This is a genomic window from Pedobacter glucosidilyticus DSM 23534, assembly GCF_000425145.1.
GTDB classification, from domain to species: Bacteria; Bacteroidota; Bacteroidia; order Sphingobacteriales; family Sphingobacteriaceae; genus Pseudopedobacter; species Pseudopedobacter glucosidilyticus.
This window is the reverse complement of sequence record NZ_AULF01000010.1, coordinates 115343-160182: the sequence shown is the minus strand read 5'-3', so window position 1 is coordinate 160182 and position 44840 is coordinate 115343. Positions and strand designations below refer to the sequence as shown.

Sequence of the window (44840 nt, the reverse complement as noted above, 5' to 3'; positions counted from 1 at the left end):
CTACAGACAACCCATACGTGGAATCATTTAATGGCAAGTTCAGAGATGAATGTCTTTCCACAAACTGGTTTATGGATATGGAAGATGCTAAAAACAAAATCGAGGACTGGAGATGGGAATACAACCATTTCCGTCCCCATAGCTCCTTAGATGATTTATCTCCACAGGAATTTATTATATTGCATGAAAATACGCCCGAAACTCTACTTTAGACTGATCAGTTTATAGGGAGGAGGTCAATACGCCCGAAACTCTACTTTAGACTGATCAGTTTATAGGGAGGAGGTCAAATACGCCCGAAACTCTACTTTAGACTGATCAGTTTATAGGGAGGAGGTCAATTGATAAATACAGTCTATTTTTGATATTTACTAAAAATGGGGAGCCTACATACAAAACCAATTTTTTTATTCAAACCCACTTCAAAAATTCTTATTATTCTAATCTTATAGAGACGACCCTCAGTTCCTGTCAAATGCTTTAAAACTTTTCTGGAACACAAAGCGAAAATCAAAACGCTAAAAGTTTTAAACTCTATCAGCAAGTTTATTTTCTTCGTATCATTCAAAAAATCAATCCATCAATTTTACTTTAATTACATGTAATGAATTTTGCTTGAGCTGGAGAGCAATTTGATGTTTCTTTACCTTGATGACACTTTCTTCTGGAAAAATCTGTTTAGGTTTAGCTATAGTATTTTCATCATCCAAACTATTTGAACTAAGGCTATTGAGTTTTGCTATGGTTTGGATACCTTTCTTGTTATCCACATTAAATATTACTTCTTGCGCTTTTTCAGAAGCATTTACCACCTTAATAATCAGCTCATTACTTTGTTTATCTATGATAGCAGAAGCATAAATGCCATCGCCAACAGTTTCTTTAATCTCCTTCCTAATTAAATTTACCACATGTGTACCTCTGTTATTGGCAAATAATTTCTGAACATAATAATTAGGTGTTCCATAAGCTTTTAAATTATCAACCCAAATCAAATCTGGTGTCCATTGCCAACCCTCAACATGCGCAAACAAAGGTGCGTAAGAAGCCATAATCACGATATCGGCATTACGCTCTAAACCTGTTAAAAAAGCAGCCTCGGCAATGGCACTTTTTAAATTGTTTTTGTTATTTACACTAACTACTTTATCTGTTTGCGCTGCATACTCACCTGCAAAAATTTTAGGACCTGTTCTGGGGTAATTATCATATCTAGCCGTATTTTGTAAAAACCATTCGGGCTTACGGTAATAATGCTCGTCAATGATATCGGCATTCATTTTTCTTAATTCTGTATTTAAATACTCAAAACGCTCGCCATCCGGATCAGTACCACCACTATTTACCAATTTAATTTCCGGATATTTTGCCTTTAAAGCTTTGGTAAACAACTTTAATCTTTCTATGTATTGTGGACCCCAATTTTCATTGCCAACACCTAACATTTTTAAATTGAAGGGATTTGGATGCCCCATTTGTGCCCTAACTTTACCCCAGGGTGTTTTTACATCGCCATTGGCAAATTCTATTAAGTCTAAGGCATCTTGTATATAAGGCTCTAACTGGTCTAGCGGTACTACTTCTGCTGTATTAAACTGGCAAGCCATACCGCAATTTAAAATAGGCAGAGCTTGTGCGCCAATATCTTCTGCCAGCTGGAAATACTCGTAAAAACCTAATCCAAAAGTTTGATAATAATCTGGGGCTAAACGATTAGCCATTTGGTTATTCCAACGGTTAATGATGAGTGTTCTTTCCTCTACCGGACCAATCGTTTTTTTCCACTGGTAACGGGTAGATAAATCATGCCCTTCTACAATACATCCTCCGGGGAAACGTACAAAACCAGGTTTTAAATCGGCTAAAAGTTGTACCATATCTGCTCTTAAACCACCTTTTCTTCCTTTCCAGGTGTCTGATGGAAATAAAGAAATCATATCAACATCTATAACGCCTGCTCCACTAAAAATAATTCTAAACTTCCCCTTTTGTGCATGAGCGGTAGCGTTAAAACTGAGTTCTAGTTTGTGCCACTTATCTCCAACCGATGTTGGTATCACCTCCCCTTTACCAATGACTTCGTTGAGCTCGTTTAACAGTTCTACCTGAATTTTAATACCTGCATTAGCTTGACGGTACAAGAATGAAAAATCATACCTCAGACCAGCTTTAATTCCCATCCCTTTAAAACCTTCATTTACCATGCTTTTAGCCTCTTTCTGAACCTGAACTCTTAAGAAACGAGGATTAGCAGTATTTACATCTCCACGGTTTAGTATTAACAGCTCTCCTTCTACTTTTTTACCTTCCACTGTCCAACCCATTAAAGGTTTATAGAACTCAAAAGAGCGGTTTTTAATCATTTCTGCATAGATACCACCGTCGGCCCCCATATTGATATCCTCAAAAAATACACCCCACATGGTAGCTTGTATTTCTGCTTTAATTTGGTTGGGTTGTACTGTAAATACAGATTGGGCTGCTGCAGAAAAACCGGTTATGGTTGCTGCAAAAATAAGCGGTAAAGATTGTTTTATGGCCATGGATAATTGATTAAAGTTTTAGGCTGTAGTATACTTTATTATAAATAGAGCCATCTTTTACCCAAGTACACATATAAAATTGAATATTAAGATTAAAAAGATAGAGATTTCTTCTTAAAAACTATAAACTTGATCAGCTTTCTTAAAATGATGCCTATAACTTAAACCATCAAAGACACTAATACATAAAGTCGTACAATTTAGCCTCTTGAAAATAACGTTCTAAGGCATCGTTTAAGGTGGGTAATAAGCAACCGTGTTTACTGGCTAGCACACTATAAGAAGGTCTTTTTGCACTTAAATTTATTTCTTGAATAGGTTTGGCTATAATTAAAGATTCATCTAAACCTTGATGTTTAGCTACAAGAAGTGCAAATGCTGCAAAACTTATAGCTCCTACATTAGCAAGATGCCATATTCCGCTTTCGTTGTCTATCAATACATCTAAGCTGGTGTTAACCAAATCTGGTACATAGGTTGGAGAAACCATCACATCATGAGGTGCAATAAATGGCAAACCTGCTTTTAAACAATTTATTACTTGATAGACATAATTATACTCATCCCAAGGGCCAAAAAAAGTACTACTTCTGATTACTAAAGCGTTTGGATGATGTTGAAGTACCTCATGCTCTCCATGTGCTTTACTTTTACCGTAAATATTGAGCGGATTTACTTCATCATCTTCTGTATAAGGATGATTTTTAACACCATCAAAAACCAAATCTGATGAAAATGTTAACAGCTTAACGCGATGTTTTTTACAAAGGATTGCTAAATTTTTGCATCCGATAGTATTGCTGTTGTAGCAGTCTTCTTGCTCTTCCTCTGCATCATCAACCCGTACAAAACCTGTAGTATTAATGATAGCCCAAGGCTTTTCTTCTATAATTATTTGCTCTATTTGTGCTGGGTTAAGTATATCTAGCTCAGCCCTGCTCAAAAGCTTAAAATGTAAATCTCTTTTAGCGCAAATTTTAGCGAAAGCATTACCTAAAGTTCCGGTTTTACCAAGAATCAATATGGGTTGGCCATCAAAAGCACCTGCTACTTCTTGAGGTAAGTTACCGTACAGTACCCGATAGTTTTTCTTCCACCAACCGCCACCACCCATCACAGGATGATGAAAATTTTCTTGTTTTGTTAATGCTTTAACCATTGCCGTTAACGCAGTTGGCCTCAATTTTCCAGACCTGATATCAAACACACCTGACTCATAATTTCCCTTTGGCTGGGTTAAAAGTTTATCCCAACCAAAAGCGCCTAATAAGGCCCAAATGGTAATAGCTTTTATATCAACACCCTCTATTTCTAATTTTTTAGCTTCCTGATGTATATATTGAAGCCAGCGCATTTGTTCTTCGCGGGTACAATGTAAATGCACTTCGGTAAGCGCCAAGGTAATTCCATATCGTTGCCAAGCCTCCTTTAATAAAGGATAAGGTCCTAGAATATTTACTTTTGATGACCTTACAGCTTCAATGTCTGCATATTGGTGGGTGCTATTTCCACCATGTGTATGAGTAGGATAAGCATCCAAATCTTCATCTATAAACCGTTCTGAGGTGATGTAATAGTTAAAACCTAAAATATCTGGCATTACAATAGAGGTTTCAAAAAAAGCTATTTCCTCTTTTGTAATACCATTTTCTATTAAATAGGGATATAGTGGATGGTTCTGATGAACCCTTCCGCACAGTAAATCTAAACCTAACCACCTACGTTTATTTTCTAAATCGGCTTGATAGCTTAATGGAGCTGTGCTATGAGTTTTACCTAAATCTTCTGTATGTACTAACTTGGCTTTCGGATTTACAGTTCTTATAGCTTCCATGGCTAATACGGTTGCTTTACATTCCTGAAATAAGATTTTTAAAAAACTATAATCATTACGCTCATGCGGCCACCATAAACCATATAAACCGCAAAATCTGGCAGTGGTTAACGGCTCATTGATAGGCGTATAATGATTTATCCAAGGGAAAGCAATAGCAACTTGTTGCGCATATTGGGCCAAGCCGCTAGAGAAAGAATCGTCTAAAATATCTACATATAAAGGTCCACTTCCATGATGCACCAAACCGGCAATAACTTCTATATTTTGCCCTCTTAAATAAAGAAGCTCTTCACGGGTTTTATCCCAATCTATAACCGTATTTTGCTGGGGCTGATGTTTTTCCCATAAAATCGGATAGCGGATACTGGTGATACCCAATGCCGAAATAGCTTCTAAATCTGATGGCCGGCTATCATACCCAGCATGCTCTAACTGATTAAAATATTGATTTCCTACCCTATTGATGCTGCACTCTAAACCTCCCCAAATCTCCATCTTATTCTATTAAAGTTTCGGTAGCTGTGGTTTCTTTTTTGAGGATATTTTTAAATGTTGCCAAAGCCTGCGCTACTACCTGATCCATATTATAATATTTATAGGTAGCTAAACGCCCAACAAAATGAGTATTTTCCAATTGGCTAGCTAAAGCTTGATATTTGGCATATAAAGCAGCATTATCTTCTTTAGGTATAGGATAATAAGGGTCTCCATCTGCCTGCGGAAACTCATAAACGACAGATGTTTTGGCATGTTTTTGCCCACTGATATACTTAAACTCAGAAATACGGGTAAAAGCATAATCATTAGGATAATTTACGGTTCCGGTTTCTTGGAACTTTTCCTGATCATGGGTTTCGAACTTAAATGCTAAAGAACGATAAGGCAATTTACCATAGCAATAATCAAAATATTCATCTACCGGACCAGTAAAAATTAATTTTTTATAAGCTATCTCGTTTATAATCTCCTTATAATCTGTATTTAACATGATTTTGATGTTAGGATGATTTAACATTTGCTCAAACATTTTGGTATAACCATGTAGCGGCATAGCCTGATAAGTATCGGTAAAATACCTATCGTCTTTATTGGTTCTAGTAGGTACCCTAGCTGTTACAGAGGCGTTAAGTTCTGATGGATCCATAGCCCATTGTTTACGGGTATATCCTCTAAAAAATTTCTCGTAAAGCTCCCTCCCTACTTTGGCAACCACCACATCTTCAGAAGTTTTTACCTGTTTCACATCCTCTGCCCTTGAGGCAAAAAAATCTTCTAATTCATCAGAATTAAGGTTTAAACCATACATATTATTGATGGTGGTAAGATTTATTGGAATAGGTAGTAATTGTCCGTCTACACTAGCCAAAACCCGGTGTTGATAATTTCTCCACTCGGTAAAAGCAGAAAGATAATCAAACACATCTTTACTATTGGTATGGAAAATATGTGGCCCGTATTTATGAACCAGTATACCTGCTTCATCATAATGGTCGTAAGCATTACCACCAATATGATTTCTTTTATCAATTAATAAAACTTTCTTTTGAGCTACACGAGCCAAACGCTCGGCAAGTACGCTTCCTGCGAAACCAGCGCCAACAATTAAATAATCAAACATAAATGGTTTTAAATTAGCTGGCTATAGATATATCTTGTTTATTATTGAGGGTTTTTAACATTAATTCTTGCATGTTACGGCAAGTATTATCCCATGAATTATTAGCTAAGAAAGCATCAACTGCTGCTAACCAGGCTAACTTATCTTTTTTGTTTAGTTCTACCGTTATAGCTTCTATAAACTGCAACTTATTGTTAGCAATATGTACAAAGTTTTTTATGCCATAGGGTTTTACTACATCTCTAATAGCCGATGATACTACAGGTACTCCTGCCGCCAAATATTCTGGAGTTTTAGTAGGGCTGATAAATCTGGTAGACTCGTTAAGCATGAAAGGAATTAGGGCTACATCCCATTGGGCTAAGTAAGCAGGTAATTCGGTATAGTTTTTTTGCCCTAGGTAATGGATGTTTTTGTTTTTAGGTAAGGTTGCAGGGTCTATTTTTACTACTGGGCCTATCAATATAATTTGCCAATCTGGCTTTTCTACAGCAATAGCCTCAATAAGCTCAATATCAAAACGTTCGTCTATTACGCCGTAAAAACCAATTTTTGGACCTATAATTTCTTGTTGGTCTGCCGGGCTTGTTTTAATTGTTCTGGCTTTTAGAAAATGTTCTTTTTCTATGCTGCTAGGAAACGGATAAATATTAGCGTGTAAATGCTTTTTAGCTTCGTATAAAGAGTGGCCACCTGTAAAAATGATATCGGCTTTTTGTATAAGTTTCTTTTCTAAAACTTTTAGCTCTTTTGGAGCAAATTTAAAGGCCGATAATTCATCCATACAGTCATATATGGTAAGTTTGGGTCTAAATTTATCTGTAAAAGCTAATGCCATTGGGGTATAATACCAGAAAGCAAAATCTTCTAAATCCTTTTGCGATAAGAAATTATTTAAAAAGCTTGTTAACAAATCGTTTACTTCATTTTCTTTTAAACCTACAGGTAAATGTGGTGTACAAACCCATAAACCAGGTTGTTTATTTTCTACAGAGAAATAAGGTTCTTCGGCATCAAAAAATGGCTCTTCTATAAAGTAGGTTTTCATCTGCTTCGCAAACCTGCTTAATAAATGTTGTGGTCTTTGAAATACAAAATCCCATCTTAGATGAGAAAAGCATAGCAAATTTTCTGGTAATGATTTAGTGATGTTTTTCATAATAATTAGCTGTCATATTTTGGGTAGATAATGGTTGGTTGTAATATCATGATGATAACATTTTATCCAAACCAAATAACTGATGAAATTTTATATCAGTTAATGGTTAAAATTCAAAGTGTGTGCCGTTAGTTTAGATAGTATTTTTCAGTATATCTTATAATTACACCAAAAGAAACATTGTTAATCTGCACAATAACTAATACGTTTATCTATTTTTTAGGACTATTTTTTATTGTCTTTTAGGTTAAGACTTAAAAATTTACCGTATTAATACGTAAGCGAATTTTTTGTTTAATCTTTTGTTTATGACTTTTTTATCATCTAAGTAGTATCATTTAAGCTACAATAAAAATAAATATGCTACATAAAGCCTTATAAATAAGGGTTAGAGTTTAATAAACCGGGTTTTACCTCTAAAGCACCTGTTTTAAAATCAATGATACCATTCTTCTCGTCTTCAATATTGGTAGCTTGGGTGTAAACATCGCCAGCAATTTCTCTCTTTCTTAACTCAGTTTTAAACTGTTTGATAGATATCTCTCTATCCGCAGCATCTTGCGGACCACCATAGTTAGCAAAACCAAATCCACCCCACTCGCTCACTAGTAAAGGCACTTGTTTACGATAAAAAAACGGATCGCCTACAACCAAAGGTAAAACTGCAACATGGTCTATTTGCCCGGATATCAAATTATCCAACATTTCTTTCCATCTTTCAAGCTCTGCCGTATATAAATGAGCAGTTAATAAATCGCTTTTTAAGCGCCCTTGGTAAGAAATATGTTGCCAGCCATCATTATCAACCACTAAAAATTGAGGATGCTCTATCTGCATAAAATGATACCTTTCCATGATGTAATTACGGGTCTCAAGGTTACTGGCAATATCTTGTGCGCCCCAATCTTCGTTGTATAAACTCCATATCACAACGGATGGGTGTGTTTCTATCAAGGCCAGCATTCGGTTTAACTCTTCCTTATGATTCATACGGCTTTTATGACTAGAACTGTGTGGACTAGGTACCTCTAACCAAAGTAATAAACCCAGCTTATCTGCAATTTTATAAATACGGGGGTCTACCCCAGCAATATGAATTCTGACCAGGTTACACCCCAATTCTTTCATGGCATACATGTGCCTTTTTATTTCTTCATAAGTAGCTGTACCGGGCTGGTAAAGAATGCCATCTAAATAAATTCTTTGATTGTTGAGATAAACATAAGCACCTCGGGCTTCAATTTTCCGAAGTCCAAAATGAGTTTCTATCTCCGCAGCATAGCCATTGGTATCAACAAGCTGTGCCACCAACCTGTATAAGTGTGGAGACTCTGGCGACCAATACCTAGCATCAGGAATCTCCATTACTAAACGTTGTTGTTTTTCGCCAGCACTTAAAAGTAAAGGAAACTCATCTACAGCAATGGGCTCTTCTCCTTCTTGTTTTTTATGATGAACCTTTAGCCGGATGGTATACAAACCTGGGTCGTGTATACGGGTAGTAAAATTAAATCTTACCAAATTATCTTCAACAACGCTTACTACACCTACTCTAGAGCGTAACCTATTTCTTTCTACCGTTTCTAACCATATACTTCTTACCGCCCCGGTATAGGTTTGGTACCAAATACCTCCTCTTTTATAAATATGAGATTCTTGTTTGCCTCTGGGGATATCTGCATCCATGCTTACCGCGATTCTTACCGTAATACGATTATCATTTTGTAGAAGCATCTCATCTAATTCATAAGAAAAAGAGGTATACTCGCCATAATGTATTTCCTCGCCATCAATCGTTTTTAAATGATGTCCGTTTAACCAAACCTGAGTTTCGTAACCACAAGCACCAAAAGTTAATTGTAATTGGGATGGTGGATGGATGTCTTCCTTATGCATCACTGGCTTAGGAAAACTTCTTTCGTACCAAACCACATATTTATCGTACCAGCTCACATCAGATTTTAAACCATTTTTAATATGCTCTTCTACACTACCAGGCCATTGTGCGGTGTATTGATAATCATGATTAACATACCAGCTTTCTTGTAAACCTACATTTTCTGGGTCGATAGTAAATTTCCACTCGCCATCTAACAAAATAAAATGATTAGGACGAATAACTGCTCTAGGTAAAGGACTAATAAAATTTTCATCTAAAGAGTTTTCATCTTTACTTTTAGATAACCCGTAATTTGGATGTGCAGGTGTTATTTTAATCATGATGTTTATGTTTTTAAAATGAAGATGATGACCTAAACACTCAATACGTATGCCATAGCTTGAAATAGCTGTAAAAGTGTTATGCTACCGATTGCATAAATTGTCTTACATTTCCTATTTTTGGGCTTTTAAAAAATTAGTTATGGCATTAGAAAAAACCTGGCGATGGTTTGGCGTTAAAGATTCTATAAAGTTATCAGATTTAAAACAATTTGGTGTTGAAGGAATTGTTACCGCTCTACACCATATTAAAGCTGGTGACGTTTGGCCTGTAGAAGAAATTTTAAAAGTTAAACAAGAAATTGAACGTTATGGTATGCGCTGGAGCGTGGTAGAAAGCCTTCCTGTTGCTGAAGAAATTAAAATTTACAGTCAGAAAAGAGCCGTAGCTATAGAAAATTATAAGACTTCTCTTAAAAACTTGGCTTTATGTGGTATAGATACGGTTTGTTATAATTTTATGCCTGTATTAGATTGGGCCCGTACCAATTTGCATTATAAGCATGATAACGGAGCTGAATCTATGTTATATGACCATAATACTTTTGCTGCTTTTGATATTTTTATTCTCGGCAGACCCAAAGCCGCACAAGATTACCCTAAAGAGGTTGTGGACAAGGCAAAAATCATTTTTGATGGGATGAGCGAGGAAGAGCGAAACACCTTAGCCTTTAACATTATTGTGGTAACTCAAGGTTTTATTAATGGTACTGTAGATAATGCCGCAACTTTTAAAGAAGATTTCTTATACTACCTTAGCAGGTATGCAGATATTGATAAACCTAAGCTAAGACATCATTTAGCCAAATTTTTAGAAGATGTTTTACCAATTGCCGAGGAATGTGGTATCAATTTATGTATCCATCCAGACGATTCTCCTTTTCCTTTATTGGGCTTACCTAGAATTGCCAGTACCGAAGAAGATTTTGAATGGTTATTTAACCAATATCCATCTTTAAACAATGGTTTAACTTATTGTAGTGGCTCTTTATCAGTAAGAACTGATAACCATCTGATGGCTATTGCCAAACGTTTTGCAGAGCGTATACATTTTGTACACCTTAGAAATATTAAAAAATTGGGTGAAAAAAGTTTTTACGAATCGGCACATTTAGATGGTGTAGTAGACATGTACGGCGTTTTAAAAATTTTACTGGAAGAACAAAAAAGGAGAATTACCGAAGGTAGAAAAGATACGCGTATGCCTTTTAGACCAGACCACGGTTTAAAGATTTTAGATGATTTTCATAAAGACAGTAATCCTGGCTACCCTTTGATTGGACGTATGAAAGGCCTATGCGAAATTTCAGGCTTAACTTTAGGTATAGAAAGTGCTTGGAAAGCGTAAATCTGGCAATTATTAAATGCTAAATATCCTATCTTCATCCGATATTGTAAATGCGTTTAGCAAAAATAGAATTGATAAAATAAAAAAGGCACAAAAAAAGCGAGGCCGAAATGAGCCTCGCTTCTTTTTAATATAGCCATGTATATTAAGCCCCTCTAATAATTCTTAACAGTACTGCAATAATTGCTATAACTAATAAGATGTGAATTAATCCTCCTCCAAATGGAGATACAAAAGCTCCGAAAACCCAGATAATAACTAATATAACTGCGATTAAATAAAGTAAATTTCCCATGTCCTTGTTTTTTATAGTTTTTAATGTTTTGATAATTATAAAATTACCTAAACCAAAACCAGACCAAAAACAGTTTTGTTACTTAGAAGTTAAAAAGGACATGCAAGCTTATTGTTAAACGTATATTTTTGTATACAAAAAAGCCCGATCATAACATTCGGGCTTTAATTTAGTATTCATCTTCATTAAAGAAGAAATCATCTTTTGTTGGATAATCCGGCCAAATTTCTTCAATGTTTTCATAAGGCTCGCCATCATCTTCCAAGGCTTGAAGATTTTCTATAACTTCTACAGGAGCACCTGAGCGGATAGCATAATCTATTAATTCGTCTTTAGTGGCTGGCCACGGAGCATCTTCTAAATGAGAAGCTAATTCTAATGTCCAATACATATTTCTTAGAATTTTAATTTAATCGCAAAAGTATATGAATAATTCATAGTTCCTAAAAAAGTTTTCAACATTATTTTAAACTCTAGGAATCCACTTGTTTTCTAAAATTTGATGATCTGCATTTACTTTTCTTGCTAAAGTAAACAAGTAATCAGACAAACGGTTTAGGTATATGGTTATTTTATCGTCAACAAAGCTCTCTTCTGCTAGGTGTACCACATTACGCTCGGCTCTTCTACAAACACATCTTGCTAAATGACAATAAGAAGAAGCCGTTATACCGCCTGGTAAAATAAAATGCTTTAGAGGTTGTAAACTTTCGTTCATTTTATCTATTTCGTTTTCTAACAATAAGATATCTTCTTCGTGTAAATCAGGGATTTTCTTTTTAGATTTTTCTGGATCTGATGCCAGTGAGGAACCAATGGTAAACAACCTATCCTGAATTTCTTTTAGTATAGCTTTATCTTCATGGGCTATGTTTTGGTCACTAATTAAACCTATATAAGAATTTAACTCATCAACAGTTCCGTAAGATTCTATTCTAATGTGGTGCTTTGGAACCCTGGTTCCACCAATTAAAGAAGTATAACCTGTATCTCCAGTTTTGGTATATATTTTCATGCTCATTGTTGAGTTAACTAAATAAAGCTTTTTTTGTTTAGAAAAATGAGCGTATTATAAAATTAGTTTAAACTTTTTCTGCTACAGTCTTAATATCCTGGTTTTGATAATCATCTTCCACCAAACCATCTCTCATCCGCACAATACGGTGTGCATGTTGCGCAATATCTTCTTCATGGGTAACCAAAATAATGGTATTACCTTTTGCATGTATCTCCTCTATCAAGCCCATAATTTCTATTGATGTTTTGGTATCTAAATTCCCTGTTGGTTCATCAGCTAAAATGATAGAAGGATTATTAATTAAAGCTCGGGCAACTGCTACCCGCTGTCTTTGTCCTCCAGAAAGCTCGTTTGGTTTATGATGTAATCTGTTAGCCAAGCCTACATTTGTTAAAGCTGTAGCCGCTCTTTCATCACGTTCCTTCTTAGCTACCCCAGCATAAACCAAAGGCAAGGCTACATTATCTTGTGCCGATGAACGCGGTAAAAGATTAAAAGTTTGGAAAACGAAGCCAATTTCCTTATTTCTAACCTCTGCAAGCTCGCTATCTGTCATTTGACTTACTTGAATACCATTTAAAATATATTCTCCTTTAGTGGGGGTATCTAAGCAACCCAAAATATTCATCAAAGTAGACTTTCCAGAGCCCGAAGGGCCCATTAAAGCCACGAACTCCCCTTTGTTTATAGTAAGTGTTACGGATTTTATAGCGTGTATGGTTTCTGAACCAATAACATATTTTCTACCTATATCCGTAATGGTTATTAATGGCTGCATGTGATTTTTTGTTTTGTATAAGACAAATTTTATAAACTTTTGTTACAGCTAAAATTTGCGCTATTGTAAACATAAATAATTTTTTAGAAAGAGTTCAGAAACGTAAACATTAGATATGATGCTGTTGTGTGTTGTTACACCTAAACCGGGGTGGCAGCGATACCCCCACAGGATATTTGGAGCTTTTGCGGAAAATGGACGAGGAGTAAAGCAGAGCACCGGACTGTGGTAAACCATAAAGAATCTGTATATTCTGCTCCGTTATTGGTATAATGGGTAATCCTTAGGTTTTGTGCTGTAGCAGTGATACTAAAGATAGACGCTGTAAGGAACAAGCAAATGTTTTTAAATGTAAAAATTTTCATAGGCAAAAAAGATATTTTAAAAAAAGGTAATAATTTAGTTTCTAGTGCAGTAATCCATTTGAAGATCAAATCTACCTTCATATATCTTCTTTTTATTTATGCTGCTTTCTCTCTCTATTAACTCTATCTCAAATTCCCCGGATATTATGTTGTTGATAGTATCCAGTTTGTGAATGTCAATAAAACCATTGTTTGCATTATAATTAAAGTAATAACCTTTTGTACTACCCGCTATTTGCATGGAAATATTAATTACATTAGAAGAGTTGAGGTTATAAAGTTGCTCCTTTTTTATGTTGGTCAAGTCTATAGATATATAAGAAACGTCAGTTTCATTATCAAATTTGTCTCTGCGGCTTTGAAGATTTAACTCCCCTGTTTCTTTGTCATATTTTATGCACAATAGTTTGCCAAAGAATGGATAGAAATACCCTTTTTTTCCGGGTAACCAAACCGTATTGTCAAGCATAAACCCAAACGTATTTTTACCTTCCATGGTTACTGGAGGAAGTACTCCCATGTTATTATTTTCCTTTTTGCAACCGTAAATAAAAACGGTTAGGCAAAACATTATGGGTAATATATTTCGATTTTTTTTCATAGATAGAAAGTTTTGGTGTTGTGAGAATCTCTTTTTTATTCAATACATATATTTCAACATACGAAGTTCTGATACATATCGTTACAAAATTATGGTTAAAGTACAAATTTTGAATGACTTGCATTGTAGAATTTAAGTATGATTGAGGTATAATAACCTTTTTAAAAACCAATAATAGAGCTCTTTTATAAATTAACTTTTAAAATACTATTAAATTTATGCTAGTTTCCAGTTTTCATTTAGTCGTTATGGAGTTTCTATATAAATGCCCGATTGCGCAAAAACGCAGTCTAACCTGAGTAGTGGATTCTTACACTTATACATCGATAAAAATATGGCTATTTTAAAATCTCTCTTTTGGGTCACATGTTAAAAGCAACACTTAGTTGGAAACAAGAAGCCTTTGCCTAATTCCTTGCCCGGCATTTTCAAACCATCTGGGCGATGAAATTTTAGATAAGATAAAATTCTAAATCGCCCAGTTATGTTTTAAAAAGATATTGCAAGCCACATGCACCAACCCCAGCCCATCTAAACCGGGGTGGCAGCGATACCCCCACAGGACATTTGGAGCTTTTGCGGAAAATGGACGAGGAGTAAAGCAGAGCACCGGACTGTGGTAAACCATAAGGAATCTGTATATTCTGCTCCGTTATTGGTATAATGGGTAATCCTTAGGTTTTGTGCTGTAACAGTGATATTAAAAAAGCTGTCAGAAATAAGCAAAATGTTTTTAGGTGTAAAGATTCTCATAGGCAAGATGTTAAATAATTTACTGGTGATTTTAATTACTTGTACAATAATCCATTTGGAGATCAAACCTCCCTTTACTTATTAAAATGGTTTTACTTTCATTTGTTTTCGTGAGCTCTATTTCAAATTCACCGGATATAATATTGTTGACTGTGTCCAGTTTGTGAATGTGTAGCGTTCCTTTGTTTAAGGAGGGTATGAAAGAATAGGCTTTTGTAGGATTTATATCTATATACAGATTAATCTCCCTGAGATTGGAAGAATTTAATTCATAAACTTTTTCTTCTTTTATATCTTTTAAATATATATATATGTTGTCTGTAAGTAAATTATCTTTTAAATTATCTCTATAACTTCTTATCGAAAGTTCTCCATTCTCTTTTTGGTAGCTGACGCATAGCTTTCTGCTAGAATTAGGGAATAATATAAGTTTTCTGCTTGGTAACCAAACCGTATTGTCAAGCATAAACCCAAACGTATTTTTACCTTCCATGGTTACTGGAGGAAGTACTCGCATGTTATTATTTTCCTTTTTGCAACCGTAAATAAAAACGCTTAAGCAAAACATTATAGGTAATACATTTTTAAATTTTTTCATAGGTAAAAATGTTGTGTTGTGAGAATCTCAGTTTTTTCATACGTATATTTCAACATACGAAACTCTCATACATATTGTTACTAAAATTATGGTTATAACACTAATTTTTAATGGATTGTACTTTAAATTTATGCTAGTTTCCAATTTTAATTTAGTCTTTATGGGGTTTCCATATAAATGCCCGATTGCGCAAGAATACAGTCTAACCTGAGTAGTGGATTCTTACAATTATTCATCGATAAAAATATGGCTATTTTAAAATCTCTCTTTTGAGTCACATATTAAAAGCAACACCTAGTTGGAAATAAGAAGCCTTTGCCTAATTCCTTACCCGGCATTTTCACACCATCTAGGCGACGGAATTTTAGGTAAGGTAAAATTTTATATCGCCTAGTTATGTCTTGGAAAGATATTGCAACCCACATGCACCAACCCCACCCCAGCTAAACCGGGGCGGCAGCGATACCCCACAAGACATTTGGAGCTTTTGCGGAAAATGGACGAGGAGTAAAGCAGAGCACCGGACTGGCGGGTGATAGCAGTATAAGCTTTGCTTTTCTAATTAAAAAGAAAAAATTAAAAATTTAATCAATCAATCATTCAACACCTATCTACTCAAAGGTAACCATACAGACATTTCTGCTACATGACCTCTATTGCCCCATGCATAATAAGGAATCAATTTTACTTTTACTTGCTCTGTTTGGGTGTTTATTTTTTGGTAGAGTTGGTTTGTCCAGTTTTGTGCTTTTACCATTTTTACATCGGCTTCTAAAGCCATCATTTTACTATCTGCAAATTGTAAAGGAACAGCTTTAAACTGGGCGCTTGCTGGTATAGTTAAAGAAAAAACACTGGTACCTTGTGGCATATCTACAGACTCGGCACAATACACCACCGGGCCACGTTTTACGGCTATTTGGTTTCTATTTTCTTCTACCAATGGGTTGGCTGCTATCAGCTCGGCTTCCATAGGGATATTTAGGCTGATGACATCTCCTTTTTTCCATTTTCTATTAATTTCTGCGTATGTGCCAGGTGTAGCAGGCGTTTCGAGTGCTTTACCATTAACCATAATACTAGCTTTTGAAGCCCAACCTGGTATTCTTAAAAAGAAAGAGAATGGGTTTTTGCTACTCTCTTTAACGGTTAATTTAATATCGCCATTCCACGGGTAAACTGTTTCTTGGCTAACTAATAAAGAAGAGCCATCTTTTAAAGCAGTTTTTAACTCGTTGGCACCATACAGATTTATCCAAATACCTTTATCAGACACGCTATAGGCGTAATTGCTTACTTCTGCTAGGGTACGTACGGTATTAGGCGGACAACAATTAGATAATGAAATATACTCTACCCTATCTTTAGACCAACGCTGTTTAAAAGGCAAAGCATCGCTATAGCTTAAAGGATTGGTATATAAAAAACGTTTACCATCTAAACTAATGCCTGATAATACGCTGTTATAAAGCGCTAGTTCTATCACATCGGCATATTTAGCCTCTCCGCTAAGCTGTAACATACGGTAATTCCACAAAACATTACCAATATTGGCGCAAGTTTCATTATGTGCTGTAAAATTGGGCAATTGGTAATCTCGGCCATAAGCCTGATGTATTTTTTGTACTTCGGTAGGGTTGTAAGAAGTTCCGTCTGGCGATACACCATCGTATAAAGAACCGCAACCTCCGGTAATATACATTTTATGCTGCGTTACATCATGCCACATCTTATCTAATTGGCTCATTAAGGTAGCATCGCCTGTTTCGGCATAAACATCGGCAACGCCAGCATATAAATAATTAGCCCTAACAGCATGGCCCATCACCTTCTTCTGTTCTCTAAACGGAATTCTATCTTGGTTATCATCAGTACCATCGTCTATCTTTCCTTTAATATCTATCAGATGTTTGGCAAGCTCTAAATATCTTTTATCACCAAGGGTACGATACATTTCTATCACACCCATATAATGCGATGGGCAAATAGCGTTTCTTGCTAAAGTTGGCGATGCTTTTTGATAAAAATTGTACAGATAATCTGTGGCCTTTACTGCCACATTTAACAAAGAACGCTTTCCAGTAGCCCGGTAATAGATGCAAGCGGCTGTCATTAAATGGCCAATATTATAAGCCTCGAAACTTAAACGATCTTGAAACTGATTTCGAATACCTGTATTTCGCTCTTCTATCATGGCTTTGGTATAGATATAGCCATCTTCTCTTTGAGATTTAGCTATCGTAGCAATAGCCTCATCCATCATTTTATTTAATTGCTCATCTTTGGTAGAAGCATATAAGCTAGCAACTGCCTCTAAGGTTTTATAAAAATCGCCATCATGAAAAGACGGACCTTTATGGTTTCCTTTCTCTAAACCAGCAGCAATTTCAAAATTTCTGTAAGCATGGCTGATGTCTGCACTGGTATAAACTTTCCATAATTGCGGCACCATGCTTTCTTTACATACCTGAAAACGTTCTGCCCAGAAACCGTTTGTCCAGTTTACAGCACCCATATCAAGGCTTTTTAGCTTAGCGTAAGGACTAGCAGCCGTATTAACCATGGCTTTGGTTTGTGCGTAACTGCTATTTAAAGCTAAAAAGCCAGCTAATAAGCTGATATAAATTTTCTTATTCATCATTCTATAACTTTTAATAAAGAAACAGTACCCAATAAGCCTGCTTTATTTAAGGCTTTACCTTCTAACCTAAAAGGGGCTGTTGTTTTGGTAATTCTTTTATCTTCTGGCAGTAATTGGTCGCCAATTAACCGATTTGCCCAAGTATTGCTTACCTTAATTTCTAATTGATTTTGGCCTTTCTTTAAAGCCTTGCTGATATTTACTCGGTACGGAGGTGTCCAAACAATACCGCAATCTATACCATTTACTTTTACACTGGCAATGTTGGCTACTTCGCCTAAATCGAGCCATATTTCTTCGTTTTTTGATGCTTTATGTGTAAAACTATTGTTGTAAGTAGCCGTACCAGAATAGTATTTAATTTGCGGATTGCTGTGGGTGCTCCAATCTTGTAAGCTATCTAACATGATGCTTTCTGCAGGGCCACCGTGGCTTTGGTTAAACTTAACCTTCCATGCAGTAGAAATATTTTTTAGGTTTTGATATTGGATATAGTTGAAGCCTTTATTTATTTCCTTTAGGGATGAAGATCCTTCAAAAATTACAAATAAAGAACCGTTTGCCGGGAGTTTTATAGAGATATGCGTGTAACCATCTTTAACTTGATATTGCTTTAACGGAATATTGGTATCGCTTACAGCATCGTATAAACGAGCTTGTTTATCGCTTATGCTGAAAGCAAAACTTAAATTCCTTTCTTTTTCTAATTGGCTAGCAATAAAGTAAATGTCTTTTGTTTCGGTTTTACGATGATTCCAGGCTATTGCAGGAGCTTCTTTTCCATTAGCATCTTTTACCAAAACATCTTGATGAGCACCTAAAAAGCTAAAATCTTGAGGTAAAAAAGGAGCTTTAATGAATTTTCCATTACCCGAATTTTTAAACTCGTAATAGCTTCCCGCCACTTTAATATTTTCAAAAGTACCACCCCAAATAGCTTCCACTACATGGTTAAATAGCTTTTCATCAGCTTTTAAACCTGTTTTAAATTGTGGCTTATCGCCGATGATACATAGTGCCCCTGCATTTACCAATTCTAAAATTTTAGCTAATGATGTTTCTGTATAATATTGGTTAGGATTTAACTGATGTTTTAAGGGCAATACCAAAATGCGATACTCGGCACCACTAGCAAACACAACTTTACCATTTTTAAAGCTAGCCAACTGTAAAACATCCGCATTGAAAGAGTCATAAGCATAACCTCTTAAAGGGTTTATCCAACGCTCTGGCTGGGCCATATTGGCCGAGGTTGTTACACCTGCTACTTTTTGTGTAGGCAAAGCTTTATTAGCCATTCTTTGCGCTTCGGAAGCTACTCTTTCATCGCCAAAAATACCCGGTAAGGTATTTACCAAACGGTCTGGCAATATGGCTCTTGAGGGATATTCTTCGCCAACAAAAACAGCTAAATCTGCCACTGGCTTACCCTGTTGTAATAAAGATTGGCAACGCTCTGCATAAGCAACCCATTCTTTGCCTTGCTCCCACCAAGTTTGGTCTCTTTGGAAGTATAAACCTACGCCATCTAAGGTCATACCAGGTTTTCTATCTAACCAAGGGTTGTGTACATAAACATGATAAACTAATTTATTTACACCTAAAGCATAATTTCTGTCTTGCAAAGTTTTTAAATTTCCGGGGTGCTCATCCCACTCCATCCTTACCGTGGTAAAAGCCTCTGCCTGAATGATATTTTTACCATAAATATGCGCCCCAGAAATGGCATCTAGCATATCATTAGGTTTATCATGAGAAGGACTTTTAGCCCAAAACTCGCCCATAGGCACATCTACCGTACCAAAATGTTTTAAACCATCGCCTAGCATTACCGGAGCTGTGGTTTCGGCAGTAAAAATGGCCCCATGCTGCTGTGCTAGATTTTTAAGGGTAACAAAGAAATTATCATGCATCAGCTCGGCTATGGTTTTGCGCATATCGTATAAAAACTGTTCTGCTTTTGCAGGGCTTGCTATAGGGAAACCCGCCAAAGTTGGCAAGAACAACGTAGGGTCATAACCTCTCCTTTTCTGAAACTCGGCCATAAACACTGGCGACCAATTTTGGCTACCACACTCCCAGCTATCTACATGAAAAACACCTAATACTTGTTTGGCTAAATCAGCACCAGCTACACGTAAAGCCTCGCCATACCATTTATCAAACTGTAGTTTTACTGCTTCGGGATTAAACTTATCAACTTCTAAACCTTTACCAGCACCAGCGGTCTCGTTCTTATGTCCGGTAGAAGTATGCCCTATACGAATGATTGTCCACTCGGCATGTGTTTTTGGCGCTGTCCATTTTAAATTTCCTTTAGCGTCTAGCTTATCGCTGATGTTGAGTACTGTTGCAATGGGTATGGCTAAATCATCAGGAATGGTTTTGGTATGTTCGCCTACTCGCCACACCAAACCACTTTTACCTTCAAACTGATGTATTTTTGGTAATGATGAAAGCTCTATTCCGTTAATTTTTAAGCTTTGTTTCCATTTAGCAGCATCTAAATCTTCAGCACCGGGTTCTGTACCTTCTGGGTTGTACACAAACCTAAAATATTTTGCACTTACAGGCTCTATTTCGTGTGTTACTGGGGCATCCCAATCTAGCCAACCCGTTCTTGGAGCTTGTAAACGACCTAAGCTTCTGAAGTTTTTTCCATCATCACTCACCTCTACCCATAATCTGTTAGATTGATGATTGAAATTATTAACGCTTATTTTAATAGAACGACAAAGAAAAGGTTTATCAAAAGCGTATTGTATCCAGCAAGGCTCATTACTACCAAAGTTCTTTTTATGCCCCGTTTCGATTAAAAAAGAGGCATCTTGCCTATTACTAGTGCTTATGAAAGGTTTTATTTCTTGTGTACTTTGTGTTTTACCACCCGGCGTTGGAAAAGCTAAAACCGCTATATCTTGATAATAATTTTGGTAAGCTTCTGGCTGTTTTAAAGCAGTATTAAACAAGCTACCTCCCTTTACAGTTGTGGTGCTGTAAACCACTTTTTGCATAGATAGCTGAGGCGTTATCCAAGGGCCACCTGCGGTAGCGAAGCCATCATTAGGCAAAAGGGCTATTTGAACATCAAATCGTTTAGCTTCTTCTAAAGCAAATTTGAAAATATCCCACCAGGCTGGTGTTAAGGTTTCTATCACAGGCTCATAAAAAGGCGGGTTGGTTTTGCCTTTAATAGGTGCAATATAAGCACCGGCTATACCAGCCTCTTTCATGGCTTTTAAATCGGCAGTGATACCTTCTTTAGAGAAAGATGCATGCATCCAATACCAAAACACCCAAGGTTTTGCTTCATGATTTATTTTTTGAATATGAGGAGCTAATGTTTGCGCCTGTAAAGCCATGAAAGAACTGAAACATAATAAAAAGGCAATTAAATAAGCATGATATGCTTTAAATGTCATGTTTTCTTTCTTTTAAATGATTGATTTACCTGTACGATGATAAAATTTGATTATCAAAAGGTTTATCTTTCAAATTTAGTATAGAAAGCTGCGTCTATCGTGTAAGATATTTTCTTTGTTTTATAGGATGTTAGCTTTAAGATTGGATGTGATTGTGTTAAAGATAAAGCGTATACGAAGCTTTTGGAAATGGTGTTTTCGCTTAAGGCTTCCTAAGCCTAGCCGGGTAGTAGCTTTTTCTTTTCTTGTTAGGCTATTACGCACAAGGCTCTCCGGCCTCATAGGCGGCCAGCCCTAGGCACTTTTTTCTTGAAAAAAAAGTACCCAAAAAACGAGGAACGAGTTCATGAATACCTAAGAAAAAAATAAACAAAAAATGAATAATTCAAGGCTGATGAATATTTGTTGTTTCGTCTAAATAAATCTTTATCCACAATCCTGAGTGGTGTGAATGGTTTTGCTTGATGAAAGTATTTACAACACCCGTTGGATTGTTTCCTGATACTGCTTAACGAAAGTTTTTGCAAAAGATTTATTTGCCTACACTTCCAAATCTTCATAGGCCATCCTCGTTCTTCGGCAAGATGAGTTTTATATTTAAAGACAGTTCTTAAATATCCAACTTTCAGGTTCTTTTTACTTTGTACTTTTGACTTTATACTTAAATCAAAGTCTATAGCGCATGCGGTTTTGTGTTCGAGCTTTCACTAACTTTCAATAAGCATAAACAAGCAAAAATAAGCGCTCCCTGTTTTTGAGTGTGGGTAAGCCTTGTGCGGCAAAGGCTCCTGCGGGATTGATCAGGACTTTTGGTTCCTTTTGGTCCCGCAAAAGGAACGAGCCTCGCCGGCGATATAGGCGAATAATGATTATCATTAAAGATTAAAATGGCATCCGCACAAGTATTTCCGGCCTCATAGGCGGCCAGCCCTAGGCACTTTTTTCTTGAAAAAAAAGTACCCAAAAATTCAAGGCTGATGAATATTTGTCGTTCCGTCTAAATAAATCTTTATCCACAATCCTGAGTGGTGTGAATGGTTTTGCTCGATGAAAGAATTTACAACACCCGTTGGATTGTTTTCCGATACTGCTTAAGGAAAGTTTTTGCAAAAGATTTATTTGCCTACACTTCCAAATCTTCATAGGCCATTATTCGTTCTTAGGAGAGATTATTTTTAGTATTTAAAGTTAGTTCCTGATTATCCACTTTTTAGGCTCTTTTTACTTTTTACTTTCTACTTTTGACTTTTTAAGGCATCTTTATACTTTCTACTCTGTACTTTATACTTATAACTTTATACTCTGTACTTTATACTTATAACTGAAAAACCTTTTTCATAAAAGCGGTATTGGCCGAGAAATTATCGAGTACTTTAGTTGGGAAACGGGCATCGCGGGAGCGTTCTATCACTAACCAACCTTGCCAGCCCATAGCATCTAAGGTTTCTTTTACTTTATACATATTTAAACGCGGATTATCTTGTAGCCAAACGCCATCTTCATCTGTACAATGGATTTGGCAAATGCGTTTCTTACCTAAGATTTTTAATTCTGTTATCAAGTCTCTACCTGCTTTTAGCGGATTAGAAAAGTTGAAATAGATTTGAATATGCTTAGAACCAATTTCTTTTAAAAGCTTTTTCTCTTCTGTAGCACTTAATGATGTTTCTATACCGATGATAATACCAGCCTTTTTAGCCATAGCACCTGCAACTTTTAAACGTTCTACAATAGCGGGTCTTAGCTCGGGGTTTTTAACCAAATCTCCTTGTACACCCAATGGTAAAAAAGCTACTTTCACCTGCATGGCTTGCATGGTATCTATACAATCTTGAAGCATTTTTTGATAGGTTGGCCGGGTAGCGAAAGATTGTGCGTAAAAACCTGTCATGGCAAGCGAGCAAATTTCTAATTGCAATTCTTTAGCTTTCGCCAAAAAAGCTGTTCTTGTGGCTTCATCGGCAAGTTTATTATCAAAAGTTTCGCGGTTGCCAAGGCCTCCCATATCTAGCTCTAAACCATCAGCGCCAATATCTTTGGCGAGTTGAAATGCAGAAATTTTCTGGCGTTTTAGAATCATCAAATCTATGACCGCTATTTTATAACGCTGTTTTGGTACATCGGCGAAAGCCAAAAGCCTTTGAGGCATACAGGCAGCAGCAGCCAAAACACCCAGCTGAGTAATAAAATAACGACGATTAGACATATTTGATTGGAATGATTATTTAAAAAGCTTTTCTAACTGCTCATAACCCATGATGGCATTTTTAGGAAGTTTTTCGCCTTTATCACCAAATACATACAAGGCTTCTTTCTTCTCTATGGTGCAGGTAGACTCGTCATAATTACCATTTTTATCCTGAACGGCTTTAGCATCCAGCTTAAACTGAGCAATTAAAAAATCATAAACGGCTTTACGTTTAGAGAAACCAAAATCGTGTTTATCTTCTGGTAAATGAACGTTTTGTATTTGTGACTCTTTACCATAATAGCTATACATTTTTTTGAGGTAAGGATAATCATGTTGAGGAAAATGGGCTGTCCAATCTCCACCATCAGAAATAACCAGTTGTGGGTTTGGCGCTGTGATAGCTGCTAACTCTACATTATTGGTTCCTCCGCCACAAAGGTGTACCGGCATACCGCTTTCGCAAGGGCAACCTCCATAAAAATAAGATGATAAAGACACTACCGGGATGCTTAAATTTATTCTTGGATCCATGGCGGCCATTAATACAGTTTGACTGCCACCGCCAGAACCTCCGCAGATGCCTACCCTTGTTTTATCGGCTTCTTTTAAAGTTAAGAGGTAATCAAGCAAACGGATAGCGCCTAAAGTTTGTACGGTTTGGGCTAGGCTTCTGCGATGATCTTCATACTTAAATTGCAAGCCAGATTCGCCCCAGCCAAATAAATCATAGCTTACGGTGATGGCCCCCATTTTAGCCGTCATTGCGCAACGGATTTGGCAATCGGCTCTAAAGCGATGATCAAACCAATGCCCATCAGGACTTAAAATAACAGGTACTTTACCCTTCATTTTCAAGGGTTTATAAATAGAGCCATTTACATATAAGCCCGGCATAATTTCTATAGCGATATTTTCTACCGTATAACCATCCATCACTCTTTGTGGTGTAAGGATAGGTTTACTTTTAGGTAATGCCGGTAAGGGAGATAGTTTTAGTGCTTTATAAAGTTGTGGGCGAATAGAATCTCTACGGGCTTCCCAAGACGTTTTATCGCTATATAAAGCAGCTAATCTGTCTAAATTACCCCAACCGTCTTGCACTTCCCAACGGTAATACTCGTACTCTTTAAGCTTATAAACTTTGTCTTTTTCTTTATTGAGTTTTAAGTCTAAAGGTTTAAAAATATTGTCTAAAGTTTCTTCTAAACTAGGTCTAAAACGCCAATCGGCATAGCTTAGCCATTTGTTTACAACTTGGTTTTCGCTGTATTTTATTTTAACGTCAAAGCGTCTTTCTATTTCTGAAATCACCTCTTTTAAGGGCCTTTTGTATTGATTGTCGCTATCTTGCTGTGCATAAAGCATATGACAAGCAGCTACAAGAAGTATTAAAAGAATCTTTTTCATGATGAAACCTATTGATTTTTATTTGCCAGATTTTGTGCTCTCTCTTCTCTCCTGCCGGCAACCCATCCGCTGTAAAGCAAATTACGGTCTAGTATTGGTTTAGGAAAAAATAAGCTTGCTATATAGCCTACACCTATCACAATAAGGTGACTGTAAACGCCTAACATTAATTTATCGTGAGTGAAATTATAAGGGCCCATATCTAACAATAAGAATTTCTCTTCTCCTAAGCCAATTTTAGTAGAGGTTAAAAAAGCATAGGAGGTGAAAAGGATGCAAACTAAAATAGCAATATTTACCCCTTGCCTATTTGCCCGAGCAGAGAAAACACCTAATAAAAATATCCCCACAATACCACCAGAGAAAATTGCATACAGGGTAAAGATGATTCCTAAAACACCCTCGCCACCTACATTAATATAAATAGCGCCTATCCCTATAGCTATAAAACCAGATAAGGCCACCATCCAACGGCTTGCTAATAAATATTCGTTATCTATCTTACCCGGACGAATTTTTTTATAATAATCTTCTATACCTACAGCTGCCAAGGAGTTTAAATCGGCACTTAGGCTACAAATAGCAGCAGAAATCATGGCGGCTAAAATAAAACCTACTACGCCAGTAGGAAGCTCTGTCATGATAAAATATGGGAATACACTATTAGCATTTACATCTGCCGGAAGGCTTTGTTGTTGATAATAAACAAACAAGGCGGTACCAATGAACATGAACAAAGACCAAACAGGAACCGTTAATAAAATACCTAATAAAGAAGCTTTTATTGCCGATTTATCTGACCGAGCGGTTAAATATCTTTGAATAACGGTTTGGTCTGTACCATACTTTTGAATGGCATAAAACATCCCGTTTATAGCCATAACGATAAAAGTAAGTCGGGTAAAATCTACATCATAAGGGCCAAAACCTGTTCTTCCATTGGCCGATGCTACATCCCAAATGGTTGATAAACCACCGTTTACAGAGAAGATAATCACCAATAGAACCAATATACCACTAGCAAAAAGCATAAAACCTTGGAAAACATCTAACCAAATTACAGCCTCTATACCCCCCAATAGGTTCACAATGATGATGATTAAACCAACTACTATAATTACCCAAAAAGTGTTAAAACCTGTCATGCTAGAAAGCGCAACGGCTAAGAGGTAAAACACGGTTCCCATACCAGAAAACTGCCTTAAAACAAAAGCTATAGAGCTATAATAGCGGGCAAAAGAGCCAAAACGCTTCTCGAAATACTCATAAGTACTTAGGCCAATTACCTTTCTGTACAGCGGCACAATAAACCAAATGGTGCCCAACAAAACAATTGGAACCATTAAACCTTGCACTAGCAATATCCAGTTATTAGAAAAACCTTCGCCGGGATAGCCTAAAAAGGTAACGCTACTGATTAAGGTTGCTAATAAAGACATCCCTATAGCCCAAGATGGCACCCTACCCTTGGCAGAAAAATAAGCCTCGGTAGTTTTTTGGTTTCTGGCATAGCGCAAACCAAAATAGAGGGTAATTAGTAAAACGGCAATAATGATACAATAATCAATTATTCCTAGAACGGGTTTAGTCATTTTTATTGGTTAGTTGCTATAAGAAGTTTAGAACTTCCATATATTATTTGTCCAGGTATAACTACCTGGCTTTAAAGTAATATTTATTTTTTGATCTTTTGCAATACTTCTGGTTAAACCTTGGGCAATTTCTTGCACCATGAGCAAGCGGTTTATTTTAAGTTTATCTAATATAGCCGATGCCGTAGCACCACCTTCTATTATAAATTCTTTAACCTTTACCTCTTGCAATACCATCTCTAAAACGCTCGCCATCAGGTTTTTGATATCCTCAGGTCTAGCTTCTTGTGCTTGTTCTAAAGTATTTACAGCAATTATCACTTTAGATTTTGATTGTAATATCTGGATGATTTCTTGCTGCCATTGCTTTAATAAAGTAGCTTGATTTATAACATCATAAGCTAATGCAGCGGGCATATAACTTACCACTTCTTGCTGCTGTGCTTGCTTTACTAATTGTATACTTTTATCAAATTTACTTCCGCAAACGTAAATGATGGGACTTTTAAGCATCAAGCGTTCTTTACGGTTTGCCGATAAGTTGGTGTAGCGTTGTGCTAATAGCGCATTAAAAAATGCTGATGAACCGGCCAAGGCTACATCATGATTGGTATGTTTTAGCCAGTGGTTAAAATCATCAAAAGTCTCTAGCTCTCCTACAGTTACTCCAATTGCTGGCAAATTACTCTCGTGATGTTGAACATGCACCGGAAAAACTGATGATGTGACACGTAAAAGGTCTTTTACAGAAGAACTTTTTGCAGGATATTCTGGATCTTGAGCAAAGCCTGTTTCATGAATAGGTTTGCCCTCTATATAATAATGACCATTTTTGATTGCTCGACCTAAAGCCGGACTAGCAGCCAATATTAAAGCTTTTTGCTGACCTATTGCTAGCATTTGCTCTTCTATTTCTGGCAGTACATGACCACGTAAAACAGAATCTATTTTTTTAAATACCAGCTGCGGATTTAGCTTTTGCAAATCAGTAAAAATGCTTTTGATAACAGCCCTAGCCTGTTCTTCTGTTAAAGAACGGGTATTGGCGTTAACCACAATTACATCAGCTTTTTTTGCATATTGCAAAGCAGACACCACTTCTACAGTGAGGTTGTATCTTAAAGCAATGCCTCCAATTTCTGCTGCTCCTGTTAAATCATCTGCAATAACGGCTATCATCATGAAGCTAATCTTGTTGGATTTCTGCTTTTCTGTATGCTGCTAATTGTACAGCAGAGTTTATGGCTAAAGTCATGGCATCAGAACTAGCAATGCCTTTACCTGCAATTTCAAAAGCTGTACCATGGTCTACAGATGTTCTGATGATAGGTAAACCCATCGTGATGTTTACACCTTTAACGCTATCCATTTGCTTTTTAAGCGGGTTCCATTTAAAACCAGAAAGCTTAAACGGAATATGCCCTTGATCGTGATACATCGCAACGATACCTCCATAATAACCTGTTGCAGCTTTAGAAAATAAGGTATCTGCCGGTACAGGCCCTTCAACATCATAACCTAAAGCTAAAGCTTGTTGTACGGCTGGTAAAATCTCCTCATCATCCTCGGTACCAAAAAGACCAGAATCTCCTGCATGTGGATTTAAACCTGCTATACCGATTTTTAAATTCTTCTCGCCCAAAGAGATTAAGCCATGATGTAAAAGCTCAACAACTTCTATAATTCTTTCTTTTTTAACCAAATCACAAGCTTGTCTTAAAGAAACATGGGTAGAAACATGGATAACTTTCATGTTATCTTCTACCAAAAGCATGGCGTATTTTTTTGTATTGGTTAAATCGGCATAAATTTCTGTATGGCCAGCGTAATGATGACCAGCTTCATTGATAGATTTTTTATTGATAGGCCCAGTTACGGTTGCATCAATATCTCCGGCTAAAGCCAATTCTATTACTTTTTTAACCGCTTGAAAAGATGCTTCGCCTGCCATGGCAGATATAGCACCAAACTCTAGCTTTTCTAAATCTACATTCTGAAGATCAAAAACATCTAGTTTACCCATTTCAAAACGGGCATCTGCTACGTTTTGTATAGGGTTTATTTGTGCCATTAAACCTAACTTTTTAATGATGTGCTTAAAAACGGCAGCATCACCAACTAATAAAGGACGGCAATAATCATAGATTTTAAAATCAAGAAGTGCTTTTACGGCAATTTCTGGCCCAATGCTGGCCGGGTCGCCCATGGTAATTCCGATGATTGGTTTATGAGGCATGGCTTAATAAATTCAGGGTGATTTTTTCTTTTTTAATTAACTCGTGGAAACCTTTTCTTAATTCGTTTTCCTCTTTTAGGGATAAGCTGCAAAGCGGCGGCATCATATGACTTTCGCATAAGCCTAGTTCATTCATCAATACTTTTAAAGCCCATAAAGACTCGCCCAAAGAGCGGTCATGCTGGTATAAATGGCCTAATTTATCAGACTGTGATTGATAATGGAAAGCTAAGTCTTCATCGCCATTTAAAACTGCTTTACACATTTCTGCATAAATAGATGGTGTTATGTTTCCGGTACTTGGTACCAAACCATCGGCACCGTTGATAAGTGCATGGGCGGATTTTGCCGCCCAACCTAAGAAATAGCTAAAATCTGGTCGGTGTTTCCAAAGGTTTAAAGAATCATCTAATCTTTTCTCGCTACGTTCAGAATCTTTTGCACCTACGATATTAGGGTGTAAACTTAATTCATCCATCAGCGAAAGCGGAATAGACATGTGTGTAGTTGCCGGGATGTTATAGATGATTAAAGGTCCTGGAATTTCATCTGCTAGCTCTAAAAAATAGCGTTTCATTTGATCTTCTGACAGATGATAATAGGTTGGCAAAGTTGCCGCTACTGCATCTACACCTTCATCAAAACATAATTTCGCAAACTCTATAGAGTCTTCTACGATATTAGATGATATACCCGCATACAGCTTTACATCTTTAGTTCTGATTTTTGCTGCTGTTTTTATATAATCTTCTTTGAAAGATTGCGGCAAAGAAGCAGATTCACCTGTAGTACCCAGTATAAAAGGCGAAGCATTGCTTTTATATAGGTGAGAAAAAATCCTTTCTACAGCCTCCTTATCCAGCTTATAATCATGCGCTAGTGGCGCTACAACCGGAACAATAGTTCCTTGAAATTTCTTTTCTGTGTTCATGTGTTAATAAGCTGCTGTATAAATAGAAACTGCATCCTTAAGAGTTATCTCTCTCGGATTATTTTTTAATAATCGTTGTATTTGCATGGCGTCTTTTGCCATTTCGGTAATTTTATCTTTGGGTATATTTAAATCGCTAAGCTTAGCCGGAATACCACAAGCGGCTATCAGCGATTTGATTTTGGCAATTCCGGCTAAGGCCATTTTTTCATCATTGTCTTGATTTTCGCAACCTAAGGCTTGTGCTACCTGCGCATATTTTTTAACTGCTGCTGGGTAGTTAAATTCCATCACATAAGGCAATAAAAGCGCATTTGAAAGTCCGTGTGGCAAATGGAACATGCTTCCTAAAGGATAAGAAAGTGCATGTACACCTGCTGTATTTACCGGGCCTAAACAAAAGCCGCCTAACAAACTTCCCATAGCAACTTGTTCTCTGGCTGTTTTGTTTGTTCCGTCTTGTACAGCATCTACCAAATTGGCAGCTATCAAGCGCATACCTTCAAAGGCATACATATCTATAAATGGCTGAGCAAACTTATTGGTAAAGGCTTCTAAGCAATGGGTTAAAGCATCTAAACCAGTTGCGGCAGTAATACTTGCTGGTACGCTGATGGTTAATAATGGGTCTACATAAACCATATCTGGCACTAAAAACGGACTGATAATACCTTTCTTTTGGCCTTCATCATCAACCAAAATAGTGTTTGGAGAGACCTCGCTTCCGGTACCAGATGTTGCCGGTACGCATATCAATTTAATATTTCTGCCTTTAAGGAAACCTATCCCTACAATTTCTTCTAAAGTTTGAGTATTGTCTAGTTGTGCAGCTATTAATTTGGCGATATCTAAAACGCTACCACCACCAATTCCTAACACTAAATCAGCATTAAAATCTTTACTATCCGCCAGTAAGTTCCTAAAATCCTGAAAAGTAGGCTCTTGGATAATACTGGTATCAATCCTTAATGCTACCCCAGCTTGTTCTAATTGGGTTTTCAAATCTGTTAAAGTAGCTAACAGCGGCTCAATAGTTAACAGCAACACTCTTTTACAGGAAAGCTGTAAAATTTCATTGGTTAACTGCTGTAATGAACCATTTCCGAAAACCAATTTACCTGGGAAATGTATGTTTAATAACTGCATTTTATGATGGTTGATTTTATTCTTCTTCTGATTTAGTTTCTTTTAAAACAGGTGCTTCATAGCCTTTTAAAGCAGGCCACTGTCCGTTTTTTATTTTCTTTAATTTTAGTTTTGATGGGTCTACCACTACATGCTTCATTTTCTCTCTTCGCCAGGTGTAGGCAAAATGTAAAAGCCCGTCTTTGGTTTGGATAACTGCCGGATAAGAATACTGGCTGATAGGCGAATCTTCTAAAATAAGTGCCGCTTTCCAATTTTTACCATCTTTAGAAACCGCTACGTTTAAAGGTGTTCTTGGGCCTTTTGCTAAATCTCCGGGAGGTAAAACATGGTTATAAACCAAAACATGTTTACCATTTTTTAGCGTTACAGCATCAGTACCAGAGTTATTGTTTGGCAAATTGGTTTTAGAAAGTGCTGTCCAGGTTTCGCCATAATCGTAAGACCATGCTTCTGCTAAAGCCCTATTTCTTGTTCTGGCTAAAATTTGAAGTTTACCATTGCCATGGTCTAAAATACTTGGCTGTATTACATTTAAGCTATCTTTTCCGGCATCTAGCGGACCAATTTTTCTCCAAGTTTTACCAAAATCAGAACTTACTTCAAAATGAACTTTCCAACCCTTACCTTCTGTGCTGCTTGCAGAAAACAAATTACCATTGCTTAATAAAACAGGTTTATTTTTTACAGGGCCGATATAAGTATCAGGCAGTTTTTGTGCAGCAGACCATGTTTTACCATTGTCTTTTGATGTTTTTAACATCCCCCACCATTCTGATGGTTTAGGCCCAACTTTATAAAATAGTAATAAATCGCCACCTGGAACTTGGTACAATACGGGGTTCCATGTTGGTAATCTTTTCCCATCGGGCTGTACACCATCTGCTGCCGATACCGGAGCTGTCCATTTACCATTTACCTGTCTGCTTACATATATTTCAACATCAGGGTGGCGTTCTCTGGTACCTCCAAAAAAAGCATAAACCAAGCCTTCAGGAGTTTCTGCTAAAGTAGCCGAGTGACAAGATGGAAAAGGCGCTTTATCGTAAATAAATTCATCTACTAAAATGCCTTTACGCCATTTAGCTTCTTGCGCTATTGCCAACGATGAAACTCCAAAGCATATGAATAGGAAAATGATATATCTTTTTAACATGGTTTTACTTTTTTGCTTCTGCTTGTTTCTTTGCCTTTTGGGCGTTTACATAGTCTTTATACATTTGTCGCCAGTTTCTGCCATTGTTGTTTAAATACTGCTCGCACTTGTTTTTGTAAATCTCAAAAATGGCCGATATCTGTTTCATGCTTTTATAATCAACAGCCATTTCGCGAGCTTCTTCTAAATTCTTTTGGATAAAAGCTTCTTCAGTAGCTGTCATGTTAGGTACAATGGCTTTATAACCTTGCATGGTAAATGCTACCTTACCGATGGTGTATTTATCTAAAATGGCAATTACTTGTTCTGGAGATAAATCGGCTCTTAAGCCAGTCATTAAGTTTTTGTGTACGCTATCTGGCATGGCAGAATCTGCAATAATTTGGCGGTGTAACTCGCTTAATTTCTCTCCTGTAATAGGGTTTATACCAGCCGGAACTGTGCTTGCCGGGTGGCTATTATGCCAATCTCTTACAGCTGTTAAATGCTTTGCAATAACCGCTTTTACACGATTTTCTTTGGCAGCATCATTTAAATTTAAGCTGCTTACCCACTCGGCAGCTTTTTGCTCTTGCTCTGTTTGGGCTTTTACCAAAATGGGTAGTGCCAGCCATAACAGCATGATGTATTTAAGACTTTTCATATTAATTCACTTTAAAATGATAACTACCAGAAAGCACTTCGTAAATAGCCTTGCCGCCTTCTGTTTTAATGTATTTGATGTTTGATGAATCGTTAATTTTCTGGTTCCCTTCTTTTACCTCTTGTTTATCCTTTACAGGGATGTAAACCAAAGCACTGCTATTTGCAGGAATGGTTATTTGCCAGTTAAATGATGATTTTTCTTTCTTCCAATAACTTTTAACCTCACCGTAAGGAGATTGATAACTTGCATTTACCCAGTTTAGCCCATTGATTTCTTCTGGTTTCATGATGATTTTTTTGAAGCCAGTTTGCTGTGTATCAGAACTGATGCCTGCCAAACTTTCGTAATACCAAATGAGTAAATCGCCCAGCATCATCACATGGTTTTGCGAATTCATTTTTGGTGCTGCTGTATTGCCATTCCATAACTCCCAAATGGTGGTAGCGCCATTTTCTAGCATATAGCCCCAAGATGGATAAGTGGTGTTGGTAGCTATTTTAAAAGCTAAATCGTTTCTTCCGATTTGGGTTAGCGTACGCATAAGCCACTGTGTACCCACTACGCCAGTACTTAAATGTCCTTTGTTTTTATTCTCGATGATGTCTATTACCTGAGTAATTACTTGCTTTCTTTGCTCTCCTTCTGCTATGCCGAAAGCCAATGGTAAAAGATTATCTGTTAACTTATTACTGCCATAATAACCGTTTTTATAAAACTCCTGATTAAAGGCTTTTTTCATTTTAGCAGCCTCTTGTGTAAAATACAAGCTATCCTGAGTATTACCTGTTAAGACACTAAATTTGGTCATGATGGTAAGCAAATGGTAGTAATAAGCCGTAGAAATTAAAGCACTGGGGTGCTTTTGATCTGCATTTACACCACGTCCGTCTTCTGCCGTTAAAGGTGGTTCGCACCAATCGCCGTAGCTATCTTTGGTGATGATACCTTTATCGTTCATGTATCGGTCTTTCATGTATGAAAGCCATTTTTTTATAGCAGGGTAATTTTGCTCTAAAACCTTAACATCAGCTGTTTGGCGGTAAAGCATATCGGTAACCAAAGTTAAAGTTGCTGGCCAGCTCACGTTATCGCTATAATATCTCCAAAAGGCAGGGGCAACATCTGGTATAGCACCATCTTCTTTTTGTGCGTATCTGATATCATCTAACCATTTAGCGTAAAATGTAGCATTGTCAAATAAAAAGTTCTCGCCGTAAGCACCCACGGTACGGTCGCCCAACCAAGGCTGGCGCTCGTTACGTTGCGGACAATCTATCGGCATCCCTTTATAATTGGATGCTATACCCCACCAAGAGTTCTTAAAAATTTGGTTTAATAATGCATGTGATGATTGAAAAGTTCCGGTAGTAGCCATATCATCATAAACAAACCTACCTACAAAACTTTCTTTGCTAGGTTGCCCTTTAAAACCGCTTACTTCTGTATAGCGGAAACCGTGATATACAAATTTAGGCTCCCAAACTTCTTTACCTTTTCCGTTAAGGATATAAGTATCTGTAACTTTAGCATCACGTAAGTTGGTGGTGAAGAGCTCGCCATTGCTTTGTAAAGATTCTGCAAAACGCATTTTGATGGTATCACCAATTGTACCTTGTACACTTATTTTCATCCAGCCAGAAAAATTCTGTCCAAAATCTATCAGATACTTGCCATTACCTTTTGGTGTGATGCTAACCGGATAAATATCTTGCATCACCTTCATTGGTGCTATTTTCTGAGCTTCAAACTTACCGCCTGGCTCTTGCACATACTCGGCTTTAAGCCATTCTTGATCATTAAAACCAGGTTGCGCCCAGCCTATAAATTCTTTTCTGGCATCGTAAACCTCACCATCATACTCGTTATTGGCTAGTATCGGGCCGTTTGCAGTACCTTTCCAGCTTTCATCAGTTTTAATGGTTTCTGAGGTTCCATCGGTATACTGTACATGGATTTGCATCAATAACTTAGGGAAACCAAAAGTTTTTACTTTATAAGGCTTAGCCTGACGCATGGCATAATACCTACCATTCCCTAAAATTACACCAATAGCTTGTTTACCTTGGTTCATGTTTGAAGTAATATCAAAAGCATTGTACTGGATATTTTCCTGATAATCTGTTGGTGCAGGCGCTAAAACCTGATTGCCAATTTTTTGTCCGTTTACATAAAACTCATACAAACCTAAGCCCATGATGTAGGCTGTTGCCGATTTGATTTGCTTTTTTACCTCAAACTCTTTGCGGAAGTAACGAGCAGATAACTTTTGTTCCTCCTCATTATCCCAAGGAAAATGACGGTCGAAACCTATCCAGCGGCCATTCCAAGCTTTATAATACAATAAACCAACTGTCCAGTTAGCCGTTTCACTCCAAGCGCTTTCGCCTTTATTTGTCCAAACTTTAACTTTCCAGAAGCATTTTTCTCTGGCTTTTAAAGTTTTACCTGCATAGGGGTTGTGTAAAGACTCGCTGGTATTTACTTTACCAGAGTTCCATAAATCAGCATCTTTTTCTGTTAATTTTTCAGGAGAAGAAGCTACCAAAACTTGCCAAGCTGTTTGCATAACCCCTCTTTGCAGACTGCTAATTTGCCAGCTTAAACGAGGTTGGCTATTATCTATAGCTAATGGGTTTTCTAAAGACTCGCATCTTAGTTTTTGTACACTTATTTGCGCTAAGCATACATCAGCTGTTATGAGCCATAACAGCGTTAATATAAAAGTCTTATAGTTGAACAGGTTCTTTTTCATCTTTAATCTTTCCCTGTAAAATCAAAATACAATGTCATATCTAAAGCTCTTTTAGGTTCTTTCTCAAAATCATAATAAATATGTTTCATCCCCATTGGACCAGTAGTTTCTGGTTTTTGAGTTTTAGTACCTATAGCTGCAATACCATTCATGAAAGAAATATCCCCGGAAGGGAAAGTCATTTGCATATTTTCCCACTCGGTATCTTTTTGCTTTTTAGGCGTAAACAACCTTAAAAAGATATCTTCCTTATCGGTATAAACCTTAAAACTTTGTTCTTTGGTGATGAATTTGCACCAGTACATATTGGCGTAATAACCTTTAAACTCTGGATATTCAAAAGGAATTTCTCCGGTAGAATTATCGTTATAATCTTTTTTCCAGATGCCAAATTGGTTACCTTTCATACGGTTTTTCCAAACACGGTAAGGACCAAAACCCATAAATTCTACCCCTTTTATTTGCTCTTCTGGAAAAGAGAAGTTTACACCTACATATCTGGTAAAATAGCTCTCGGGGAAATATTTAACCTGCATTTTCACCATTCCCGATGGATATATTGTCCACTGTAAAGTGTTAAAGCTTTCCTTTTTATCAAAAGATGAAGAGATGATGATATTATCGCCGTCTTGCTTTAAGCTGAAATTTTTAAAGTTTGTAGCTCCTTCTTGTATAAAAGGCCCATTGTTAAAAGGAATTACTCCTTTTTGATTTTGTACCTGCTCTAAAATTCCTGTTGTTTTATTGATGCTGAGTTGTAAATCGGCAACTTTTAAAACATAAGCATTAGTACTTTCTGTAGCTTCTACCTTGTTTTTGAATGAATTAGATAAAGCTATTTTCAAGGTATTTTCTGGCCTAGTGATAGGGAAACTCCAGGTAAAAATTTCTTGTCCGTATACATCTTTAGCCGTTACAAATAAAACATCAAAAGTGTTCCAGTCTGACGGTAAAAGTATTTGTAATGCCCCTTTTTCTAAAGGTTTTAGATTTGGAGCTTCTATTTGACCTGTTTTAACCAAGTTTTCGCCTTGTGTGGCTAACTTGCTTAGTTTATAACTGAAACTGCATTGGTTAAGATTGGTAAAATGGTAGCGGTTTTCTATGATGAGTTTACCATCAAAAGCTGGGGTAATTTCTCTGCGTTCTATAAAAACCGGTGACCAAATTTCTTTTATAGCATAAAAGCTACCTTCTTTTTCGTGATGCGGACCAACAATACCATCAGCACCGTGGTTACCATCGGTATCTAATATTCCATTTTTATCGGTACGTACCACGCCTTGGTCGGCAAAATCCCATAAAAAACCACCTGCCGATAGCGGATTGCTCCACATGGCTTTCCAATAATCTTCTAAACCAGCGGCATGACCACCGTCAAACATCCCATGTAAAAACTCGGTAGGCATGATGATATTTCTACCTTGATCGTAATTGCCAATGCCATAATTATATTCGCGGTAATGCGTAGTTTCAAAACCTCCGTAAATTTCCCAAGGGTGTACAACAGGTCTTTTTTGGATGTCTAATTGTGTAAATAATGGGTCTAAATCTGTATTATGACCACCCTCGTTACCATTTGCCCAAAAAATAATGGATGGATGATTTTCATCTCTAACAAACATTTCTTTGAGCAGTTTAGTACCTGTTGGCGTATCGTAATGCCCATGCCAGCCAGCTAGCTCGTTCATCACATATAAACCCAAAGAATCGCAAGCTTCAAGTAAATGACTATCAGGCGGATAATGTGCCATCCTGATGGCATTCATATTCATTTCTTTGATAAGTTTTACATCATTTATGCTGATGGTTTTACTTGTTGTTCTGCCAGATTCTGGCCAAAAAGAATGGTGATTAACCCCTTTAAATTTAATTTTTACGCCATTGATGTAAACGCCATCACGCTCCCTTAGCTCTACCGTACGGAAACCAATATTTTTACTGATTTGATGAAGCAATTTAGAACCATCGTATAAAGAAAAAACAGCTTTGTACAGGTTTGGAAACTCTGCCGACCATAATTTAGGGGCTTTAAAAGTTGTTTTAATAAGATTTAAATTACCCGATAATGCTTGTTGATGTTTCCCTAACCTTTTACCAGCTTGGTCAAAAACTTCTAAAACTAGTTTTTGGGCTTCGCCCTGATGTGCAACTTTAGCTTGAAAAGAGCCATCGGCTTTAGCATCTATAGAAACTTGTTGGATATGTTGTTTTGGTAAAGCTTCTAAAAAAACAGGTCTAAAAATGCCTCCAAAAATCCAGTAATCAGCCTCGCGTTCTGCTGCATTAACAGATTTATTTGCAGAATGCTTGCTTACCGTAACCTCTAACAAATTGCTTTCCTGAAATTTTACTAGCTCGGTAATATTATATTTAAACTGATAAAAAGAACCTTGATGTATCTCTCCTGCTACTTTTCCGTTAATTTTAACTTCGGCATCAGTCATCACACCATCAAAAACCAAATTGATTTTCTTGTTCTTCCAAGCATCGGCAACTGTGAAACTATATTTATAAAGTCCTTTTTCTTTGCCTTTATTTACCTCTTTATTAAAGCCATAATTATATTTACCAAAGCCCTGTAACTCCCAGTTAGAAGGTACGGCAATACTTGTCCATTTGCCAGAGTTTGCACCATCGGTACAGAAAAAATCCCAGTTTTTAGTATTGCCAAAACCAGTTCCAGAAAGCATAACTTTTTCTGTTTGTTGCGCAGATAAACCAGCTGTTATCAAAAACAGAATCAAAGTAAAATATATGTTTAGGCTCTTGAACATGATTATTTGCTTAGCGCTGATGTTTTTAAAGCGTGAATAAAATAAACGGCTTCTTTTACAGGCTCGCCCGGATTTTTTAAATCATAATCCTGATCGGTTGGTGTATCCGCATCTGGAAAACGACTAACTTCACCTGTTCTAAAAGCTACCCTACTAATTTCTGCTACCGGAGCAAAAAACAGTTTTGTCCCCTTCTCTTGTCCGTTTAAAAACAGTTTGTAAGAACGGGTTTTAGTATTTACCTCTAATCTTAAAGTATAGGTTTTACCGGCTTCGTATTTAGCAATCCCACTGTTGCGATAACCTGCTTTAGATTTCAATTCTCCATCAGCATCAACAATAATGCGGGTTGCGGCAATACCTTTTTGGTCTAATAGTTCTATGTGTAACAAGCCTTTATCAGCCTGAGCCGGCGTAAAAGAAAACTCGATAGAAACTTGCTCTGCCGAAGGGATGACTCTTTCTACTTTAGCGTAATCGTACAAATCCTTATCGCGTAAAGCCAAAGCTTTTTTACCATTAGGAGCTTGCTCTATTTTTGCGGAAGCCCAAAGCGGACTATAAATATTCCATTCTTTTAATTCTTCGCCAGTTTTTAAATCTGCAAAAACATCATTTACAGGCGTTTCTACTTTATCTTTAACCGGAACAGGAATTTTTGCTACCCACATATCTTCTTTATTCATGCTGTAGCCAACCCACATATTCTTATCAGCCGGGATGCCGTTACCTTCTAAAATACCTCTTACATACTGCGGGCCGTAAGATTTATAATTTCCTCCGTAACGCATAGGAGATATTTCGCCATTTACCAATAATAAATTGCGATAATTTAAACCATCATCACTCACAGAAACAGCCAAAGGCCAACGGTATTCTGAAGGATTGTAAACCGTAGCATATTTACCATCGGAAGTTTTTTGCCCCCATATTTTAGCATTGCTATTTACAAAACCTGGTGCTCTTACAGCATCGTATTGCCAGCTTTTACCTCCATTGGTGCTAATGCTGGTTAAAGCATGTTTCCAAAAGCCAGCAATTCTGCCATCAGGTAAAGTATAATAGCTAAAAGCTTTAATAGCTCTTTTGTAAGGCACTAAAGGGTCGTTTCTATCAGCCTCTTCAGACCATTGCTGCATCAATAAAGGTTTAGAAAGTAACTCGTTACAAGCAGCTACAAAGCCTTTGTCTTTACTTTTTGTATAGAAAGGATATTGAGCCAATTTGGTATTGAAAGAAGCATTAAAACGGATGAAATAGATAGGGCCATAAGTGCCATCTTTATAAATTTCACGCACTACTCGGCCAATGCCATTACCATCATTAGGGTCGTCTTTAGCATCTAAAGCCACACCATAATAACCCAAAACCAATAACCTATTGCTAGCACTTACATAAAATCCCATGCGTTGGTGCATAATGGCATATAAATCTTTAGCCTTACCGGGATGATTGGGTTTTGTAAAGCCATCTGGCACTTTGTAAGGCGGAAAAACTACTGCTGGTGCCGACCATTGGTAGCCATCTTTAGATGTTTGCAGCAAGGTTTTACCTTCTGCGATATGCTCGCCCACGGGGTTACTCAAATACTCTAAAAAGAAAGTATTGTTCCAATAAGCCAACATGGGTTGGTGGTTATAAGTAAAATTATGGCCAGCGTTATATTCTGGATGCATTCTGTTTGCTCGCATCACTTGTATATTATGTACACCTACCGCCAAACTTAACTGCCCATGGTGGTAATCTACATTAGAAAGCGTTTTTCCAATATATCTCACCGTGTCTTGCTGGGCTAGCAAACTAGAGGTGCTTAATGCTATGGCTATACAGGTTTGAATGATTTTCATATTAATTTTTTTCGGCTTTATTGATGATTGCCTTCAGATGTTTTGCTTTGGCTTTAAAAATAGTCCCGTGTTTGTGCCCTTCAGGCAGTTTAATTTCTGTATTGATATTTTTAAAGCTTTTGAAATCTTGGGTACTTACTGCGGCATATTTTTTATCTCCGTAAGAGTCGTAATAAATAAGCCAGTTGTTAGCTACTTTTACTACGGATGGACCTTCTGTTAAATGAGGCGTAAAAGCAGCAGAAACTTGGTTATATGGCCCCAATGGATGTTTAGCAAAAGCTACTTTCATGTTCCGGTTTGGCCGAGTGTTATCTTTCAAAACCAAAACATAATCTTGTTGAGCCCTTTTCACTATTACAGCATCTATGACACTAAAACCGGGGTCTATAAATAATTTTGTAGGCGTAAAAGTTTTAAAATCTTTAGTGGTAGTGTAATACATACGGTGGTTGTTCTGCTCTTCTTCTATTCCTTTTTCAAAGCGGTAAGGAATGGTAGAAGCCCAAATAATGATAAATTGCTTTTCCTCATCATCATAAAACAACTCTGGCGCCCAAACATTTACCGTAGTTGCTTCATGCTGCATTACTGGAATAAATTGCTGTGCCGACCAATTCATTAAATCTTTAGAACTGGCATAGCCGAAACCTTTATCGCCTTTCCAGCTGCTTGTCCATACTAAATGGTAAACCCCGTCTGGACCTTGTACAATAGATGGGTCTCTCATTACTTTTTGGGAACCTATCTCTGGTTTTAAGAAAACCTGATTTAAATCTTCCCAATGGTAGGCGTCTTTACTATAAAGCAATCTTAAGCCATCTGTTGCTGGCTCATGAAAAGAAGTAAACATGTAAACATTTGGGTTGCATGAAGAAAAAAACATCGCTAAGAAAAAAAGAAACATCAGCCTAAATCCCTCTCTAAAGGAGAAGAATTGCCATGCTTGCTTGTTTAATTTCCTTATATGATTAATTCTTTGCATTGTTTATTCTTATCTACTATCTATTACTCTCTTTACCCAGTTCTTTCTACTTTATAATCAGTACTTTATACTTTCTACTTTGTACTTTATACTTTCTACTCTTAAAAACTCTCCAAAACCAACACCCAATCATTCCCTTCTTTAACATCGCCCGGTGGGTTAAACTCCTTTACACCTTTATTTTCTACTTTAGCTTCTTCTTTGTATTTACCATCGCGTGGGTTAAACCAAGAAACTTTCACCTCATCACCTTTAATTTTACCCATATTGATTTTCATATTTCTACCCGTATAGGTATAAATCATGGCGTAATCATCTGCTCTGGTAGCTATCAATCGGTTATATTTTTCTCCGTTTTCTGCAATTAGACTTTGGTCTGGAATACGATTGAAATAAGGTTTAGACAGCATTAGATTTTTTAAATGAACCATTTGCTTAGCTCCTGGCGCATGAATAGCTTGGCTCCATAATTCTTTTGAGCCATAAGCGCTTGTAGAATCTGTTTTTTGATGCATTTGCATCACTGAGTTATGACCATAAGTATACCCAAAAGCACCAGCAAAAACCGACCAGTAGCCGTATCTGCGAACATCAGCATCTGTCCAACGTGGTTCTAAAGTATCATGTAAACCTTGCGGGATGCCCTCGTATGAAGGTTCTCCATCTATAGTTGGTTTAAGCGGGCTTAATTTTAAATCGGCTTCCATAAACTTCCAGTTGTCTTCGCCGTAATGCTTCACTTCTTTTTTTGAAGTATCTTGGTCGTACCTTCTATGGCCAGATTGTACCATATTAAAATCTAACCAACTTTCCTTATGAAACCAGTCTGATGAAGCTGTTCTGCCTCTCGGATGAAAAGTTATCAAATGCCTATCGTCATGAGCTCTTAAAGTTTCACCTATTTTCTTCCATACAGCTAAAGAATCACTGCCTTTGATATCGCCACCGTTTAACCAAATGATATTGTTGCGGTCTTTGTATCGCTTAGCTAAAAATTTAGCGTATTGTTCTGCTTGTGCTACGCTAACCTTTCCATCTTTAACATTAGTACCCCAAACAGGCACTAAAGCCATGTAAATACCTTTTTCGCTAGCTTTATCGATGATAAAATCTAGATGATCCCAATAATCATAAGCCAAAGAATCTTGCGGGTTGTTTCCTGCTGTGGTATCTGGCGTAGCAACATTTGCGTTTATTAAAGAAGAGTCTCCGTATACATTTACCGAAGGAACGGTATGTAAAACCATAGCTTGTACCACATTAAAGCCTTTTTGCTTGCGGTCTTCAAGATAAGTTTCTGCCTCTGCCCTGTTTAGTTTATTGAATAATAACCAGCCTGTATCCCCCAACCAGAAAAAAGGTTTACCATCCTCTGTCATTAAATACCTCTTGTTTTCTGATATTTTAAGCAATTGCACTCCATGATACTCTTCAGTAGTTTGACATGCAGTAAATGCTATCGCTATCAAAAAAACAATGTTTATGATTCTCTTCATCTTTATCTTATTTTTTCTTTATCCAAACCACCACATCACTTTTTAAATCTTCTGTTTTAATGGCTTGATTATTAATTTTTATAGTGCTTTGCTTTAAAACTTTACCGCTTTGTGGACTGATGTAGCTGAGCACATAAGTTCCGTTTCCTAGTTTTACCTCTGCCTGATTATTTTGGTAAACAATAGCCGATGATTCATTTGCCAAAGTATAAAAGCCTTTTTGTGATTGTGGCTGTGGTTTCATGGTTGCAGCGTCTTTTAAGAAATTTTCATCAGTAATAAGAGGCAAATCTGCCAGAGACCCGCCAGCCATGAATACTGCCCAACCCATTCTATCGTAATTACCTGCATTATAGATAACCGCTTTATCTGGATATTTAGAACGATACTCGGCCACAGCCCTATAAACCTGCTCAAAAGACGATTTACCAACTTTGGTTAAACGAGCATGCTGCCTTGGCGCTAAATTTTGTCCGCCTTTAGGTGCATAAGCCATACCGTTTTCTTGGTAAAACCAATATCTGATATCAATAACATTAACATATTTAGAACGCTCGGGGTCTGCTAAAATCTCGTCTTGTACATCTTTAGTAGCGCTTAAACCAATGATAGGCTTTTTACCTGTTTCTAATTCCCATTCTTTAATTACATCTAACCAAAAAGCTACAAAATGCGTTGGCCCAGTATACTCTGCACTAGTAAGTTGTATCACTGATGAATTATCTTTAAAATTCTCTAAACATTGGCGGATATAGTTACGATGCAAAGCCCTCCTTACGGGATGATTAACATCGTAAAACTGCTCTGCCATGAAAATGCGTTTATCGCCTGCATAAGGTACAGGCTCTGGAAAACCTGTATCATTGATGTTATTTGCTGGTCGCCAAGGGAAATCTGCATAATGTGCTCCAGCTTCTAGAATATTGTGCTGAAAATAGTTTTGATGTAAAAGTACCAGGCCTTTTTCATCAGCAAGGTTGGCAAACTGTTGTAACCTACCCCAATACCATTTGTTAAACGTAGTTAAATCGTATTTACTTAAGCCATCCCAGGCGATACCTTGGCCGCTGCGGGCAAAAGGTTGCTCGTAAAAAGGCGGCCAAACTTCTGCATCCATTCTTCTTACACGCTGGTGGTCATCCCTCCTACGCTCGTACCATAAACCGTAGTTATGATCCATTGCAACTACATTTTTTTGTTGCATGCTTGTTGTAAGTTCTTCTAAATCATCGGTTAAACCATTACCAATTTCGCCAGGTACAAAACGGGTAATATGTGGACGCATTTTATCTAAAGCGAATGGTCTAGCACTGCCAGACCACCATTGTATATCTTGCTTGGCACCTGTAACAACCTTGTCTTTATAAATGATAAAACCGTTTTTCAATTTCATATCGCCAGCTTTAAGATTTTCTTTAGCGATAATAGGCTTTAATATTTTAGCTCCGTTTGCATCGGTATTTATAGGTGTTCTTGAGCCAGCATCATCAATAAACTGACTTAATTGTAAAATAGGTTTTGCTGCTAGCTGCGTTAATGCTAAAGCTGTTTCTATAGAAGGACTAGAAGATGCTTCTGATGCTACAGGTAATAAAAATTTTCTGGCTGTTGCCGATTTTCCTAAACGATCTTCTAACTGTGCATAATAAAAACTTCTTGGGTTTACATGTTCATTAGACATATCCCAAAAGCCATCGCCAGCAAATTGTGCCCAAGTACCAAAAGCCCAATTTTGAGCTGTTGGTGGTTGCTCGTTATACACTTTAGCTGCACTACATTGCCAGAAAAGACTGTTAGCAGCTGTCCATCCTGCACCTTGCCCATCTTGTCCTCTATTTGCAAAACTTAAAGCTTGTCCGTCTATATTCATAACATCAAACAAAGCTCCTGAAGCCCAGCTATCTATAGCTCCGCTAAAGCTATGAGAATTTACAGCTTGGCATTGTACAAAAGCATTTGGCCCTGCTGCCATAAAACCTACGGCAAAATCATGGTAACCAAATTCAGCATATAACCTTTGAAATAATGTTTGTTGGCCTTTGGTGTAAAAAGTATTTCTACGCTCGCCACCAATTTCAGAAACTGGTGCTAAAGATTTACAATCTTCTACCGTTACGCGTTTACTGTTTTGATTTACATAAACCGCAGAACCTGCAAAATGCTTAAAGTTGATTTGTCTTACCCAAACATCGGCTGCATTTTCTATGTTGATAGCATTCCAGCGGTGGTCTTCGTCTTTTTTATTTTGTTGATTGTAATCTGATACTAATTGTAAATTTTCTACTCCGATATTGGTTATACGGCCATTCCACTGATATTTGGCCACCGTAGCTTGTCCAAATTGCTTATCTAAAGCTGTGGTAATGGGTACATCAATGGTGATGTTGTTACCATTGATAGCTATAATTTTTCTATCCCAAAAAATATCTCTTTGACCGGGCTTCCATCCTAAACTACTTAAACCACCACCAAAGGTTACGGT

General features: G+C 37.1%; 31 protein-coding genes (1 of these 31 cut by a window edge). 2 read left to right on the top strand and 29 right to left on the bottom strand.

The features are described from left to right. On the top strand, positions 1 to 212 hold a 212-nt coding region (locus H510_RS19825), incomplete at its 5' end, for an integrase core domain-containing protein (RefSeq protein ID WP_026903152.1). 360 nt (positions 213 to 572) lie between these two features. Here the strand turns inward: H510_RS19825 and H510_RS0104125 are convergent. From H510_RS0104125 to H510_RS0104105, 5 genes are all read right to left on the bottom strand, one after another. After that, the gene (locus H510_RS0104125) at positions 573 to 2543 is read right to left on the bottom strand and encodes an alpha-L-arabinofuranosidase C-terminal domain-containing protein (RefSeq protein WP_026903151.1); all 1971 of its coding nucleotides are present in this window, start codon (positions 2541 to 2543) and stop codon (positions 573 to 575) included. 178 nt (positions 2544 to 2721) lie between these two features. Then, positions 2722 to 4875, bottom strand: coding sequence for an SDR family oxidoreductase (locus tag H510_RS0104120; protein WP_026903150.1), 2154 nt, complete (start codon positions 4873 to 4875; stop codon positions 2722 to 2724). Between the two features lies 1 nt (position 4876). Continuing rightward, a complete protein-coding gene (gene glf, locus H510_RS18215; protein ID WP_036691812.1) occupies positions 4877 to 5998 on the bottom strand; it encodes a UDP-galactopyranose mutase in 1122 nt (373 codons plus the stop codon). Between the two features lie 13 nt (positions 5999 to 6011). Then, positions 6012 to 7157 (bottom strand): glycosyltransferase family 1 protein, encoded by a 1146-nt coding sequence (locus H510_RS18210; RefSeq protein ID WP_036691810.1) that lies wholly within the window; start codon positions 7155 to 7157, stop codon positions 6012 to 6014. Positions 7158 to 7532: 375 nt separating this feature from the next. Then, positions 7533 to 9377, bottom strand: a complete 1845-nt coding sequence (locus H510_RS0104105) for a glycoside hydrolase family 2 (RefSeq protein WP_026903149.1) — start codon at positions 9375 to 9377, stop codon at positions 7533 to 7535. Positions 9378 to 9519: 142 nt separating this feature from the next. Here H510_RS0104105 and uxuA point away from each other — a divergent pair, with 142 nt between their 5' ends. Then, entirely contained in the window at positions 9520 to 10725 is a 1206-nt protein-coding gene (uxuA, locus tag H510_RS0104100) for a mannonate dehydratase (RefSeq protein WP_026903148.1), read from the top strand. Between the two features lie 145 nt (positions 10726 to 10870). Here uxuA and H510_RS20090 read toward each other — a convergent pair whose 3' ends face one another. The 24 genes from H510_RS20090 to H510_RS18200 form a co-directional block, all read right to left on the bottom strand. Then, a complete protein-coding gene (locus tag H510_RS20090) occupies positions 10871 to 11020 on the bottom strand; it encodes a lmo0937 family membrane protein (protein ID WP_155977818.1) in 150 nt (49 codons plus the stop codon). A 169-nt stretch (positions 11021 to 11189) separates the two neighbouring features. Continuing rightward, entirely contained in the window at positions 11190 to 11411 is a 222-nt protein-coding gene (locus H510_RS0104090) for a DUF2795 domain-containing protein (RefSeq protein WP_002996718.1), read from the bottom strand. Positions 11412 to 11486: 75 nt separating this feature from the next. Next, entirely contained in the window at positions 11487 to 12035 is a 549-nt protein-coding gene (locus H510_RS0104085) for a cob(I)yrinic acid a,c-diamide adenosyltransferase (protein WP_026903147.1), read from the bottom strand. A 67-nt stretch (positions 12036 to 12102) separates the two neighbouring features. Beyond that, the gene (locus H510_RS0104080; RefSeq protein WP_026903146.1) at positions 12103 to 12816 is read right to left on the bottom strand and encodes an ABC transporter ATP-binding protein; all 714 of its coding nucleotides are present in this window, start codon (positions 12814 to 12816) and stop codon (positions 12103 to 12105) included. A gap of 140 nt (positions 12817 to 12956) precedes the next feature. Beyond that, entirely contained in the window at positions 12957 to 13181 is a 225-nt protein-coding gene (locus H510_RS20660) for a hypothetical protein (protein ID WP_155977816.1), read from the bottom strand. A 34-nt stretch (positions 13182 to 13215) separates the two neighbouring features. Beyond that, positions 13216 to 13782: a Riean_0653 family protein gene (locus tag H510_RS0104075; RefSeq protein ID WP_155977814.1), complete on the bottom strand. Its 567-nt coding sequence runs from the start codon at positions 13780 to 13782 to the stop codon at positions 13216 to 13218. Positions 13783 to 14566: 784 nt separating this feature from the next. After that, complete coding sequence (locus tag H510_RS0104070; protein ID WP_026903144.1) at positions 14567 to 15133, bottom strand: Riean_0653 family protein; 567 nt, start codon at positions 15131 to 15133, stop codon at positions 14567 to 14569. 607 nt (positions 15134 to 15740) lie between these two features. Beyond that, positions 15741 to 17774, bottom strand: coding sequence for an aceric acid hydrolase (locus H510_RS0104065; protein WP_026903143.1), 2034 nt, complete (start codon positions 17772 to 17774; stop codon positions 15741 to 15743). After that, positions 17771 to 21196 (bottom strand): glycosyl hydrolase, encoded by a 3426-nt coding sequence (locus H510_RS0104060; RefSeq protein WP_026903142.1) that lies wholly within the window; start codon positions 21194 to 21196, stop codon positions 17771 to 17773. Before H510_RS0104060 ends, H510_RS0104065 begins: the two co-directional genes overlap by 4 nt. 1315 nt (positions 21197 to 22511) lie before the next feature. Then, positions 22512 to 23402, bottom strand: coding sequence for a sugar phosphate isomerase/epimerase family protein (locus H510_RS0104055; protein ID WP_026903141.1), 891 nt, complete (start codon positions 23400 to 23402; stop codon positions 22512 to 22514). A gap of 15 nt (positions 23403 to 23417) precedes the next feature. Next, positions 23418 to 24794: a DUF4974 domain-containing protein gene (locus H510_RS0104050; RefSeq protein WP_036691807.1), complete on the bottom strand. Its 1377-nt coding sequence runs from the start codon at positions 24792 to 24794 to the stop codon at positions 23418 to 23420. Between the two features lie 8 nt (positions 24795 to 24802). After that, entirely contained in the window at positions 24803 to 26386 is a 1584-nt protein-coding gene (locus H510_RS0104045) for a sodium:solute symporter family protein (RefSeq protein ID WP_026903139.1), read from the bottom strand. Between the two features lie 27 nt (positions 26387 to 26413). Continuing rightward, positions 26414 to 27568, bottom strand: coding sequence for a four-carbon acid sugar kinase family protein (locus H510_RS19480; protein WP_026903138.1), 1155 nt, complete (start codon positions 27566 to 27568; stop codon positions 26414 to 26416). 4 nt (positions 27569 to 27572) lie between these two features. Further along, entirely contained in the window at positions 27573 to 28622 is a 1050-nt protein-coding gene (gene pdxA, locus H510_RS0104035) for a 4-hydroxythreonine-4-phosphate dehydrogenase PdxA (RefSeq protein ID WP_026903137.1), read from the bottom strand. Further along, complete coding sequence (locus H510_RS0104030) at positions 28612 to 29553, bottom strand: dihydrodipicolinate synthase family protein (protein WP_026903136.1); 942 nt, start codon at positions 29551 to 29553, stop codon at positions 28612 to 28614. Before H510_RS0104030 ends, pdxA begins: the two co-directional genes overlap by 11 nt. 3 nt (positions 29554 to 29556) lie before the next feature. Next, positions 29557 to 30699 (bottom strand): iron-containing alcohol dehydrogenase, encoded by a 1143-nt coding sequence (locus tag H510_RS0104025; protein ID WP_026903135.1) that lies wholly within the window; start codon positions 30697 to 30699, stop codon positions 29557 to 29559. A 16-nt stretch (positions 30700 to 30715) separates the two neighbouring features. Beyond that, positions 30716 to 31855, bottom strand: a complete 1140-nt coding sequence (locus H510_RS0104020; protein ID WP_026903134.1) for a sialidase family protein — start codon at positions 31853 to 31855, stop codon at positions 30716 to 30718. 4 nt (positions 31856 to 31859) lie between these two features. Further along, on the bottom strand, positions 31860 to 32498 hold the full coding sequence (locus H510_RS0104015; RefSeq protein ID WP_036691803.1) for a DUF3826 domain-containing protein: 639 nt from the start codon (positions 32496 to 32498) through the stop codon (positions 31860 to 31862). A gap of 1 nt (position 32499) precedes the next feature. After that, positions 32500 to 35253 carry an alpha-L-rhamnosidase gene (locus tag H510_RS0104010; RefSeq protein WP_026903132.1) on the bottom strand — a complete coding sequence of 918 codons (2754 nt, stop codon included), beginning with the start codon at positions 35251 to 35253 and terminating at the stop codon, positions 32500 to 32502. Positions 35254 to 35255: 2 nt separating this feature from the next. Beyond that, complete coding sequence (locus H510_RS0104005) at positions 35256 to 38030, bottom strand: glycoside hydrolase family 2 protein (RefSeq protein ID WP_036691800.1); 2775 nt, start codon at positions 38028 to 38030, stop codon at positions 35256 to 35258. A gap of 2 nt (positions 38031 to 38032) precedes the next feature. Beyond that, positions 38033 to 39877: an exo-alpha-sialidase gene (locus H510_RS0104000; RefSeq protein WP_036691797.1), complete on the bottom strand. Its 1845-nt coding sequence runs from the start codon at positions 39875 to 39877 to the stop codon at positions 38033 to 38035. Position 39878: 1 nt separating this feature from the next. Beyond that, on the bottom strand, positions 39879 to 40730 hold the full coding sequence (locus tag H510_RS0103995) for a glycoside hydrolase family 43 protein (RefSeq protein ID WP_425413792.1): 852 nt from the start codon (positions 40728 to 40730) through the stop codon (positions 39879 to 39881). Between the two features lie 233 nt (positions 40731 to 40963). Continuing rightward, on the bottom strand, positions 40964 to 42358 hold the full coding sequence (locus tag H510_RS0103990; protein ID WP_036691792.1) for a glycoside hydrolase family 140 protein: 1395 nt from the start codon (positions 42356 to 42358) through the stop codon (positions 40964 to 40966). Positions 42359 to 42365: 7 nt separating this feature from the next. Beyond that, on the bottom strand, positions 42366 to 44840 hold the 3' portion of the coding sequence (locus H510_RS18200; RefSeq protein ID WP_155977813.1) for a DUF6298 domain-containing protein. It continues 678 nt past the right edge of the window; 2475 of the gene's 3153 nt are visible here — the last part of the coding sequence; the start codon falls outside the window, past its right edge — the gene reads right to left on this strand; it ends in the stop codon at positions 42366 to 42368.

Bases quoted from the DNA above. Each gene is read 5' to 3' on its own strand.
- H510_RS0103990 (WP_036691792.1), bottom strand. From the start codon at position 42,358: ATGAAGAGAATCATAAACATTGTTTTTTTGATAGCGATAGCATTTACT.
- H510_RS0104080 (WP_026903146.1), bottom strand. From the start codon at position 12,816: ATGCAGCCATTAATAACCATTACGGATATAGGTAGAAAATATGTTATT.
- glf (WP_036691812.1), bottom strand. From the start codon at position 5,998: ATGTTTGATTATTTAATTGTTGGCGCTGGTTTCGCAGGAAGCGTACTT.
- H510_RS0103995 (WP_425413792.1), bottom strand. From the start codon at position 40,730: ATGTTTACTTCTTTTCATGAGCCAGCAACAGATGGCTTAAGATTGCTT.
- H510_RS19480 (WP_026903138.1), bottom strand. From the start codon at position 27,568: ATGATGATAGCCGTTATTGCAGATGATTTAACAGGAGCAGCAGAAATT.
- pdxA (WP_026903137.1), bottom strand. From the start codon at position 28,622: ATGCCTCATAAACCAATCATCGGAATTACCATGGGCGACCCGGCCAGC.
- H510_RS0104065 (WP_026903143.1), bottom strand. From the start codon at position 17,774: ATGATGAATAAGAAAATTTATATCAGCTTATTAGCTGGCTTTTTAGCT.
- H510_RS0104015 (WP_036691803.1), bottom strand. From the start codon at position 32,498: ATGAAAAGTCTTAAATACATCATGCTGTTATGGCTGGCACTACCCATT.
- H510_RS0104030 (WP_026903136.1), bottom strand. From the start codon at position 29,553: ATGAACACAGAAAAGAAATTTCAAGGAACTATTGTTCCGGTTGTAGCG.
- uxuA (WP_026903148.1), top strand. From the start codon at position 9,520: ATGGCATTAGAAAAAACCTGGCGATGGTTTGGCGTTAAAGATTCTATA.
- H510_RS0104075 (WP_155977814.1), bottom strand. From the start codon at position 13,782: ATGAAAAAAAATCGAAATATATTACCCATAATGTTTTGCCTAACCGTT.
- H510_RS0104010 (WP_026903132.1), bottom strand. From the start codon at position 35,253: ATGAAAAAGAACCTGTTCAACTATAAGACTTTTATATTAACGCTGTTA.
- H510_RS0104020 (WP_026903134.1), bottom strand. From the start codon at position 31,855: ATGTTAAAAAGATATATCATTTTCCTATTCATATGCTTTGGAGTTTCA.
- H510_RS0104120 (WP_026903150.1), bottom strand. From the start codon at position 4,875: ATGGAGATTTGGGGAGGTTTAGAGTGCAGCATCAATAGGGTAGGAAAT.
- H510_RS0104125 (WP_026903151.1), bottom strand. From the start codon at position 2,543: ATGGCCATAAAACAATCTTTACCGCTTATTTTTGCAGCAACCATAACC.
- H510_RS0104025 (WP_026903135.1), bottom strand. From the start codon at position 30,699: ATGCAGTTATTAAACATACATTTCCCAGGTAAATTGGTTTTCGGAAAT.
- H510_RS0104070 (WP_026903144.1), bottom strand. From the start codon at position 15,133: ATGAAAAAATTTAAAAATGTATTACCTATAATGTTTTGCTTAAGCGTT.
- H510_RS0104045 (WP_026903139.1), bottom strand. From the start codon at position 26,386: ATGACTAAACCCGTTCTAGGAATAATTGATTATTGTATCATTATTGCC.
- H510_RS0104005 (WP_036691800.1), bottom strand. From the start codon at position 38,030: ATGTTCAAGAGCCTAAACATATATTTTACTTTGATTCTGTTTTTGATA.
- H510_RS0104060 (WP_026903142.1), bottom strand. From the start codon at position 21,196: ATGACATTTAAAGCATATCATGCTTATTTAATTGCCTTTTTATTATGT.
- H510_RS20660 (WP_155977816.1), bottom strand. From the start codon at position 13,181: ATGAAAATTTTTACATTTAAAAACATTTGCTTGTTCCTTACAGCGTCT.
- H510_RS20090 (WP_155977818.1), bottom strand. From the start codon at position 11,020: ATGGGAAATTTACTTTATTTAATCGCAGTTATATTAGTTATTATCTGG.
- H510_RS0104000 (WP_036691797.1), bottom strand. From the start codon at position 39,877: ATGAAAATCATTCAAACCTGTATAGCCATAGCATTAAGCACCTCTAGT.
- H510_RS0104090 (WP_002996718.1), bottom strand. From the start codon at position 11,411: ATGTATTGGACATTAGAATTAGCTTCTCATTTAGAAGATGCTCCGTGG.
- H510_RS0104085 (WP_026903147.1), bottom strand. From the start codon at position 12,035: ATGAAAATATATACCAAAACTGGAGATACAGGTTATACTTCTTTAATT.
- H510_RS0104105 (WP_026903149.1), bottom strand. From the start codon at position 9,377: ATGATTAAAATAACACCTGCACATCCAAATTACGGGTTATCTAAAAGT.
- H510_RS0104055 (WP_026903141.1), bottom strand. From the start codon at position 23,402: ATGTCTAATCGTCGTTATTTTATTACTCAGCTGGGTGTTTTGGCTGCT.
- H510_RS18210 (WP_036691810.1), bottom strand. From the start codon at position 7,157: ATGAAAAACATCACTAAATCATTACCAGAAAATTTGCTATGCTTTTCT.
- H510_RS0104050 (WP_036691807.1), bottom strand. From the start codon at position 24,794: ATGAAAAAGATTCTTTTAATACTTCTTGTAGCTGCTTGTCATATGCTT.